A 57,004-nucleotide genomic window follows, 5' to 3' on the forward strand; every position below is an offset into this window, starting at 1 on the left:
ACCACAAACGACGCGCCGCCATCCCCTTCCCAGGCGTCCAGACGAGGGGCGATGTCGATGAAGAAGATGTCGTTGTCCTGCAGGATCACCCCCGGCTCGGATGCCAGCTTCATCGGCTTGATGGTGTTGCGGCCAAAGCGGACGCGCGTGGGATGCCAGCTCAGCGCAAGGCCTGCGTCGAGCAGGACACGCCTCGCCATCTGTACGGCGTCTTCCTCGACCATGCCCGGTTTGACGCGGGCAGCGATCTCGGCGATCGCCTCACGGGTCTTCTTGCGGGCCAGCAACATGCCGTCGACGGAAAAGGCCGGCCCGACGCGCTCGGCCAGAGACAGGGAAACTTCATGCATTCTGTTCACTCCTGCGAGAAGGCCGAAACGGCTTCGACCCTTGAGGAGAGATTGTTCCAGCGCGCATGGCTGAAGGCAGCGTTGACGGACGGCTGGAACGTGCCAATCCGCGTGGCTTTCGTGCCAGTCTCCGTCACCCGAAAATTCTGGGTGTTTCTTGCGCCAAACGACGTGGAATTCCGGCCATGGCACGGGAAGCCTGGCGCCCGGGAGCCCCTTTCCGCTATCGTTCGGGGTTCGACGAAGTCCTCGTCCCGCGCCCTGGAAGCTACGCCCATGACTCGAACTGTTGCCCTGCTGGTCTTTCCCGGCGTGCAGGCCCTGGACGTCAGTGGCCCGATGGACGTGTTTGCCGAGGCGAACCGCTTCGTGCCCAGTGACGCGGGCTACGAGATCGAGGTCATCGGCATCGGCGACGACGCGCTGGTTGCCTGCTCCAATGGCTTGCTGCTCAAGGTGCACCGCGCGTATGCCGACGTCGACCCGTCGGACAGCCGCTACGACCTGATCCTGGCCGCGGGCGGGCCGGACTTGCCAGCGGCCATCTGGGAGGCAGGTGCGTATGATTGGCTGCGACGCGTGTGCGCGGCCTCGCGCCGCTACGGATCGATCTGCAACGGCGCCTTCGCCCTCGCGCGGGCCGGCCTGCTCGAGGACCGCACCGTCACCACGCACTGGAATGATGCGGAAGCGCTCCGGCACCTCTGCCCCACCACCCGTGTGGAGGCAGACAGAATCTTCGTACGTGACGGCGATCTTTATACGTCGGCCGGGGTGACGGCGGGCATCGACCTTTCGCTATACCTGCTGGCACAGGATCATGGCGACGATGTCGCACTCAGCGTCGCCAGACGGCTGCTGGTGGTCATGCAGCGAGCGGGCGGCCAATCGCAGTTCAGTCCCTACCTGACGCCCTACGCGGAGCCGACCTCGCCGATCGCGCAGGTGCGCGAATACGTGCTGGCACACCTCGCGGACGACCTCAGCGTCAGCGTCCTGGCCGGCGTCGCGAAAATGAGCCTGCGCAACTTCGCGCGGATCTTTGCGCGGGAAGCCAGGATGACCCCCGCCGCCTTCGTCGAAAGCGCCCGGGTCGATGCGGCGCGCGTCATGCTCGAAAACGGCAAGGCTCCGCTCAAGCGTGTCGCGTACGAATGCGGCTTCGGCGACCCGCACAATATGCGTCAAATCTTCAAGCGACGGTTCGGGGTGTCGCCCCAGCAGTATCGCGCGACATTTTCCACGCCGGCAGCAGACTCGGTCGTTCCCGGACCTTGACACCGACGCTGGCCCCACGCCACCGCCGTTTGGCCTGAATCGCCCCCCGGCGCAGATGCCATCGCTCGTCCGGCATGGCCATACTTGTCGCGGATGCTCGCAATCCCGCCTGCATCTCCGCATCAGACACAAGACGTCATGCTAAAGCGACTATTCCTTTCCACGCTCATTGCGGCGAGCCCGCTGCCGGCCTGTGCGGCGAACGCAGTTGTCCCCGCCATGCAATCGCCCGCCAGCCAGGAGACTACGCCAGACGATTACTTCCATACCGGTGCAGGCGCGCGGTATCTGCGTCGCGCCGATGCCGATCTCGTCGTTGTGCCCTTGCGCGACAACATCACCGTGCTAATGGGCTCCGGTGGCAACATCACGGTGCTTTCCGGCAAGGAAGGGAAGTTCCTGGTCGATGCAGGCATCAGCAAGTCGCAGGAGAAACTGCGGGCCGCGCTTGAGAAGATCAGCCCGACCCCGCCAAAGTACGTCGTGAACACACATTGGCACTGGGATCACACCGATGGCAATGCAGGCATGCATGCGGCCGGCGCCACCATCGTCGCGCAAGAGAATACCTTCCGGCATCTGACCGAAACCACGCATGTCAACGCCTGGAACTGGACATTCCAGCCGGTGCCGGACGATGCACGGCCGACTTTGCTGGTCAAGGACCGGAAGACCTTCGATTTCGCGGGCAGCCGGGTCGAAGTGGAAAACTTCGGCCACGGTCATACCGACGGAGATCTATGGGTCTACTTCGCGAAGGCAGATGTCCTGGTGCTCGGCGACACCTTCTGGAACGGCTTCTATCCCTATATCGACAATGAGGATGGCGGCAGCATCGACGGCGCGATCCAATGGGCCAACAAGGCAGTGGCGCGTACCACGGCGCATACGATTGTCGTTCCTGGCCACGGAGCGGTCGGCACGCGCGCGCAGCTGATCGAGTTTCGCGACATGCTGGTCGCGGTCCGCAACAACGTGGCAACCCTGAAGAAGCAAGGCAAGTCGCTCGACGAGATCATTGCGGCCAGGCCGACGGCTGCGTTCGATGAGAAATGGGGCAATTTTGTGTTCAACGGCGACCAGTTCACAAAGATGGTCCATGCCGGCTTGTAGGGACGTTTGGCCGTTACCGGAGATCGCGTTCCCGCGCGGTCTTGATGGCGCCGGGCGCCACAACCGCTGTCGCTGTCGTGGCATCGCCCGTATCCAGTACAACCCGTCTCGCGCGAAGTAGCGGCTGGATGTGCCGCCACGGCACCTGTCCTGCCACTTCCTGTGATGCCGGCTGAACGACTTCCACGCACATGGGCTGCGCATCGACAGGCGACCGTCTGATCGTCAACTGGTAGCCGCTGGCCAGCAGCGACGCTAGCCGAATCTGGGTGTGTGTCAGGCTCATGATTGCCGCTGGCCGGGATCGGGCTCAGCCCACCAGCGCCTTGGTGGCCAGGTACAGCACCGAAGGCCCGAGCAGGCAACCCAGCCCCGTGTGGAACGTGGCCACCAGCGCGCCATAGGGCACCAGCCGGCGATCCGTGGCGGCCAGGCCGGCCGATACACCGCTGACCGTGCCGGCGAGTCCGCCGAACACCATCGCCGCGCGCGGGTTGTTCAGGCCCAGGAAGCCGGCCGCGAACGGCGTGCCGATCATCACGATGATGGCCTTGACCAGGCCCGTGGCAATCGACAGCGCCATTACGTCGGAACTGGCGCCCAGCGCCGCGCCCGTCACGGGGCCAACGATGTAGGTCACCGCGCCGGCGCCGATGGTCGTCATGCTGACCGCATCGTTGTAGCCGAACGCCCGCGCTACCAGCGCGCCGACGATGAACGGGACCACGGTGCCCAGCAGCAGGGACACGGCACCCACCATGCCGGCCTTGCGTGCCTCGCGCACCTGCACCTCGAAGGCCGTGGCGACAATGGCAAAGTCGCGCAGCATGGCACCGCCCATCAGGCCGATGCCCGAGAACAGCGCGAAATCGGCCATCCCTTTTTCCTTGCCGGTCACCACGCCGCCGTAATACGCCAGCGCAAGGCCGATCATGATGGCGATGGCCGAGGCATGCAGGCGCCCCTTCGTGAGCCGTTTCGAGATCTGCGAGGACACCCACATCACGATGCCGACGGTAGCGAATGCCGTCACGAGACCGTTATGGAGCAGGACGTTATCGAACATCATGGCCGGAGCAGCGATAGTCATGGCGTTCTCCCGCTTATTTCGAAGCTGCTTCGGCCGCCAACGGCGGCAGGGGCTCGTGGTCGCCGGTGCGGCTGAGCAGTGCAATCAGGCAGGCGCAGGCTGCCGCCGCCAGGATTGCCGACAGCAACGCCACCGGGCCGCCGCGCAGCGCCGCCACCACGTTCTGCTGGGCCGCCATCGCCACCACCACGGGGATATACATCGCGCCCCAGAATCCCACGCCGGCTTCGGTCTCCTTCGGCATCAGGCCCCGGTCATGCAGGTAGAGCCGCAGGAATATCAGCAGCAGCATGGCGATGCCCACGCCGCCGACGTTGGACTTGACGCCGATGGCGGCGCCCAGCAGGTCGCCAAGGTAGAGGCCCACCAGATGGCAGATGGCCAGTAGCGCGGTTCCGTAGATGATCATGGTGTCTCCTAGTTGCTGTTTTTAGGCGCCGCCCTCAAGAGGCCGGACATTTGCAGCCAACTGTACGAATCGCGCTTGTGTGCATCAATCAACCAGTGACGCACGACCGTTACGGTGCGGTTAAGCGTTCTGTCGCGACAACCAAGGAAATAAGTGCACTCCGACTCACAGCACTCGCATACGAAAACATCCGGTGTCGCCATCGCGATCCGCGATGGCACGCTCTCGACTCATTGATTTGCCGGCCGCCTGCCGGCCGTCATCTCATCGTGAGGGACGGGCAAACCGCTGCAAAGCAACGATTCGCCATTGCACCATCGCGTATCGAGATGGCAGGGACTCAGGTTGCTGGCGGGTTTTCTCTACCCAGCCAACGCCGCAACGGCCCGGTTGAACGCGCCGGGGTTGGCGATATTCATGCCGTGGGAGGCTCCGACAATGGTCTGACGCGCCGCGCCTCCGATCCATTCCTGGAGGGTCTCGACCGTGCTGCGGAACATGCGCGGGCTCTTTTGCCCATCGATCAGCAACGTCGGGCACTGGATTTCACGGGCAGCTTCGCGTGTGTAGGCGGGCAACGGGTCACGCATCTGCTTCGGCAGTGTGAGCGCATTATCGAGCGCCATCGTACGGAAGCTCTGCGAACTCTTGCCCCAGAAACCGGGCATGGTGACCGAGTCGACAAACAGATTGAGACCGGCATCGAATTCGCCGTGGTCGATCAGTGTTGCGGCCTTGGCCCTCAACGCCTGGATGGCCGGCGGCAGCTTGGCGGCCGCTGCTTGCGGCGTTGTCTGCAATGGGCCGCCTGGATCGGCGAGCGTGAGTGTCTTCACCAGATGGGGGTATTCGCGCGCCAGATGAAACGTAATGCAGCCGCCACGCGAGTGGCCGACCAGATGGACCGGCCCCAGACCCAGCGCCTGGATGAACTCCGCCATCTCGGCGACGTGCGCCTCCCAACTGAAGTCGCCGCGACCGAATGCGCCGGTTTCGGGCCAGTAGTGACCCAGGCTCGGCGCGAAGCAGCGGAAGTGCTTCGACAGCGATGCGAGCTGCGGGTCCCAATAGCGGTAGTCGCACAGCGACCCGTGCACAAATACCATCGGCTCGCCACTCCCCGCCTCCACGTAGGGAACGGAGATGCCTGAGGCAGTGGAGACAAAAGAGGGTTGGGGCCAGGCACCGGCAAGTGCCAGGGTAGTCAGGGGCGCTCGTGCGTTCATTGGGTGACTCCGTTTTGCAAACTTTGCTGCACCGCACGAAAAAAGAAAATCGCATAATATTGATGGAATCCTTCAGAATTTCTGATACCTCGCGGAAGAACGCATGACCACTGAGATGAAAGCCCTCGACGTCGACGTCCTGACCATGATCATTGCCGTCGCAGACTCGGGCACCATCAGCCGGGCTGCCGACCTCGTGCATCGCTCCCAATCGGCGGTGAGCATGCAGATCAAGACGCTGGAATCGGCCCTCGGCAAAGCGCTCTTCGTACGCAAGCCGCGCAGCGTGATCCCGACGCAGGACGGAGAGGTCCTGCTGGCGTATGCGCGCCGGATCATTGCCCTCCGCGATGAGGCGTGGGCAGCGATCGTGCGGCCCGACGTCACGGGCCGCGTGGTGATCGGCGTACCTGACGATTACGCATCATCGCTGTTCCCGCCGATTCTGAAGAAGTTCTCGGCCACCTACCCCAAGGTCGAAATCCAGGTGATCGGGCTGCCTAGCGTCGCGCTCGCGCCGATGCTGCGCGATGGCACGGTGGATCTCGTCTGCGCGACGCGCGTCAAAGGGCTGACCGGCGAGTTTCTGCGGCATGAGCCGATGGTGTGGGCGACCGACCCGGGCTCCACGGAAATCTGGCGAGAGCGGCCCCTCCCCATCGCCGTGTTCCTGCCTGGAAGCGTCGCACGCGAAAAGGCGATTCGAAGCCTTGAGCGCGCAAAGATTGCGTATCGCACCTCCTACGAGAGTCCCAGCCTGCTGGGCCTGCTGACGATGGCCCGAGCCGGCCTTGCCATCACCCCGCTGGCACAGTGCGCGGTGCCGCCCGACTTTACGCTGCTCGGGGCTGCGCAGGGCCTGCCAGAGATCGGGACGCTCGAGATCGTGTTGGCGCGCAGTGTCACGTCGAACCGGCCGCCCTGCGATTTTCTTGCGGAACGCATCGTGGCCGAGTTGCACGCATGAACTGATAGCAAGCCAGCCCGGAGGCCTCGCGCAAAGCCATTGCCGTGTCCGCACGCAGGCGGTCGCTGATCGCACACTCCCTGCATGGCATGCGGCCGATTGCGGGCTTCCGGCGAAATTCGCCCTGGCACCCTCCGGCATAATCGGCCTGCGGATTGACCGCGAGAACCCCCGGCAAACGCGGGGGAAGATTTGTTCCAATGCAGGAGACGCAGTTGAGTATCAAGAACTCCGTGGCGCGCGGCGCACGACTGGCGACACTCGCCATCACAGGCATGGTTCTGGGCCACACCGCTTTTGCCGCCGACGCGTGGCCGACCAAGCCGATCAAGGTCATTGTTCCCTATACGCCCGGCGGGTCGACCGACACGGTGTCCCGCGTCGTGTTCGAGAAGGTCGCGCAAAGCCTCGGCCAGCCGATCATTATCGAGAACAAGCCAGGCGCAAACAGCACGCTGGGCGTTGGCGTCGCCGCACGCTCGGCGCCGGACGGCTATACCTTTGTCTCGGTGCTTGCGGCCTACAGCGCCAACATGTCGCTGTATTCCAAGCTCAGCTACAAGCCTTCGGACCTCGTGCCGGTGGCGGAGATGGCGGAACTGCCCCTGTTCCTGTTCTCGAGCAAGAAGCTGCCCGTCAAGACCGTTCGTGAACTGGTCGACTACGGCAAGAAGCATCCGGACACGCTGACTTTCGGCTCCAGCGGTGTAGGCAGCTCGGCACATCTGACCGGCGAGCGCCTGGCCATGGAATCGAAGGTCAAGATGACTCACATTCCCTACAACGGCAGCGCACCGATCCTGCCGGCGCTCATCTCCGGCGAGGTGTCGGTCGCCTTCGATCCGCTGCTGGTTCCGATGCCCCACGTGAAGTCCGGCAAGATCAATGTTCTGGCCGTCGCTTCGGCCAAGCGCTGGCCGGGCGAGCCGAATATCCCGACCATGGAAGAGTCGGGCTTCCCGGGCTTCGTCATGAGTTCCTGGACGGGCCTGCTCGCGCCCGCCGGCACACCGGCGCCGGTGGTTGACCGCATGGCGAAGGAAATTGCCGCCGCCACACGCAGCCCGGACGTGGCGAAGAAACTGACCGACCTCGGCTTCGTGCCCGTGGGCGGTACTTCCGAGGACTTCCGCAAGCTGATCGAGCGCGATATCGCGCGCTATGGCCAGATCGTCAAGGCGGGAAAGATCACCCTCGACTGAGAGGCCTCAGTGTGGGCGACGAGCGGGTAAGCGATGGCATGGCTGTCGCCCGCTTTCCCCGCACGTGAGATCGATCGCTGGCGCACGAACCTGCGGGCCCGGCAAGCCACATCACGCCGACCGGGAAGGTGCAGCCTATCGGGGCACCGCGGCACTTGCAGCGCGGCTTTCCTTGGGACTACATCCGAACTGCGTCTGATACCAGCGCGAGAATCCGCTTGGCGCAGAAAAGCCGAGCAGCGTCGCCACCTCGGTAAATGGTCGATCGCTCTCGACGACATGACGCATTGCGAGTTCCACGCGGATGTCGTTGACGATCGATGAGAAGCTCTGCCCCTGCTCCGCCAGCCGGCGCTGGACCGTGCGGCAGACCACGCCGAGATTTTCCGCGACCTGCTCGACGCTGCAGCGCCCGCCGGGCAACAGCAGCAGGATCGTGCGCCGCACGTCGTCAAGCATGGTCGTCTGCCGCGCCGCGGCTGACTCGTCGATCAGACGCTGCGCGTAGCGCGCCATGGCCGGATCGGCCCACGGGTTGCGCGCATCGAGATCGGACTTTGCGCAGACGATGCCATTGAAATCGCAATTGAATGCGACGTTCGGGCCAAAGAACCGCTGGTGCGTACTGAGGTCGCGCGGGGCCGGGTGCTCGAAGCATACGCGCTGCGGCTGCCAGTCCGGCTTGATGAGCTGGCGTATCAACCGCACCATGACCCCCAGTGCCAGTTCAACCCGTTGGCGCGTTGGCTGGTGTGCGCTGCCGGCGATCAGCACCTCGCGAATGATTACCCGTCCACCACACTCCTCGACTGCCAGTGACTTCGCGCCGTTGAGAATCGATTGGTAGCGCATCAACATGCCGAGCGCGTCGCGCAGCGTCGCCTGGTCGCGGATCAGCATGCCTACCGGTCCGAGGTTGGACAACAGGCGCGACTCGGCCATGCTCAATCCAAAACTCTCGTTGCCTGACAGCGTTGCAGAGATCTGGAGCAGCCGCCCGAAACGATCGACCTGAATCATGAGATCCGGCTCGCGCAGTACGCTCGGACTGATGCCGGCGTCAAACATCATCCGCAGCGGATCGAGCCCGCCGGCACGCGCAACTTCACAGTAGTTGGTAAGGGCTGCGGCGCGGACAAGTAACGACATCGGGGGCTGACCAGAAAATGACAGCTCATGGTAATTCGCGGTCATGCATTGTCAAGCGGGACTAACCCGTCACGAAACGCCGGTCACCAGCCACTGACATCAGTGTCTTCTCCGAATCCGCAACGATGAGGTCCATTGTTTCCTGCGGCAGCGGCTGCTGTCACAAAAGGCCAAGTGCCTGGCACCTGATGCAAAGCGTGAAGTATTGCCATGCAGGATGATCTGACATGGGAAAAAAGATCACTCAAAGGAAAAGGAAATGACTCAAGCACTCCGGATCGACTTTGTCTCTGATATTGCCTGCCCGTGGTGTGCCATCGGCTTGTCGTCGCTCAAGCACGCGTTGGAGCAACTCGGGGACGAAGTGGATGCCGAAGTCGTCGTGCGTTCGTTCGAACTGAACCCGGATATGCCGCCGGAAGGCCAGACCCTTCTCGACTACGCGAGCAGGAAGCATGGCAGTACCGCTACGCAAGTCGCAGAGAGGCAGGCGCTGATTCGCGAACGCGGCGCAAGCGCTGGTTTCGACTTCGCGCCCAGGACCCATGTCTACAACACCTTTGACGGTCATCGGCTGCTGCATTGGGCCGGCACACAGGGCGAGGCGCTGGCGCTCAAGGAGGCGCTGCTGAAGGCATATCACGGTAACGGAAAGGACCTCAGCAATCACGGGGTATTGCTGGAAGCGGTCCAATCTGTGGGGCTCGATGCCGCCCAGGCGCGGCGTGTGCTTGAGAGCAGCGATTATGCGGATGAGGTGCGCCGCGAAGTGGCGGAGTTCCGGTCGATGGGTATCAACTCCGTGCCGTCGATCCTCTTCGACAACCGCTACCTTGTCACGGGCGGACAGCCGGCCGAAGCCTTTGTGCAGATCATCCGCGACGTGCTGGCGAAGCGGCAAGGCTGACGGCGGCGAACATCGCGGCATCGGCCCGGTCAGGCGCTCGATGAGCGGGCCCAGCTACCAGCACCGGGCCGCGTCTCTGCTCAGAGTTCCCGAACGAGTTCCTCTGCCAGCGGCCAGGTTCCATAGCCATCTGCCGGTCCCAGATGTCCGACTTCCCCGGCATCGACGAACCGGCTGCCCCAGGCCTGCGCCAACTCGCGGATTCGTTCGAACTTGCCAAGCGGATCATTGCGGCTCGCGACCACGATGCTCGGGAATTTCAGGGGCCGCCGCGGAATGGGGGTCCATCCCTCATCCGCCAGCGTCTGCGGCTCTGCGTATCCGGGCGGCAACGGGCTATCGAAGTCGGCCGGCGCGGCAAGCAATACGCCCTGCACCGCGCACTGCGTCTCCTGTGCCCAGTGAACGGTGATCAGGCAGCCCACGCTATGGCCAACGAGAATGACCGGCCCCGAGATGCTGCTGACGACACGCTCGAGGTTCTCCACCCTGGCACGGCGCAACCTCTTGTCGTGATCAATCTGCGGTACGATGCGCACCGCTCTTCCCTGCTGCTGCAAGCGTTCTGCCAACAGCGACTGCCAGTGCTCCGGCATGTGGTCGCGAAAGCCGGGAACAATCACAACCGTTGGTTGATTTCCGGATGTCATGAGCTTTGTATTCCTCGTTTGGTTTGAAGATGCGTGAGTACAGACGTGGCCGTCAGCGAGCACGGTCACTGTCGCCCTGCGCCGTATCACATCGAACAACAACGGTGCCCAGCTTGCTGCCCGCTTCGACAGCCTGGTGAGCCTTCACGGTGTCTCGCAAGTCGAACACGCTGTCGACGGCGTGAATGGCATCCGGGACGTCATGCATCCAGCGCGACAAGCCTTCCTGCGCGATCCAGCGCATCTCATAGGGCAAGCCCGGCAGATAGAGTCCCTGCAGACAGAGGTTCTTGCGAATCAGCGTGACCAACGGAACCGCCTGCTCGAGGCCGGCACCGCTGGCATACGAGACCCATTGCGCACGACTGGCGGCTACCTGAAAGCACAGCCCCGAATTGACGATGGCATTGACATCGACGATGTGGTCAACGCCTTGCCCGTGAGTGGCATCAAGAATCCGCTGCGCGGCATCCGGTGCAAGGTAGTCGATCACTGCGTCGGCGCCGCCAGCTGCGGCGTGGGCGGCCTTGCGTTCGGAGCTGGTGGTGGCAATGACATGCGCCCCGCCCCACTTGGCGAGTTGCACAGCGTAGTGTCCAACAGCTCCCGCACCGCCGGTAATGAGCACGTACTTGCCCTGGATGGCGCCGCGCTGGAACAGGCTGATATAAGCCGTCATCGCCGGAATGCCCAGACAGGCACCCTGTGCGAAGTCCAGATGCTCGGGCAGTGGCGAGGTCAACTCGTGCGGCACGCAGATGTACTCGGCCGCCGTACCGAACGGACGCCCGCGCTGTCCGAAATGCAGCCAGACCCGCGTGCCCAGCATCTTCTGATCGACGCCGTGCCCCAACTTATCGATCACGCCCGCGCCATCGCTATTCGGAATGATGCGCGGGAACTCCATGCCACCATGCATGCGTCCGGCGCGCCTGTTTGCATCGGCCGGGTTAACGGCCGACGCATGGAGCCGCACGCGGACTTCGCCGGGGGCCGGTTGCGGCGTGGGCAGATCGCCAAACGCCAATACATCCTCCGCCCGCCCTTGTTGTTCGTACCAGATCGCCTTCATGGTGTCTTTGTCCCGTTGCGCGTGGCGCGCAACAAGTCGTTCTGCCAGCCTGGCGTCGAATCAGTAAGGGATATCACCGACAATGCCCGCGCGCTCCATCTTGCGCGGCGCCGGATAGTAGTCGTTGACGGCATAGTGCTGCGTGCTGCGGTTGTCCCAGACCGCAACGTCGCCCTCCTGCCAGGCCCAGCGCACCTGGTATTCGGGAATGGTGGCGCGGCTGGTCAGGTAGTTGAGCAGCAGGGAGGCTCCTGGCGACTTGTCGATGCCGTGGCGCACGTTGTCCGGCGTGCTGTAGTTGGTGAAGTGCGTCGTGAACGAGGCGCCGACGAACAGGATCTTCTCCCCGGTCTCGGGATGGGTGCGCACCACCGGATGTTCCACCGGAGGATGATCCTGGGCCAGCCTGGCGCGGTTCTCCGGCGTCATGACTGCGCCGAAGCTGTGTTCGATGCTGGCCCTGGCGCGTAGCCCGTCGATCTTCTTCTTGATGTCATCGGGCAGTTCCTCATACGCCTTCACCATGTTGACCCAGATGGTGTCGCCGCCGATCTCGGGACATTCCAGGCAGCGCAGCACTGCGCCCATGGCCGGATTGGGACGCCACAGGCCGTCGCAGTGATAGCTGTTCTCAAAGCTGTGCGGGTTGTCGCTGCGGTAGACCTTCACGAGGCCCGGGTGATCGGGAACGCTGCCGACAACCGGATGATCTTCGAGCTTGCCGAAACTGCTGGCGAAGGCCAAGTGATCGGCACGGGTGATCTCCTGCTTGCGAAAGAAGAGCACCCGGTGCTTGAGCAGCGCCGCCCTGATCTCGGCGAAGCGTGCCGGATCGCGTGCCGCCTCGCCGAGGTTCACGCCGGAAATCTCGGCACCGATGGCGGGGGTGATTTGCCTGATCTTCATTGCTGTGTCTCCTGCAGTCCGGTTGATTCCGTCTGTCCGACTTTCTGGTGGCCAAGTATCTGGCGTTCCAGGCTTCCACGCTTATTCGGCGAGGACATTCACTTACCAATTAGCGACATTGCGGGCGCCGTTGCGGCAAGCGACGGCAATGTTTCGTAGCATGGCAACGTCGCACGAAGCCGTGCATTCCCAGCCAAAGCGCGAAGGGCATCTACCATGGCAGCACCACAGAACAAAGTGATCGTCACGTGCGCCGTGACGGGCGGTATTCACACCCCGACGATGTCGCCTCATCTCCCCATTACCGCTAGGGAGATCGAAGACGAGTCCGTCGCGGCTGCAGAGGCCGGCGCCGCAATCGTCCATCTCCATGCGCGCAAGCCGGAGAATGGCCAGCCATCACAGAATCCCGCGCTTTTCCGCGAGTTTCTTCCCCGGATCGCAGCGCGTTCGGACGTCGTGATCAATCTCACGACGGGCGGCGCCCCCAACATGCTTGTGGAGGAACGCCTGCAACCGGCGCTGCAACTCAAGCCGGAAGTTGCCTCGTTGAACATGGGCTCGATGAACTTCGGCCTCTATCCGATGCTCGCCCGGCACAAGACCTTCAAGTACGACTGGGAGCGCCCTTACCTCGAGGGCTCCGAAGACCGCGTCTTCCGCAATACGTTCAAGGAGATCCGCTACATCCTCGAATCCTGTGCTGGCAACGGCACGCGCTTCGAGATCGAGTGCTACGACACCAGCCATCTCTATACCGCAGCGCATTTCATTGACCGCGGCATCCTCAAGCCGCCCTTCTTCATCCAGTCCGTATTCGGCCTGCTCGGCGGCATCGGCACGCACCCCGACGATGTCATGCATATGCGCCGCACCGCGGAGCGCCTGTTTGGCAAGGACTACTACTGGTCCGTGCTTGGCGCCGGCCGCAGCCAGATGCCGATTGCCTCGATGGCGGCTGCCATGGGCGGAAACGTTCGCGTCGGCCTGGAGGATTCGCTTTGGGAAGACCGGGGCCGGCTGTCCAGCAGTAACGCCGATCAGGTCAGGCGTGTTGTCGGCATTCTGAAATCACTGAACCTCGAGGTGGCCACGCCTGACGAGGCCCGCGACATGCTTCAGCTGAAAGGCCGGGACGCTGTCGCGTTCTGATTGATCGAATCGCTTCTCTTCACTCACTCCAGGAAATTCCCATGTCTCATCCTGTTGTCCTGATCACCGGTGCCACCGCAGGCATCGGCCGCGCGACAGCGCTTGCCTTCGCAGCCAAAGGTGCGCGGCTGGTCTGCTCCGGGCGGAATGCCGCTGCCGGAGACGCCCTCATTTCGGAACTCCGGAAAATGGGTGCGGAAGCGGACTTCCTCGTGGCCGACGTCAGCCGCGAAGACGATGTCATCCGTCTTGTCAGGCATGCCGTCGAACGCTTTGGATCCCTTGATATCGCCGTGAACAGTGCCGGAACGGAAGGAACACCGGGCTCGATCGTCGAGCAAACAGTCGCGTCGTACACGACGACGTTCGATGCGAATGTCCTTGGTACCTTCCTCTGCATGAAGCACGAGCTGCAGGCAATGATCCCGCAAAAGCGTGGGGCGATTGTCAATCTCTCCTCCACGATGGGCAGCCGCGGCAACCCGCGAAATCCGATGTATGTGGCCAGCAAGCACGCGGTCGAGGGCCTTACCAAGTCGGCGGCGCTCGATGCCATCCAATCGAATGTCCGCGTCAACGCCGTGGCGCCGGGCCCGATCGAAACGGCCATGCTCGGCCGCATTGCCGGTGGCGAGGATCGGATAGCGGCCGTCGCCGCAACGATTCCCGCAGGACGCGTCGGCACGCCGGAAGAAGTGGCTGATGCGATCGTCTTCCTGGCATCCGACCAATCGACGTACATCACGGGCCAGATCCTCCACGTAAACGGCGGGAAGACTGCCGCGTAAGCTGCCTGTCACAAGGCGTCGTCACGCTCCAAAGCGTCGGGGAGAGGCGCAATTACAGTCCTGCGCCTCTTCGTGCCTCGCGTGGTTCGTCCAAGGCAGACCACGGCCGCCCATCCCATGAATACCCGCATCACCAAAAAAAGACAAAGGTTCCACAGGGGCTACCTGTCGAACCTTTGAAACCGGAAAAGCCGAGGAAAGTGCCAGGCTGGCATCGGCCTGGCATCGGCATTTCCGGTGGAACTCATGCAGATTGCGCTTCAGGTGCGCCTTCAGAACACGTGGCGGATACCCACAGCGGCGCCAAACATCGAGCTTTGGCCATTGGAGAGCGTGTAGTTGTTGACCGTAAGGCTGGTCGCGTAATTGCTCGCTGCCGATTCCATCGCCAGGCCGGCGTTCTTTGCATAGGCCATGGTCAGATAGATATCTGTCCGCTTCGAGAGCGAGTAGTCGGCAATCAGCGCCACCTGCCAGGGATTGGCAACGTGCGCATTACCGCCAAGGCTCTTCACGTTCTGATAGTCATACTCGAGCGTGAAGTCGAGTGCAGGAGAGAACCGGTACTGACCGCCAATCCAATAGAAATCGTCACGCAGGGTCACGACATCGTTCTGGTTCTTGTTCTGGCCCCAACGATAGCCGCCCATGATCTTCGCCGTGCCATTGATGGCGTAGCTGCCCATGACGGCCGCCTTCCTGAAGGTACCGCTGCCGGTGCCGATCGTCGGATTCCATTGATCATAGGCAACGCCTGCCCCAAACGGCCCGGCGAGATAGCTCAAGCCAACACCATACGCCGTGTCGCGGCGGTACTGCCCCGGGACCTCGCCATTGCCACCGGCGGCTGGAACGCTTGCGATCACTTGCGGAAGCGTCGTCCCTACGCCGAACGACATGTTGGCCTGTGCCGTGAGGCCGCCGAACACGCCGACGTACTTCAGCGCATTGTCTTCACGGAAGTTGCCACCGGCGATCACGCCAATAGGTTCATACTGGGTGGCATATCGAGCCGGAATGAAGTTGGCCAGCGTAGAGAACATCGAATGGTATTGCCGGCCGAAGGTGATCTGCCCATATTCCGAGCTAAGACCCAAAAAGGCCTGGCGGCCAAACAAGCGGCCGCCTTGCTGCGACGTGCCAGTATCGAGATTGAAGCCGCTTTCCAGAACGAAGATGGACTTCATCCCGGCGCCCAGATCCTCCGTGCCGCGAAGACCCCAACGCGAGCCGGAGTAGCCACCGGAGTTCTCACGGACGACGCTATGGCCGGCACCGGACTGGAAGCCGTTGGCGGCCGACGGCACGGCCGCGCCGACGCGGTTGACGTACTCTACGTTGATATCTGCCACGCCATACAAGGTCACGCCGGATTGCGCGCTCGCTGCCCCACACGCACTGACGGCGGCCAGGGCAAGAATCTTTCTTTTCACCAGAACTCCTCCACGTTCATTGTTGTCGTCTTCAACCTGGTGGCGCGTGAATGCCAGGAGGTCAAAGCGTTTCGAAGGGAAGCATCGAGATTCGATTCCCCCCTATGCGCAAAACTGCCGCGCATGTGCAGGGACGAGCGCAACCCCTCACCCTTTGGGTGAGCGATTGCGCTTCGTCCGGTTTTAAAGCTTGAATTTGCTGCGGGTCTGCAGCGGAATCAGAGCGTTAATCGATCTGAATGCCCGCATCGGTCGCGATCTTCGACCAGAGCTGCAGGTCGTGGCTGACCAGGTCGCGGAACTGCTCGGGGGTCATCGAAGGAGGTGGCCCGAAGTTCATGGTTTTCATCGTGGCGGCGACATCGGGAGACTTCTGTACCTTGTTGATCTCATCGGCCAGCCGCTTCAGGATCGCCGGGCTGGTTCCCGCTGGTGCGAAGACGCCGAACCAGCCCACCGCATCGAACTTGTAGCCCTGTTCACCCATGGTTTTGACATCTGGCAGTTGCGGCGCACGCGCATTGCCGGCAATGGCGATGGCCCGGACCTTGCCGGAACGCAGGAACGGAATGGGCGCGCCCGGATCGGTCCAGCCGATCTTCACGACACCCGAGGCCAGGTCGGTCAACAATTGATTCGACGTCCGGTACGGGACGTGATCGGTCTTCATGCCGGTCTGCTTCTTGAGCCATTCCATCGTCAGTTGCCCGGACGAGCCCGTGGACCACGTGGCGTAGCCGTACTTGTCCGGGTTCGCCTTCAGGAACTGGATCAGCTCCGGCAGGTTGTGAACCGGCAGATCGTTGCTCACCAGCAGCACCACCCCACCCTCCGCCGTTTCGGCGATCGGCACTAGGCTCTTTTTCGGATCGTAGGGGATGGTCTTCAACACGGCCGGGGCGATGACCATGTTCGATGCCGTGGTGTAGAGCAGCGTGTATCCGTCGGACGGCGCCTTGACGACAACGTTGGTCCCGACCACGCCGCTGCCGCCCGGCCGGTTGTCAACGACGACCGGTTGCTTCAAGGCGACCGACAGCCGTTGCGCCATCAGGCGTGCCAGGGAATCGGTTCCGGAGCCTGCCGATGACGCCACGACCATCTGAATCGGGCGCGCGGGCCAGGCATCTTCCGCCCGCACCGCCGCGGACGCGCACAATGCCACAAGCGCTACCGTGCCCAGCGTGGCCGCAAGCGGTTTTTGCATTCGAAATGTCATTGTCACCCTCCATATCGTTCTTCTGTTGGCGATTGCTCTATCTGCGCTATTTCCAGATGCTTCGCTCTGGCCGCACTGCAACGCCAACTACAAAGCCCACGCAGCCCGACGCGGGATGAGCCACGCTGACGCGAAGCCCGGCGCAAGAAGAGGCAGCGTGAACCGTTGTCTCAGCTCAGGCCGGCAGGTTCTCGTGCTTGCGCAGGAAGCCCTGGTGGCCACCGTTGCGATTCGGCGCGAAGCCGTTGGCCTGGAGCGTTTCTTCCACGGTGTCATAGAACACGCCGAGCTTCAGGATCTCGCGCGTCTGCTGCGCCGTCGCGATGGGGCGACCGAATTCGCGGGCAATGCGCACCAGTTGCTTGATCTGCTCGACCGAGCTCATCTTGCCGGTGCGGGACTGGTTCCAGAGCACATCTTCGATGCCGCATCGCACATGCAGGCCCAGGGCCATGCCGATCATGTTGATGGGCAGCACATTGAGCACCGAGCTTTCCACCGTGACCACCGCGCCATCGGGTACCGCGCGCAGCATGTTGGCCAGGTTGTAGATATTCGCCTGGTCCATGCCACCGCTGATCGCCACCCAGTTCATCACCAGCGGGCCCTTGTAGACGCCGCGGCGGATCATGCGCTCGATCGTTTCGAAGCTGTTGATGTTGTAGACCTGGAATTCGCTCTGGATGCCGGCGGCCGTGAGGCGTCGGATGTGCTCCTCGGCCCAGCTCGGATTCGAGGGCACGATCATGTCCTTGTACGTGTCGTACAGATGCGGGAATCCGCGCGACACGCCCTTGAAGTCATCCAGGCCGGCATGCTCCGTGACGTTCATCTGCGTCGTGTTGACGGTCACCGTGACCTGGTCCGGCTTCGGATCGAGTTCGGCCAGCATATGCCGCGTGTCATCGCTGAGCCATTTGGCGGCCTGGCCCTCTTCGGGCGCGAAGCTGATGGAGCCACCCACCTGGATCACCATGTCGGGCACGGCCTTGCGCACCCCGGCGATCAGCTCGTTGAACATGGGCAGGCGCTTGCTGCCCTTGCCATCGGCTTCGCGCACATGCAGATGCAGCACCCGGGCACCCGCTTCGTAGCAATCCACCGCCTTCTGGATCTGTTCTTCCATGGTGACCGGGATATCTTCCGGAAAGTCCGAGGGAATCCAGCCCGGCGCATACGGAGCGGCCGTAATGATCAGCGGTTGCTGGTTCTCGGGATACAGGTGGCCGTCAAGGAAGTTCATGGTGAAGGTCTCCAGGATGAATCGTGAATTTTGAGAAGGTCGAATTGCATGAGCGCGTTTCCCGGGCGGGAAACCGTCAAATCACAAAGATGGACGAGCCGGTGGTCTTGCGGGCCTCGAGGTCACGGTGTGCCTGCACGGCATCTTCGAGCGCATAGCGCTGATTGATCTCGATGCGGATACGGCCTGCCGCAACATGGCCAAACAGTTCATCGACCAGCTCCGCCTTTTCGGCGGGATCGGCGATGTAGTCGGCAAGGCCGGGACGGGTCAGGTATGCCGAGCCTTTGCGGGCCAGGATGGCCGGATCGAAGCCGGTGACGGGGCCAGAAGCAAACCCCACGCACACCAGCAGGCCGCGGCGCTTGAGCGAGTCCAGCGAGGCCATGAAGGTGTCCTTGCCCACGCTGTCGAACACCACGGATACGCCCACGCCATCCGTCAGTTCGCGCACGCGCTTGGCCACGTCCTCATGGCTGTAGTTGATGGTGTGATCGCAGCCATGGGCACGTGCCACTTCGGCCTTGGCATCGGTGGACACCGTTCCGATCACGGTCAGTCCCAGTAGCTTGGCCCATTGCGAAACGATCAGGCCGACGCCACCCGCCGCGGCGTGCAGCAGAATGGTGTCGCCGGCCTTGAACGACCAGATCCGGCGCATCAGGTACGAGGCCGACAAGCCCCGCATGGTCATTGCCGCGGCGGCTTCACAACTGATTTCCGGCGGCAGCTTGATCAGCGGCGCGGCAGAGATCAGGCGCTCGGTGCTGTAGGCGCCCAGCGTGTTGGTGAAGCCCGTATAAGTCACCCGGTCGCCAACCGTCAGATGGGTGACGCCGGGCCCGACAGCCTCGATCACGCCAGCGGCTTCATTGCCGATGCCACTGGGCAGTGGGACCTGATACGTGCCGCTGCGGAAATAGGTATCAGCAAAGTTCAGTCCTACGGCCACGTGACGCAAGCGGACCTCTCCCGGCCCCGGCTCGCCAACGGTGACGTCTTCAATACGAAGGACTTCGGGCCCGCCCGTTTCGTGAATCCTAACGACTTTCGCCATGTCGTCTCCTGTCTTCTGTGGAGTATGAAAGTGCCCCTGCGGCTTGCCGATCGGGCTTTTCGGAGGGACAACCTGTGTGGCGAATCATCGGGTCTGACCGGGCTTTCCGCTTTCCCGTATGTGTCTGGCGCTTTCCCTTAGCTGACAAGGCGGGACGTTGGCGGCTTGCAGCCAGCTGGCGCGAACTTGTGCCTCAAGTCGCAGATGGGTGTCGCGGAGCGGATTTCGCGCCGCGCGGGGAAGTGCTGGAGGGGGATTCCGGTAGCTAGCGGAAGCCGCTACCTGTCTGGTAGCCGGCGGCTGGCGCCTGAGGGCGCCCGGACCGGATGGCGGAGTCTTTCCGCCCTGATACACCCACCCGGCCGATCAGCGCGGCCAGAGGTGGGCGTCGCGGGGTAACTGCGCAGGAACGTTACTGGTCAGGAAAGCGCCGCTCAGGCGGCGACTGCCTCATCGGGCCAGCTTCCGATATAGGACTTCAGCATGCGGTTTTCGAATGCCTGCTCCTCATGCACGGCCTTGGCCACATCATGGAAGGAAATGATCCCGAGAAAGGTGCCACTGCTGACCACCGGGACATAGCGCAGATAGTGCTGGACCATCAGTGCGCGCAACTCCGCGATGCCCATCTCCGGATCGACGACAATGGGCGCGGGGTTCATCACCCGGCGCGCACGGATATCCAGCGCCTGCGACTCGTGCCCCGTGCTGCGCGCCCGCTGGTGTTGCGCCATCGCCTGGAAGATCTCGCGGAAGGTCAGCAGTCCGACCAGCGCCCCCCTTTCGATGACGACCAATGATCCCAGATCGTTGTCTGCCATCATCAGCAGACAGTCCGAAAGGACTGCGTCGGGAGAAACGGAAAAAATGGGGCCAGCCTTGATTTGCAGAATGTCGCACACGCGCATGATCGTCTCCATGTCAGGACAGGTGAATGGATTCGGAGGCTGCTTTCCATGTTCTGCTTTCCGCAGCGCTCGCCCACTCATCCTGTCATTCCATTTATAGAATGATATGACGTTTATTTCAAGTGCTGGCTGGCACAAGCGCGCGAGTTTTTACCATTTGCTTCCGACAAGGGCGGCAGACTTGTACAGGCGTATGGAGGCCACTGGCATCGCCATCGGCATGGGTGAGCGCATTCGAATCAAGCACCGGAAGATTGCGCCAGCCGCGAAGGCTTTCGCCATGGCGCCCGCAGGGGCGGCTCGGACGTGCAGCGGAAATGGCCGGTGGCGCTCCACCGGCCATTTCCGCTGCTGCGGTCAGCGATTGACCACGCGCGCCGGCATGGACAGCGCAATCGCGCAAGCGACGAGCTGGAAGGCGCCGAACAGTACCAGTCCGGCGTTGGGGCTATGCGTCAGATCCTTGAGCCAGCCAAGCAGGAATGTCGCCGCGAATCCGCCAAGGTTGGCCACGGAACAGGCCAGCGCAATGCCAGCGGCGGCCGCGCGTCCCTGGAGGAATGTGGCAGGCAGGCACCAGAAGACCGGGAAACCTGCAGAGATGCCCGCGCTGGCGACTGTCATCAGCGCTACCGTCAAAACCGTATCGTGCGAGAACCACGTGCTGGCGACCATCCCCACAGCGCCAATCAGCACCGGAACCACGATATGCCAGCGACGCTCGCGCTGCCGGTCGGAATGCGCGCCGTTGATCAGCATGGCCGCCACCGCGGCCGCGTTCGGGATGGCAGTGAGCAGGCCGATGTCGAGCGGGCTTTGCACACCCGAATCGCGAATGATTGTCGGCAGCCAGAAGCTGATGGAGTAGGTCCCCATCAGCAGGCACATGTCGATCAGACCAAGCATCCAGACGCGGTGGTCTGCGAACACTGCGCGCAGCGAATGCCGGCTTTCTGCGAGCGTGTCGGCCTCGAGGTTGCGGATCAATTGCTGCTTTTCCGCGGACGTCAGCCAGGAGGCCTTCTGAATGCTGCCAGGCAGGCAGCACAGCACGACGACACCGAGCACGACCGACGGCACCGCCTCGAGCGCGAACATCCATTGCCAGCCGTCCCAGCCCTTGTATCCGGCAAAGGCCGTCATGATCCAGCCGGACAGCGGCCCGCCCGTCATGCTGGCAAGCGGTATCCCGAGCATGAACAATGCAGTCACCTTGCCGCGCCGGTAAGTGGGAAACCAGTAGGTCAGGTAGAGCAAGACGCCGGGGACGAAGCCCGCCTCGGCAGCGCCGAGCAGGAAGCGCACCACATAGAACTGCGTTGGCGTCGTGACGAAAGCCGTTGCCGCCGACAGCAATCCCCACGTGATCATGATGCGCGCGATCCACAGGCGCGCGCCGACGCGTTGCAGCAACAAGTTGCTCGGCACTTCCAGCAGGATATAGCCGAAGAAGAACAGGCCCGCGCCAAGCCCGTAGACGGTTTCGGAGAAGCCCAGCGCATCCAGCATCTGCAGCTTGGCCAGGCCGACGTTGATGCGGTCCAGGTAGGCCGCGACATAGCAGAAGCAGAACAGCGGGACAATCCGCCACATGACCTTGCGGTAGACATCGGGGTGCGAGGCAAGATCAGCAATGTCGGGAGCCACTTGCTGTGGAAAGGAAGATGACATCGGGGGGTCTCCTGATACCCGTCATCAGCGGTACATGGCCGCTGTGTACAGGCTTTTATAGTTCGCGTTGCACGCAAGTTCCACGCAGCCAGGGGATGGCTGGCGAGCTCGATATTCGGGCGCGGCGTTTTGGGGGTAAACCGATTTACTGCCGATTCATAGCATGCCGGCCGGCACGCCGCACGTAGGAATCTACCCGAGCTTGCGGCACACATGCGAGTCGCATATAGGGGCCCTCACACACTGGCGCCTGAACTGCCCGGACGGCGATGGAGTGATCAGGCCACTCGCATGCGCCGCCCCGGATAAACAGCTGTCCGACTTTTCAGCGCCTGCCGAACAATGCCCGGAAGACCGCAGCAATCCGGTCACGCAGTACCGAAAACACCAGTGCCCCGGCATTCAGCTCCGACACCGCTGCCACCGGCGCGGGCGTGCCGTCGGCAGGCGTGCCGGTGCGCGCGTGGCTCAGGCGTGCGCGCAGGTTCTCGGCAAATGCATCCGTCATGCGCTTGGCGATGTCCTTGACGATGCTCGACCGGCTGAATTGCGCGAGCGTACCGGTCAGCGCAAAGCCCACCTGCACATCGACCCGGGTCGCGCTGCCGCCCTTCTCTTCGATCAGGTCGTAGCGAATCTCCCCCCGCGTAGCCGAACTCGAGCGCGTATCGCGTGCACTGCCGAAGATCGTGCCCGTATAGTTGGCGGGATCGCGCTCCACATCTGCCGCGCCCTCGAATTCCGCGACGATCGGCCCGACCTTGATGCGCAGTTTCGGCTCGACGTGGGTCTCGGTGGCGGGCGCCAGCAGCGACGCACCCGGCAGACAGGTGGTGACTTCACCGAGTTGCCCGAAGAACGCCCACACCTCATCGCGCGGGAAGTCCACGGTGAACGTCTGGTTCAGCGTGGTCATCGGCTTACCCGCATCCGCGGACGCCGGCCGTGCTGCCTGCGGTGCGGGCCTTGCCGGGGCAGAACTTGCAGCGCTGCCGGCCTTCACCGTGCCCGCAGCGGGGGTTCTGGTTGCGGCTGGGGACACGCCATTGCATGCGGCACCACATCGCGCATGCCCCGACCCGACCGGCCCCAATTCGATGCGTGGATTCTGGTCCCCAGCGATCCCTGCAGCTTTTCGCTCGGCAATCACGCTCTGAATCGCCTTGACGATCCCGACATAGCCCGTGCAGCGACACAGGTTTCCACTCATCGCGTAGCGGATGTCCTGCTCGCTGGCATCGGGCATGCGCAACACCACGTCGCGCGCCGATGCCAGCATGCCCGGCGTGCAATAGCCACATTGCAGCGCGTGCTCCCGCGAGAAGGCCGCGCGCAATGCACGCATGCAGGGGTCGTCGTCCATCCCTTCGATAGTCGTGACCTGGGCACCGTCGCAGGCGACCGCAAGCGTGATGCAGGAACGCGCAGGCATGCCATCGACCAGCAAGGTGCAGGCCCCGCAGACGCCATGCTCGCAGCCGAGATGGGTGCCGGTCAGGTCGAGCGAGTCACGCAGGAAGTCCGCGAGTTGCGTGCGTGGTTCGACGGCCGCACCGGAAATCTCGCGGCCATTAACAGTGAGATTGATCGTTTTCATTGGTGTTCGGCGCAGGCAACGGCACGCTTGAGGGCAGTCACGTGAAGCTGGATTTCCAGCGGATCGTCGATCCCCGCATCGACGAGCATGTGCTTCGCCACGGAAGGGTCGAACTGGCTCGACAGGCCCGCGCGCGGATCGCCGCGGAACAGCTTGCGCGCGTCCGGCAGGACAATGGGTTTCGCCTCGGTCGCGCCGATCACGGCCCGGCACACAGATCGCTCGGGGTCGTGAAGCACCGCGCCGATCGCATGGGCGAACTCGCCGGTCTTGCGACAGAGCTTGTAGTAGCCCCAACGTGCCTGGCGCGACAGCTTGGGAATCCAGACCGCCTCCAATAGTTCGCCCGGCTCCAGTGCGGTCTCGAACACGCCGGTCATGAACGCGTCGACCGGGACGCGTCGCTGCCCCGACGGCCCACGCAGGATGACTTGTGCGCCGATCGCGGACAGGCTGGACACCCAGTCGGCGGAAGGATCGGCATGCACCAGGCTGCCGCCGATGGTGCCGCGGTTCCGCACCGCCCGGTATGCAATCGCACGTGCCACGCGCGACAGCGCCCCGCCCGTCAGCGGCGGCACGCGGCCGTCTTCGAAATCGGCATGGGTCACGCAGGCGCCGACCACGATGGCGTCGTCACTTTCCTCCACGCGTTTCAACTCGGGGATGCCGGTGATGTCCACCAGCAGGTCGGGCTGCACCAGCCGCAAGTTCAGCATTGGCCCGAGCGACTGGCCGCCAGCCAGCACCTTGACGACAACGTCGTCGCGCCGCACCAGCTCGATCGCGCCAGCCATGTCGGCCGGCCGCTCGTAATCAAATTTTGCCGGCTTCATACCAGTTCCCCCGCTGCCAGTTGCGCCGTCGATGCGGATTCCTGCCGGCTTGCCGCACCGGCGACGATGGCTTCCAGCACGCGGCGCGGTGTGATCGGCGACACCAGCAATTCGGCGCCGAGCGAGTGCAAAGCATCGTTCACCGCATTGCAAATCGCCGCCGGCGGCGGAATTGCCCCGCTCTCGCCAACGCCCTTGACACCAAACTCGGTATAGGGCGAGACCGTTTCCATATGGATGATGCGCGGCTCCGGCACTTCGGTCGGACCAGGAAGCAAGTAGTCGGCAAACGTTGACGCCAGAGGCTGGCCCGAGCCATCGAAGGCCATCTCCTCATACAGCGCGGTGCCGATTCCCTGCGCCGTTCCGCCGTAGATCTGACCGTCGACCACCATCGGATTGACGAGCTTGCCGCCGTCCTCGACGATCACGTAGTCGAGAATCTCGACATCGCCGGTTTCCGGATCCACGGCCACCGTCACGGCATGCGCGCCGTAGCCGAAGGTGCCGGAATCTCGCAGCGGCTTGTAGCCCTCGGTCACTTCCAGGCCACCGGGATTGACCGTCGCGGGCAGATCCTGCGGACGCAGGTACCACGTCCTGGCGACCTCGGCCAGCGTGAGACTGCCCGAAGGCGCCACCAGCCGGCCGTCTTCAACCTTGAGCGTGGCCGGATCCACCTTGAGCATCCATGCGCCGATCTGCACCAGCCGGCTCGCCAGTGTCTCGCAGGCGCGCTTGACGGCACCGCCCGACATCACCATGCAGCGCGAACCCCAGGTCCCCGTGGAATACGGCGTGAAAGCGGTATCGCCATGCACGACTTTCACACGCGCGATATCGATGCCCAGCACTTCGTTGGCGACTTGTGCCAGCGTGGTTTCCAGGCTCTGGCCATGCGAATGCGCACCAATGCGCAGTTCCAGCGCACCGTCTGGTGTCAGCCTCGCGGTGGCCTGCTCGTAGCCAGGGACCATCGGAATGCCCCAGCCCGCATAGACCGAGGTACCATGCGCAGCCTGCTCGCAATAGATCGACACCCCCACACCGATCAAGCGGCCATCCGGCTCACGTCGGCGCTGGCGCTCGCGGATGGCCGGGATGTCGATGGCTTCGATCGCCAGACGCAGCGCTTGCGGATAGTCACCGCTGTCGAAATGCTTCTTCGTGATGTTGTCGAACGGCATCTGCTCGGGCCGTACGAGGCTCTTGAGCCTGACCTCGTAGGGTTCGACGCCGGCTTCGCGCGCGATCGCATCGAGCACCAGCTCGAGCGCAAAGCAAACGCCGGTGCGCGCCACGCCGCGATAGGGAAGGATCGGGCTCTTGTTGGTCGCGACAGAAAAAGTCTGGCAGCGATAGGACGGAAAATCGTAAGGACCCGGCAGGATGCTGGCGACCTGTGCCGCCTCCAAGCAGGCCGAAAACGGATAGGCCGAATAGGCACCGGAATCCACGGTCGCCTCGCAGTCGATGCCAAGCAGGCGGCCATCGCTGCTCGCATAGCCCGTGATGCGATAGTAGTGCTCGCGGCAGTTCGCGCCCGCGGTCAGGTGCTCGCGGCGATCCTCAATCCATCGAACTGGGGTGCCAAGCCGCATGGCCAGCCAGCAAAGTGCCACCTCTTCCGGCAGCAGGATGCCCTTGTAGCCGAAGCCTCCGCCTACGTCAGGCGAAATCACCCGAATCTTGCCCTGGTCCAGCCCGAGGCATTCAGAAAGTCCGGTGCGCACGATGTGCGGCATCTGGGTGGCGGTGTAGACCGTCAACTGTTCCAGGCGATGGTCCCAATACGCCACCACGCCCCGCCCTTCCATGGGCGCCATCGACTGGCGCGCGGTGCGGATTTCACGCGTGACGCGGATCGGCGCCGAGCGCGCCGCGTCAATATTGACCTCGACATTGGTCTCGAGAAAGACATTGTCGGGCCATGCCTCATGCAGGCGTGGCGCATCCGCGCGCCTTCCGGCCAGCATGTCGACCACTGCCGGCAGCTCGTCCAGATCCAGCCGCACCATGGCGGCGATATCCTCGGCGTCGGCACGGGTTCGCGCCACGCACATCGCCACGAGTTCGCCCACCTGGCGCACCTTGTCCTGCGCGAGCACCGGCTGGTCCGACACCTTGAAGCCGGGCAGCCCGGACACCGCGCGGATCGGCTTGACCCCCGCGAGATCCGCCGCGCTGAATACCGAGGCCCGGCAGGTGTCCGGTATGTCCATGCCCAGCAGGCGCGCATGTGCCAGAGGGCTGCGCACGAAGGCAACGTCCTGCATGCCCGGCAACCGCACATCTGCGACAAACTGCCCGCGACCGCGCATAAGGCGGTCGTCTTCCTTGCGCAGCACGCGCGCACCGACTCCCTGTTCCGCCATCAACCGTCTCCTCCTCATCTGTCACCCTATCTCGGGCGGGTCTGGTGACCCAGCCGCCTGCATCGGGTTATTGCCGCGCCAGCAGCGTGGACCAAGTGGAGAACCACCGTCGCGGCGCCTGTCTCGTGAGCTTGAATCGTCGTGAATTCAGTCTAACATACTATTTATAGAATGATAGCCGTATTTCCCCGCGATCCATCAAGGGCCTCAGGTGAGCGCCCCCTCGTGCCCGGCACGTCCCACGGCCTGCCCTTTGATGCCTTCAAGCATGTCGATGGAAAGCTTGACGCAATCGCTGCGGTAGGTGATGTCGGCGACATACACAGCGACGCCGTTCTGGTCGATGACCACGCATCGACACTCGGCGGTCGGAGCGCTCAACGACAACTGCAGCAGGTCCGCGGTCTCGCGGTCCGCCGTGCCGATCACCATGGTCTGGTGTGCCCTGGTGATTTCCAGGCCCTCCACCATGTCCAGCACCGGCAAGACGGTATGTTTCATGAACCGTTCCCGCTCCTTGGCGAACACGTCCTGCGCCAGATGCAGGTTGACGACGGCATAGGGCACGCCATCCTTGGTCTGGACGCTGCGCAGCAGCGTATAGGCCGAAGCAGGAATCCCCTCGCCTTCCGCCAGTCGCGGAAATGCCGGAAGGTCCCGCACCCGGATATATTCCGGCACGTTGTCGCGGATGGCCGCCAGCAGGTTGTCCCAGGTCGTAGCAAGCTGAAGCCAGCGCTTGTCATTGACATGCGCGCTGACGAACGTACCGCGGCCCTGATGGCGTGTAACCAGGCCCTCGTTCTCGAGCAGATCGATGGCCTGGCGCACCGTCACGCGCGCAACGTGAAACTCCTGCTCCAGTTCTTCCAGCGTCGCGATCTGCTGCCGCGGCTGCCAGTCACCTGACTCGATACGCCGGCGCAACGCGGACGCCACCTGGATGTAAGCCGGGATCTTGCCCCGTCGATCCTTCACTCGACCTTTCGCCATATCCGGGAACCCATCTTCGGGGCAATAGGATTCAGCGCTATCGATATTGGTGCAAGAGGGGGTTTCCCCTCCGTTCCCTGGATTGCTCATCGTCACCCTCCGTCGTCAGACCGACCGCATGCTTGCAAGCTTTCGGCGGTCGCTCGATTCTTATGATCTTGTCTTACTATCTTTAGAATAATACACTGACAGCATAAATTCACTGTCCTAAATCGCAAGCCATGCCACAAATGCTCACCATCACCCGCCCGGACGACTGGCACCTGCACCTGCGCGACGGCGCGGCGCTGGCGGCCGTGCTGCCCGACACCGCGCGCCAGTTCGGTCGCGCCATCGTCATGCCGAACCTGAAGCCGCCCGTGACCACGGTGGAACAGGCACGGGCCTACCGCGCCCGCATCCTCGCCGCGCTGCCGGCCGGGATGCGCTTCGAACCGCTGATGACCCTGTACATGACCGACCACACGAGCGCCGAGGAGATCGTCGCGGCGAAGGCCAGCGGCCTTGTCCACGGCGTCAAGCTTTATCCGGCGGGCGCCACCACCAACAGCGATGCCGGCGTGACCGATATGCGCCGCTGCTACCCGGCGTTCGAAGCGATGCAGCGCGAAGGCCTGCCGCTGCTGGTGCATGGCGAGGTGACCGATCCCGCCATCGATGTCTTCGACCGCGAGGCCGTGTTCATCGAACGCGTGATGACGCCATTGCGTCGCGACTTCCCGGAACTGAAGGTGGTCTTCGAGCACATCACCACCAGAGATGCCGCGCAATATGTGATGGAAGCGAGCGGACCGACAGGCGCCACCATTACCGCGCACCACCTGCTGTACAACCGCAATGCGATCTTCGCCGGCGGCATCCGACCGCACTACTACTGCCTGCCGGTGCTCAAGCGCGAAACCCACCGCGAGGCACTGGTTGCGGCCGCCACTTCCGGGAGCCCGCGCTTTTTCCTGGGCAGTGACAGTTCTCCCCACGCGCGCGGCCTGAAGGAACACGCCTGCGGTTGCGCCGGCTGCTACACCGCGCTCCACGCGATGGAGTTGTATGCCGAAGCCTTCGAAGCTGCCGGCGCGCTTGCCAGGCTGGAGGCCTTCGCCAGCTTCAACGGCCCGGCCTTCTACGGCCTGCCACGCAACACCGGCACGCTGACTTTGAAACGCGAAGACTGGCAGGTGCCAACAGAGCTGCCCTTCGGCGACACCACGCTGCTGCCACTGCGCAGCGGCGAGACACTGCGCTGGAAGGCACACTGACCGACCTGCGTGCCCCGCATCGACGGCGGGGCCTCTCTCCGATCGATGGTTTCAATCATCTCGTCTCGGGCAACGAGCGCCGGAGCGCGGCAAAGAAGAGCTCGGACTGCAGGCGTTCCTGCTGCACCTGCCTCGCCACCCGAGCCGCCACGTCAGCATCAACCGGGCTGAGTCCCAGCCCGGTTGAGCGCGCCAACACCTCCGCTGCACAAGCACGTTCGAGGTAGTACAGGTCGTCGTACGCGTGATCGATTCGTTCTCCACCAACCACGACCCCGTGATTGCCCAGGAACAGCACATTCTTCTCAGCCATCGCGTGGCCGATGCGCTCACCCTCACGGGCATCGAGTGCGAGTCCGTTGTACTTGCGATCGAGCGCCACGCGGCCGTGAAAACGCATCGCGTTCTGCGAAAGCGTCGTATCCAGCCCGCATTGCCCGGTCAGCGTCAACGCCGTTGCGTAAGGCATATGGGAGTGCAGCACACACCGCTTCTTTGCGATCCGATGAATGGCCGCGTGAATGAACATGGCGGTCGGCTCGACATCGTGGCGACCGGCGATGCGCTCGCCGCGTGCATCGACTATCACGATGTCCGCCGCTGCAACCTCGCTCCACATCAGGCCGCGAGGGTTCAGCAAGAACCATCCCTGCTCCCCCGGTATCGCAACGCTGAAGTGATTGCATATCCCTTCACCCAGGCCGTGATGGGCCGCAGCGCGTAGGGCCAGCGCAAGATCATGTCGGAGAGCCGAAACCTCGGCTGAATCAAACAGCTGCTGGGCGCTCGTGGAGGTCATGAGTGCGGTCCTGACTTTTGCCACCAACGGTGCGGCGTGGGTGGTCAACAGATTCGGTGGCGAACGGCTGGGCAGGCGGCAAGTTGCCGCTCTGCCCGCCGCGGGATCCAGGTCACAAACAGGGCATGGTCAGCGGCACAAAGCAGCCACTTTTTAGCGCATGTCCTGCACGTAAAACGCAGAAGGTTGGCGCGCACGCCGTGGCAGAGCACTTCCTGAGCCGGCTGGCACGTCTCCAGCCGGAGTGCATCGTGGGGTTGCCGCCGACGCATGTCGAAGGCCAGGTCCAAACATGCCCCGCACGCTTCCATCGTGCCCTCCGGCATCAGCGGTTAGAGTGGTTACGCTGCCTTGACCATGTCCTCGACCACCTTCTTGGCATCGCCGAACACCATCATGGTCTTGTCCATGTAGAACAGTTCGTTATCCAGGCCTGCATAGCCGGCGGCCATCGAACGCTTGTTCACGATGATGGTCTTGGCCTTGTACGCCTCCAGGATCGGCATGCCCGCGATCGGCGATTTCGGGTCGGTCTTGGCCGACGGGTTCACCACGTCGTTCGCGCCAAGCACCAACACCACGTCGGCCTGGCCGAATTCGCTGTTGATGTCCTCCATCTCGAAGACCTGGTCGTACGGCACCTCGGCTTCGGCCAGCAGCACGTTCATGTGGCCCGGCATGCGGCCCGCCACCGGGTGGATCGCGTACTTCACGGTCACACCCTTCTCGGTGAGCTTCTCGGTCAGTTCCTTGAGCGCGTGCTGGGCGCGCGCCACGGCAAGGCCGTAGCCCGGCACGATGATCACGGTCTCGGCGTTGCCCATCAGGAACGAAGCGTCATCGGCAGAGCCCGACTTCACGTTGCGCTGGACTTGCGAACCGCCTGCAGCACCAGCTGCCGCATCGCTGCCGAAGCCACCGAGGATCACGTTGAAGAACGAGCGGTTCATCGCCTTGCACATGATGTACGAGAGGATCGCGCCGCTTGACCCCACCAGCGAGCCGGCGATGATCAGCATCGGGTTGTTCAGCGAGAAGCCGATACCGGCCGCCGCCCAGCCCGAGTACGAGTTCAGCATCGACACCACCACTGGCATGTCGGCGCCGCCGATCGGGATGATGATGAGCACGCCGAGCACGAAGGCGATGGCCAGCATGACCAGGAACGGCGTCCAGTCCTGCGTCATGAAGAACGCGATACCGAAGCCGACCATGGCGACGGCCAGCGCCAGGTTCAGCATGTGCTGGCCCGCGAACACCACCGGCGCACCCTGGAACAGGCGGAACTTGTAGCGCCCGGCCAGCTTGCCGAAGGCAATCACCGAACCGGAGAACGTGATCGCACCGACGAAGCAGCCGATGAACAGCTCAATGCGGTTGCCCAGCGGGATCTCATGCGACCCTGCGGGCGCGATGCCGAAGGCCGAAGGCTCGGCCACCGCCGCCACCGCAATGCACACCGCTGCGAGACCGATCAGCGAGTGCATCGCTGCGACCAGCTCAGGCATCTTGGTCATCTCGACCTTCTTCGCCACGTAGGCGCCGATGCCGCCACCGACGACCAGGCCGGCCAGGATCAGCGCGAGGCCCGATCCCGCTGCCGTGCCGCTGCCGGCGGCCAGGAACTCGTTCTTGAGCTTGAGGATCAGCGCCACCGTAGTGAGTGCCGCCACCGCCATGCCGATCATGCCGAAGGCATTGCCCTTGCGGGCCGAACCCGGGTGCGACAGGCCCTTGAGTGCCTGGATAAAGCAGACCGACGCGCCCAGGTAGAACAGCGTCACGGCATTCATGGACAGTCCGTTCATCGCTGCATCTCCACCAGTTCACCGCCCGCGTGCGCGGGCGTCTTTGCGGGCTGCGCCTTGGGCGCCTTCTTGCGGAACATCTCGAGCATGCGCTGCGTGACGAGGAAGCCGCCGAATACATTGACGGCGGCCAGCGCCACGGCAAGCGTACCCATCGCGCGGCCCACGCCGCCTTCGGTCAGCCCGGCGGCCAGCATGGCGCCGACGATGATGATGGCCGAGATCGCGTTCGTTACCGCCATCAGCGGGGTGTGCAGCGCGGGTGTGACTGTCCACACCACGTGGTAACCCACGTAGATCGCCAGCACGAAGATGATCAGGTTGATCACCGTGTGATTCACTATTTCCATTCCATATCTCCTTGCAACCTCAGTCCGATGACCGGCGGCTGGATTGACTACCGGTTTGCTCCCCTCTCCCGCCTGCGGGAGAGGGGTTGGGGGAGAGGGCCGGTGTTCGCAGCAGCGATCCCCTTCACTTCGTGGCAACGCCTGCCCTCTCCCCCGACCCCTCTCCCACGTGTGGGAGAGGGGAGCAAACAGGCGTCCCTTGTCACCCTCGCGCGTCAGGCCACCGCCTCTTCCACACGCCGCGTCATCAGGCACGCAGCGACGATGTCGTCTTCGAGGTTGAGCGTGAACTGGCCGTCCTTGTCGATGACCAGCTTGAGGAAGTCCAGCACATTGCGCGCGTACAGCGCCGACGCGTCGGCGGCGACCATGCTGGCCAGGTTGGTATGGCCCACGAAGATCACGCCGTGGCGCTCGACCACTTCGTCGGCCACCGTCAGGGGGCAGTTGCCGCCCTGCGCGGCGGCCAGGTCGACCACCACCGAACCCGGCTTCATCTGCTGCACGGTTTCTTCCTGCAGCAGCACTGGTGCCTTGCGGCCCGGAATCAGCGCGGTGGTGATGATGATGTCGGCCTGGATCGCGCGCTGGTGCACCAGTTCGGCCTGGCGCTTCATCCAGTCCGGCGGCATCGGGCGCGCATAGCCGCCGACACCTTGCGCGATCTCGCGCTCTTCGTCGGTCACGAACGGCACGTCCAGGAACTTGCCGCCGAGCGATTCGATCTGCTCCTTCACGGCCGGGCGCACGTCCGAGGCCTCGATCACTGCGCCCAGGCGCTTGGCCGTGGCGATGGCCTGCAGGCCGGCCACGCCGGCGCCGAGGATCAGCACGCGCGCCGCCTTGACGGTACCCGCGGCGGTCATCAGCATCGGCATGAAGCGCTGGTAGTGATGCGCGGCGACGAGCACCGCCTTGTAGCCGGCGATGTTCGCCTGCGAGGACAGCACGTCCATGCTCTGCGCACGCGTGGTGCGTGGCGCGGCTTCGAGTGCGAACGCCGTAATGCCTGCGGCAGTCATGCGCGCGTTGTTCTCGGCATCGAACGGGTTGAGCATGCCCACCAGCACTGCGCCGGGCTTCATCTGCGCCAGTTCACCGGTCTCGGGTGCGCGCACCTTGAGCACGAGCGGCGCGCCCAGCGCGTCGGCGGCGGTACCAATCGTCGCACCGGCTGCCTCATAGGCGCTGTCGGGCTGGCTGGCACGCAACCCCGCGCCTGCCTGCACCACAACCTTGTGGCCTTGTGCGACGTATTTCTTGATGGTCTCTGGCGTGGCCGACACGCGACTCTCGCCTGGACATATTTCAGCAGGTACTCCAATGAGCATGTTTGCTTCCTCAATTCGAGCAATAGGTCGTTGGTGCCGGCCCCGAGCCGCGGGCCTAGACAAATTCCATGATGACGGCGTCCGCGGCCACGGCATCCCCCTGGCCGACATGGATGCTTGATACCTCCGCCGACCGTTCGGCGCGCAGTACGATTTCCATCTTCATGGCTTCGATCACGCAAAGCGCCTCACCCGCACTCACGGCCTGTCCGGGCTTGACCGCCACCGATAACACGGTCCCTGGCATGGGGCTGAGCAAGCCGGATGCGCCTGCCGCCGCCTGCGCCTTCGGCATCAAAGCCCACAGTTCGGCCTCTCTCGCGGAGGTAACCTGCACGAGCGCCTCCTGCCCGGCATGGGACAGGAAGTAGCCCGCCACATCAGTGCGAAGCTGTGCGGCGACTGGTTCACCGCCGATCACCCCTTGCCATACCCGCTGCCCCGGGCACCAATCCGAGCTGATGGTCGTGACCGCTCCGGCAGCCTCCTGCTCGCCGAACCGGATCTGCCATTGCGTACCATCGTCTTTGATGATCGCCGTAAGCCGGGAATCACCGATCAATGCCGTGCGCCGGATCTCCCTGTCGGCGTGGGCAACCTGATTGCGCGTTAGCAAGCGCGCATCGACGGCAAAGGCAATGGCAGCGAAACGCAGCGCCATATCGCCGGTGGGGGCACGCAATGAGAATCCGTCCGGAAACTCCTCCGAGATGAAGCCCGTCGACAAGCGCCCTTCCTGCCAGCGGGGATGCCGCATCAATGTGCTGAGGAATGGCAGGTTATGTCGGATACCTTCAATCGCAAAGGCGTCCAATGCATGCGCCTGCGATGCAATGGCCTGCGCCCGGCTTGGGGCGTGCGTGACGAGCTTGGCGATCATCGGATCGTAGTAGACCGATACTTCTCCGCCTTCGTGCACGCCCGTGTCGTTCCGAACGGTCACGCCATCACGCACCGCTTCAGCCGGAGGCCGGTAGGTAGTCAGGCGCCCCGTTGATGGCATGAAGTTGCGCAATGGATCTTCCGCGTACACACGGCTTTCCACGGCCCAGCCGTTCAACCGGATATCTTCCTGACGAAGAGACAGCTTCTCCCCGGCAGCAACGCGAATCATCTGCTCTACCAGATCGATGCCGGTCACCAGTTCTGTCACAGGATGTTCGACCTGCAAGCGGGTATTCATCTCGAGGAAAAAGAATGACCGATCCTGCCCAACGACGAACTCAACCGTTCCTGCCGAGTCGTAGCCGACGGCACGCGAAAGCGCCACCGCCTGTTCGCCCATTGCGCGGCGTGTCGCCTCGTCCAGCAGCGGAGAAGGCGCTTCTTCGATGACCTTCTGGTTGCGCCGCTGGATCGAGCATTCGCGCTCCCCGAGGTAGACCAGGTTGCCGTGCTTGTCCCCCAGCACCTGGATCTCGATATGCCGCGGGTTGACGATGAATTTCTCGACGAAGATGCGGTCATCCCCGAACGACGACGCGGCTTCGGATTTGGCGCGCTCGAAGCCCTCTGCCACTTCTGCCTGGGACCATGCGATGCGCATGCCCTTCCCGCCGCCGCCCGCCGATGCCTTGATCATGACTGGATAGCCGATCTCGTCGGCAATCTGTACCGCATGTTCCGGGCCATCAATCTCGCCAAGATATCCCGGCACGGTGGATACACCCGCGGCGCTGGCGCACCGCTTGGACTCGATCTTGTCGCCCATCGCTTCCATGGCATGGGCATTCGGTCCGATGAACGTAATGCTCGCCGCCTGCAGTGCCTGGGCAAATGCCGCGCGCTCGGAAAGGAATCCATAGCCAGGATGGACGGCCTGTGCCCCGGTTTGTCGGCAAGCCTCTACGATTCTGTCGATGACCAGATAAGAGTCGGCAGCGGCAGCGGAGCCGACCGCGACGGCTTCGTCAGCCAGGCGGACATGCAGCGCATGCCGATCCGCTTCGGAATAGACCGCCACGGTCTGAATACCCATGCGGCGGGCGGTCCGGATGATTCGGCAAGCAATCTCGCCGCGATTGGCAATCAGGATCTTGGAGAACACGGTGCGCTTCGCCTGTTATCGGGTTAAGAAGGAAGGCGACCGACACGGGGGCTATCCCCCACTGTCTTGCCGCCAAGGGAAAGGGCCCGGGCGATGTACGCGCGTGTCTGTGCGGGCGCTATGATGGCGTCGATCCCACCACCCGTCAGCCCATCGCGGGAGGCGGTGACGCGCGCTCCGATTGCAGTCGTATCGCGCGGCGCCATCAGGCCGATGCTTGCCTGCGGCCAGCCAAAAGTGATATCCGCGCAGACCAGGCGAGAGCCCAGCGCCAGGCCGGCGGCGCCATAGGATTTTCGAAGAATCACGGTAATCAGCGGGACCTTCGCACGCGCATAGGCGCACAGGAGACTGGCAGCGTGGCCCACTACCCCTGCATGTTCTTCGCTCATGCCCGGGACGAAGCCGGCAGCATCGACGAAGGTCAGTACCGGGAATCCCAAGGCATCGCATTGACCAACAAAGCGCGCAATCTTCGCCGCGGCTGCGGCATTGAGCACGCCAGCCAGCACGGAGGGCTGATTTGCCACCACGCCAACCGTCTGCCCGTCGATACGCCCGAATCCAACCACGGCGTTGCCTGCAAACTCCGGCTGGAGTTCGAAGAAGTCGCCTTCGTCGACCACCTTGCCCACGACCTCCTTCACATCGAACGGCAGCGTGGTATCCGCAGGAATCAGGAAATCCAGTGACGGCTCGACTCGCTGCGGATCATCGAAGCTGCGCCAGCCCTGGGTTCTTCCCGTCGTTGGTGCAGGCAGGAAGCTCAACAGGCGCCTGGCCTGCCGGAGCGCAATGATGTCGTTGTCGAAGACGGCATGCGCCAGCCCGGTCGTCGTCTCGTGAACTTCCGCACCACCCAGTTCGGCCGATGAGAGCGATTCGCCCGTCACCATTCGCGTCGTGTCGGGGTCCCCCATCAGGATGGTGCTATCCGCCCCGGCCATGAAGATGAAGTCCGCGGTGGCGGCAAGCAGCGCATCGGCCCCGATACAGGCACCGAGGACAACGGCGACCTGCGGGATGACACCCTTGGCCTTTGCGGCCTGGCGATACTGCCGGCCAAACGCGGCATAGGCCACATCGGCTTCGTCAAGACGTGTACCGTGCGAATCGTGCAGCGCGACGATCGGCGCCCCGCTATCCAGCGCAAGCTGCTGGACGGCGACAATCTTGCGGCCATGCTCGCCAGCCATGGTGCCGCGGAGTACTGTCATGTCTTTCGCATACGCGAAGACGAGACGGCCATCTACGGTGCCGTAGCCGGTCACAACGCCATCGCCGCCAGCCCGCGATGCCGACTCCGCCTGACATGACTGGTCAGCGCCAAGTTCGACAAACGATCCCGCATCAAACAGGATGTCCACGCGCTCGCGCGCAGTCAGCCTTCCGCGCGCATGCTGTTCGTCAACCGCCTCTTCTTCCATGCCTGCCGCGGCTTCGCCGGCTTGTGGCATGAAGCGCTCTCGAATCCGATTCATTGACCGTTCCTGGTTTGTGGCCACGCTGGCAGCGGCACGCGACCTGCGCGGCCACAATGGCTCCCATGGCGGAGCCGGGATTTGTCGGATCAATCCGCCCGATCAGTCCTTGAACTCGCGCAGACGCGGGAGGATCTCCCTGGCGATGATCTCGATCTGGCTCATCTCGTACTTGTAAGGCACGAAGATGAGCTTCTGTACGCCGGCCCGCAGATGTTCCTTGAGCTGCTCCACGCATTCCTCGACATTGCCCATGATGGCGCTGTCCATGGTCGACTTGCTTCCCTGGGCGATGTCGAAATCGACATTGAGCCAGCTCATCATCTTCTCTTCGACAGCGGCACGCGACTCGCCGATCATGATCGGCAACTGGTTGCCGTTCATCAGCGTGTCTGGATCCTTGCCAGCTTCCTCGGCATACGCGCGCACCTTGGTCCACGACTCCACGAAGGCCTCGGGCTTGTAGAAGTAGGTCAGCCAACCGTCACCATCGACTGCGGCGCGCTTGAGCACGCGATCGGCATAACCGCCGATCAGCAGCGGGAACGGCGCCTGGTGCGGCTTCGGGAACATGACGCCGGCCGGGATCTTGTGATTGGTCCACTCTCCGCTGACGACATCCTCCGTCCAGAGGCGCTTCATGATCTCGAGGTTGTCGTCCATGATCTTGCCGCGCTGCTCGTACGGCACGCCCACTGCGTCGAACTCGCGCTTGTACCAGCCAGCCGCCATCGCCGGCAGCATGCGGCCGCGGGAGATCTGGTCCATGCTCGACAGCTGCTTCGCCAGCACGACCGGATTGCGCAACGGCAACACCAGGATGCCGGTGGACAGCTTGATGCGCGAAGTGCGTGCGGCAATCGCCGTGAGCAGCGTCAGCGAATCGATGATCGGAAAGTTCGGCTCCACCCCCAGCAGGATGTGATCCCACACCCAGAGTGAATCGAAACCCAGTTCTTCCATGCGCACACCGTAGTCCACCAGTGCCGCGGCATCCGGGATTTCCGGATAGGCGGTGAAATTGCGCGCAGCGATGCCGAAGGTTCTATGCAGGCCAGCCATCTGACTAACTCCCTAAATGTTCGTGTACGGATTGGTAGAGTCCACCGCGGTTCAGGCGGTATAGAGTTTTTCCGGATCGAGTTCGCGCACCACGCCAAGCTCGCGTGCGGTCGGCGGTTCGGTCACGCCGATGGTCTGGTCGTGCGACACATGGAAGCCGGTGTTGTCCTGTACCTGCTCGATGGTCACGCCCGGGTGCAGGGCGATAACCTTCATCGCCTTCGTGTCCGGCGCGAAGCCGAACAGCCCGAGGTCGGTCACGACGCGGTACATGCCGCCGGCCAGCAGGCCCTTGTCATGGCGGCTCGTTTCGCCCTGCAGGAAGCCGGGACTCGTGATGAAGTCGACCTTGTCGACAAAGCGCCGGCGCTCGTGTTTCATCGCCACGATCATCTGCGTCAGGCTCGAGATGTCGTTGCCGCCGCCAGTGCCCGGCAGGCGTGTCTTCGGCCTGGCCGGATCGCCGATATAGGACGAATTGAGGTTGCCGAAGCGGTCGATTTGTGCACCGCCCATGAAGCCGACGTCGACATAGCCTCGCTGCAGCAGCAGCAACACGTCGGTGGCACTGAGCACCATGTTTGCCCGCTTGGTGCAACGTTGTTCGTTGGTCGACGGCGGCAGCGCGCCCGGCTCGATCATGGGCCCGATTACGCCGCCCTCGAACAGGATCGTCAGGCCCGGGCAGCGCAGGCGCTGCGCCAGCGTCGCGGACAGCAGCGGGACGCCCACGCCGGCAAAGACGATTTGTCCATCGCGCAGCAGCCGCGAGCTCATGACGGTCAGCAGCTCGCCGGCGGTGAAGTTGGTGGTATCAGTCATTGGAGAGGCTCCTTCCGCGGCGGCCGGCATCGATGAGTTCGTCCAGGCCGAGCAAGCTCAGGTATTCGTTCCAGTTCTCGGGCGCCATCACATAGCGATCGATGTACTGCTTCATGCCGCCGACCGGGTCGTCGTTGACGAGCGACGTGTAGCCGTCCATATGCTTGAACAGCGGCTCGTAGATGCCGGTGCATTCGTGCGGCGCGCACCCGAATGGCACTTCCACCACGGCATCCACCGTGAAGAAGGGAATCTTGGTCTGGTCCGGAGCGCGGCGGATCTGGTCGTTGGAGACAATCCGCTCGGTGGTCAGGATGACGCTGTCCGCAGCCATGGCGAGATCCAGATCCATGAACTGCAGGCCGTCGAGCTGGGCGTTGCCGTAGGCATCGCAGCGCTGCACATGGATGATAGCCACTTTGGGATTCAGCGCCGGCACCAGCAGGACCGGCTCGCCCGTGAACGGGCAATCGATCTTCCGCGCTTCCGGGCGATGCGCCGCGACATCCGAGCCGAGCATGGAGCGCATCGGCAGGAACGGCACGCCCATGGCGCCGGCGCGATAACGCATGCCCATGCCCATGTGGCTCCACTCTTCATAGCGTGCCAGCCCATTCTCGACGTGGTGCCGCATGACCTTCGACACCCCCCACACAATGCCCTGGCTGAACCAGCTGGTCATGATGTGGTTGCAGATGCCCGAGGCGAACAGCAGGTCGCCCTCGCTCGACACAATGCTGCGCGACACCGACAGGTTCTTCTTGCGTGCACGCACCAGCTCCCAGATCATCGCCATTGGCGTGCGCGACAGCGTACTGCCGCCGATGCCAACGGTATCTCCGTCGTTGACCAGCTTCGCCGCGTCCGACAGCGACATGACCTTCTCGCGCAAGCTACGGTCGCGTTCCGCAAGCCGTGTGCGCAACTCCAGATAGGGGGTCCCTTCCATATAGCCTCCTGATTATTCGCCCAGTTCCAGGGTGGGCGCTTCTACTTCGACACCACTCCGGTGCGCTCGTTGAACCTGTCGATCAGCTGGTCCCACGCGTTGGCAGACGCTTGCAGCGCGGTCCAGAAGGACGGATCGCGCCTGCTTTCGAATGCATCAAGCGGGACGCCCTGCTGTTCTACCCATGTGTAGTAGCCAAGATTGAAGATGCGCGAGCGGTCCGCATGCGTGAGTTCAAGCAGATGATCCGGCGCTATGCCTTGCAGGCTGCGCCCGAAGGTTTCGGCGGCACGCAGGACATCGAATCCATTCGGGTGAATGCGCCGAACGTAGCGCTCACGCTCGCTGCCGTACATGGCAGCACTGTCCGTCGCCACGGTGAGGACCACGTCGTTGGCTCCCAGCCGATAGTGTTTGGCCAGCTTGATGGCGCCGATGACATTGGCCCAACCCGAGATGCCAACGCCAGTCAGTGCCTCTAGCAAATCCGGATCCACCTTGTGGCGCTCGTGCAGATAGGACGCGCCCGTTGCCGAGTTGAAGAGCAGGTTCAGCGAATCGCTGCCTTCATCCGACACCCCGATTACGACGTCCGTGTTCATCACGTTGTGAATCAGGGGGATATGCTTGTCGCCAATGCCCTGGATGTTGTGCTCGCCATAGCCGTTCGACAGCATCGTGGGGCACTCCAGCGCTTCCACCGCGGCGATGCGCGCACCGTGCCGACTCTTGAGCAGGTCTCCGGCCGCCAGGGTGCCGGCGGAGCCCGTTGCCGAAACGAATGCCGCCAGGCGCAGCCCCGGCGATGCCGCTTCCAGGCTCGTGTAGATGCGGCTCATGGCCTCGCCGGTGCAGCGGTAGTGAGCAAGGTAATTGCCGAACTCCGAGAACTGGTTCAGCACCACGGTGTTGTGCTCGCGCGCCTGCACCGCGCATTCGTCGTAGATCTCTTTGACGTTGCTTTCGGTGCCCGGTGTCCTGACAATGTCCGACGCATCGGTCACCCATCGCTCGAGCCAGTCAAAGCGCTCCCGGCTCATGCCTTCGGGCAGTACGGCAACTCCCCGGCAACCAATGATCCGGGAGATGGCTACGCCGCCGCGGCAATAGTTGCCGGTGGACGGCCACACAGCCCGATGATTGCGCGGATCAAACCGGCCAGTCACCAGCCGCTGGACCAGGCAGCCATACGCTGCCAGCACCTTGTGCGCCCGGATCATCGGAAAGCGGTCGCCGAGGGCCACCACGATCCTTGCCTTGACGCCCGTGATCGCCTCCGGCAATTCGATGTGGCGCGGAACCGGAGCCACATCGCGCCGAGCGTCGTCGTTATACCAATGCACGCGCCACAGGTTAGCCGGGTGCACCTCGTCGGAGCCGACCTTTGCCAGTGACGCTTTCGCGCTTTCGGGGATGGACGACGGATTGGCGAGCTGGCTCAGCGTAGGCAGGCACACCCCTGCCTCGCGCAGATGGGCAACTGCCCTTTCCAGCGTGCCCGAATCGGTGATCTCAGCGGCAAAGGCCAGATTGCCCATGGCTCTCCTCATGTTCTGCGTGACGAATGGCCGACTGCTGCATGTTTCCCGGCCAGACAGGCTGTCATCCTTACATCCTGTCTTACTATTGTTGGTACCTTAACAACACGTTACAGGGAAAGCAAGAAATTTCGGTTCGCCTCAGTGATTTCCATGAGGCGGTCAAAAAGGTATTGAAAATAGGTTGTCCTATTATTAGTCTGATAGTGAAACTCAGAGGCACTCAACACGAAGGAGGAAGACATGAAGCAGAAGTGGAAGAAGCTCGCCCTTGCTGCAGCCGCGTTGCAGGTCGCTGGCTGGTCCTATGGGCAATCCGGCGGCGTCGTACGGATCGGGGTGAATCAGCCTCTTACCGGCGTGGTAGCGGCGTCCGGCAATTTCGTGACCAACGGTGCGAAGATCGCCGCGGACGAAATCAATGCCAAGGGGGGCATCAACGGTGCAAAGATCGAGTTGCTGATCGAAGACAACAAGAGCAACCCGACCGAGGCCGCGGCAGCAGCGGAGAAACTGATCGTCCGCGACAAGGTTCCGGTGCTGCTGGGCGCGTGGAGTTCCACGTACACGCTTGCGGTCATGCCAAAGCTGATGGAGTACAAGGTGCCGATGCTCGTGGAAACATCGAGTGCGGACAAAATCACGACGGCTGGCAACCCCTACGTCTTCCGCATCAGTCCGACCAACGCCATGGAGGCTCAGAGTTTTGCGCAGCATGTTGCCCCGCTGAAGATCCGCAAAGCCGATTTCCTGGTCGTCAACAATGACTGGGGCCGGGGTTCCGCCGATGCCTTCCATGCCATGCTCAAGCAGAAAGGCGTGGCGATCGGACTGACGCAAACCATTGACGCCGCCGCGCAAGACATGAGCTCGCAGCTGTCGTCCATCAAGGCAACAGACAGCGATACGCTCTTTATCACGACGGCTGTCGAGCAACTGACCCTGATCCTCAAGCAAGCGCAGGCGCTCGGGATCAAGCGGCAGATCATTACGCTGGGCGGCTCCCAGAACCCGGATCAGCTCATCAGCCAGGCGGGCACGGCGGCAAACGGCACGATGCATGACGTCATGTTCATGCCGTGGTTCCCCGACAATGCGCCCGATCCCGCCACGGCAAAGAGCTTTATTGCCGAATGGAAGAAGCGCGGCCTGGACCCGAACGGCCTGACCGAAGGTGTGCGCGGCTACGATGGCGTGCGCACCATTGCCGCTGCGGTCGCTACAGCGGGAGCCGCGGATCCTGAAAAGATCCGGGAGGCGCTGTGGAAGATCCAGCTGACCGGACTGACCGGCAATATCAAATTCCAGAAGGTCGGCCCCACGGGGAAAGAGAGCGGCCAGAGCCTTCCGGCAACCTACGTCGTCAAGATCGAGGGCGGCAAGCTCGCCCAGATCACCCACTGATCACCACGCATCAACACGAAACCGGCAGTCAGGGTTGACTGCCTATCGCCGCGTACCCATCGGGCTGCGCGGCGTGACAGATTTCGTCCCCACACCAGTGAGATAGCTCGTGGACTTCATACTTCAGCACCTGGCAAATGCGCTGATCCTCGGAGGGACCTACGCCCTTCTTGGCATCGGCCTGACCCTGATCCTAGGGATCATGAAAGTGGTCAACTTCACGCATGGAGAGTTGTATGCCTTTGGCGGCTTCATGGCGTACTTCTTCATCTCCGCACTGCAATGGAACTTCTTTGTCGGGCTTGCGGCGGCCATCATCCTCGGCCTGATTCTCGGCGGCTGCATCGAGCGGGTACTCCTTCGCCGCATGCGTGATGCGGATATCGATTCCACCATGATCGTGATGATCGGTTGCTGGATCGCCATGCAGAATCTCGAGCTGCTGATCTGGGGCGGGGTAAGCAAGGCCGTGCCATCGCCGTTCTCCCCTGAGCCGATGGAGATCGGTCCGGTCTCGGTTTCGTGGCTGCGTGTCTTTGTGCTGTGCGCCGCTGCGCTCCTGATCCTTGCCACGTATTTGCTGATCCACAAGACCCGGCTCGGCAAGGCGATGCGGGCAACGTTCCAGGATCGGGACACCGCGTCGCTGATGGGCATCAGCACGAACAGCATCTACACGGCCACGTTCGCGCTGGGCTCCGGTCTGGCGGCAGCGGCGGGCGCCCTGCTCGGGCCGGTGTTCGTCGTGACGCCGACAATGGGCAACCCTGCCTCGCTGAAAGCGTTCGCCATCGTCATCCTTGGCGGCCTCGGCAGCATCCAGGGTGCAGCCATTGGCGGGTTCATTCTCGCCATCGCCGAAGAACTCGGCGCCGGCTACATCTCTTCCGGCTACCGAGATGCCATGGGCTTCGTGATCATTATCCTGGTGCTGATGTTCAAACCCACCGGGCTGTTCGTGCGTGGGGAGAGAATCGGATGAAAAACCTATCAGCTTATTTCGTTATCGGCGCCCTGCTGAGCGTGCCGCTGTGGCTTCATGACCAGTACTTTCTGCATGTACTGATCACCACCGGCATCTTCACGATTGGCGCCATGAGCCTGAACTTGCTGCTGGGCTTCACGGGCCAACTGAGTCTCGGGCATGTCGCGTTCTTCGGCATCGGCGCCTACGCCAGCGCCCTCACCACGCTGGGCTTTGACGTGCCGTTGTTCGGTGATGTCCGGATCGTGCATGAACCGTGGCATCCCGTCGCCGGCATCCTGATCGGCACCGCGCTGGCAGGGCTATGCGGGTATCTGATCGGCAAGCTGTCGTTCAAGATCCGTGGCGCCTACTTTGTCATCGTGACGGTCAGCTTTGCCGAGGTGGTGCGACTGGTCGCGCTGAACTGGGTGGACCTGACCCAGGGTCCGCTTGCGCTCAACAATATTCCGCCGATGCGCATCGATATCCCCGGCGTCAGCGAGATCGTCATGTGGCAGAAGGCGCCCAACTACTACCTGGTCCTTGCGCTGGCACTGGTGGCCTACTACCTGATCCGCCGCATTGTCCGGTCGCGCATGGGACGCGCCATGATCGCACTGCGCGAGAATGAGTCGCTTGCCACGTCGGTCGGCATCGATGTCACCCGATACTTGACGTTCGCCGCCGTAATGTCGGCCGCGCTCGCCGGGGCCGCCGGCGCGCTCTACGCGCACTACATCCGCATCATCGATCCGGACATCTTCCTGTTCATTTACACGGTGACGATGGTGATCATGGTCGTGACGGGTGGCAAGGGGACGCTGGCTGGGCCCATCGTCGGCGGCATCATCTTCGGCCTGCTGCCAGTCGGCCTGCGCACGGTAGCCGGTCCGGAGGTTCAGTGGATCGTCTATGGCATCTTCATCGTGCTGATCGTGTTCTTCCTGCCTCGCGGCATCGTGCCCGCGGTACACGACTGGTGGCAGCGCAGAACGGGCAAGCAAGCCCGGTATGTTGCGCCGGCGCCCTTCCTGGCCACACGCGCGTCGGCGGCTCACGTCGGCACGGATGCATTCGCCAAGGCACGCGACTCCAAGAACTCCGGCAATGCCGTTTCCAGGAAGTGACGATATGACGCAGCCACAATCAGACAACGCGGCGCTACTTTCGGTCGAACATGTCGCGGTCCACTTTGGCGGACTGGTCGCCATCTCCGACATGAGCTTCTGCGTGCGCAGAGGGGAAGTCGTCAGCCTGATCGGGCCGAACGGCGCGGGCAAGACGACGGCATTCAATGTGATCACCGGCTTCCTGCGCCCCACCAAGGGCCAGGTGCATTTTGGCGGCGCCGCGCTACACCAGCTGAAGCCGCACGAGGTCGCAGGGGTCGGCCTGGTCCGCACCTTCCAGAAGACCAGCCTTTTCCTGACCAACACGGTCTTCGAGAACGTGCTGACCGGCCTGCACCGCCATGGCAGCGCCACGGCGTGGGCAACAATGCTCGGCCTGCCATCCGTGCGCAAGGAAGAAAAACGACTGCGCGACGCCGTATGGGAGATCCTGGACTTTGTGGGCATCGCACATCGGGCCAATGAGCTGGGTGGCGCACTGGCCTACGGCGAACAGCGGCTGCTTGGCGTCGCGGTCGCGCTTGCAGCCGACCCCACACTCCTGCTGCTGGACGAACCGGCGTCCGGCATGAACCCGTCCGAAACCGCGGATTTCATGCAGTTGCTCGACAAGATCAAGGCGCGTGGCATCACCGTACTCCTGGTCGAGCACGATATGCCCCTGGTCATGGGCGTATCGGACCGGATCGTCGTGCTCAACTACGGCCGCATCATCGCAGATGGCACGCCTGAAGAGATCCGGAACAATCCGGAAGTCATTCAGGCTTACCTGGGACAGGGAGTCAAGCATGCTTGAGATCGAGAACATCGTCTGCCGCTATGGCAAGGTGGATGCCATCAAGGGCGTATCCCTGAGCGTCAGGAAGTCGGAGCTGGTGACCCTGGTCGGCGCCAACGGCGCCGGCAAGACTTCCACGCTGAAGGCCATCTCGGGATTGCTGCCACCGGTCAGTGGACGGATTCGCTTTGAAGGCGTCGACATTACGCGGGCATCGGCCCAGAAGATTCTTTCGATGGGCATCGCGCACTGCCCGGAAGGACGCCGGGTGTTCCCCCAGATGACCATCCAGGAGAACCTGGAGATGGGCTGCTACCGGCGTCGCGACCGCGCTGGCATCACAGCCGACATGGGACGCATGTTCGAGAATTTCCCCAAGCTGGCGGAGCGCCGGCACCAGATGGCAGGCACGCTTTCGGGCGGCGAGCAGCAGATGCTGGCCATTGCGCGGGCGCTGATGTCGCGGCCCAAGCTGGTGTTGTTCGACGAGCCATCTCTTGGCCTGGCGCCCAACATCGTGGAGCGAACCTTCGAGATCATCCGGCGCGTGCGGGACGAAGGTACGACCGTGCTGATGGTGGAACAGAACGCCTATGCGGCGCTCGACATGTCCGACCGCGGCTATCTGTTCGAGTCAGGTTCCATGGTGCTCACCGGAACCGGCAGGAACATGATCGATGACCCTCACGTGCGCAAGGCCTATCTCGGCGGCTAGCCCACGCACAGGGAACCGGACACCTGCGCCGCCCTGTTGCGGCGCAGGTGCGTTATCCCTGGAGCTGGCCCAGCCGCAAGACTGCAAGACTAGGCAGCCGCGCGGCGCGCGCGGCCAGCAGGCTTCTCCACCGGGCGTTCGGATCCGAGCAGGTCAATGGACAACTTGATGCAATCGCTGCGGTAGGTGATATCGGCGACGTAAATGGCGGTATCGCTGGCATCCGTCACCACCCAGCGGCATTCCGCGGTCGGAGCGCTCAGCGAGATGCGAAGCAGGTCCGCGGTTTCCCGGTCGGCGGTACCGATGACCATGGTCTGGTGAGCGTGCTTGATGGCCAGGCCTGGCATCTTGGCAACCAGAGGCAACGCCGTCCGTTTCATGAACTCGTCGGGCTTGCGATCAAAAATGTCGCGCGCCAGATGCAGGTTGACGACTGCGTAAGGCACGCCGTCCTTCAACTGCACGCTACGCAAAAATACGTACTCGGGCGCGAGCGTACCCTCGCCTTCCGCCATGCGCGGCGTCGCAGGGGGATTCGGGACCTTGATGAACTTGGGTACGTTATCCTGGATGGATTCCACCATGGAATCCCAGGTCGTCTCCAGCTTCAGCCAACGCTTGTCGTTGACATGCGCATTGACGAAGGTCCCCCTGCCCTGCTGTCGCGTGACAAGGCCTTCGTTCTCGAGCATGTCCACCGCCTGGCGCACTGTCACGCGCGCCACCTGGAATTCCTGCTCCAGCTCTTCCAGCGTGGAGATCTGCTGCAGCGGTTGCCAGTCGCCGGATTCGATTCGGCGCCGCAGCGCTGCAGCCACCTGGATATACGCCGGAATCTTGCCGCGACGACCCGCCACGCCACCCTTAGCCATTACAGATCTCCTATCTTCGCAATAATAGGATTATATATAAACAATAGCATTCGGGCCCTGGTCGCGACCAGGGCCCGGCATCCGGGCCGGGCTTCCTAGCGTTCCCCGCGCATGTCTATCACGCCACTGGTCAGGTTCGCCGCGGCCAGCGCAGCCAGATTGACGGCCGCGACGTCGCTCACCTCCCTGATGCGCTCGACGCAAGCCTGCACATGCGTTTCCTGTACGCGGCGCGCCGCTTCCGCGTCCTCGCGCGACAGGGATGCGAAGCGCACGATACTCCCGGGCTTGCGCCTGGCCAATACCGGGATATCGGCGGAGATAACGGTCGCGATCTTCGGATAGCCGCCGGTGGTCTGGGCGTCCGCCATCAGTACGATCGGGAGGCCGGAGCCCGGCACCTGGATCGCCCCGGCAACGATGCCGTCGGAGACGATGTTGTAGCCGCCGGCGTGCGCGATGGCAGGACCGTCCAGCCGGAAGCCCATGCGGTCCGACTGCGCCGACACGAGATATTCCGTGTCCAGGAACGACCGGATGGCGTCGTCGGCAAAGAAGTCATCCTGCGGCCCCAATACGACGCGGATGGCCTGCGACAAACCGATGTCAAACGGTTTTTCCAGCGATCGCTCCTTGCGCGATGACGCCTCTTTCGCCTGCAGCTCGATCAGGTCCGCCTGCGCCAGCGCCCGGCCCGCGATACCGCCAAGACCGGCCCTGACGTAAGTGGAATGGCTACCGAGCACCGGTTGCACCACCATTCCGCCCTCGATGGCAAGATAGCCGCAGGCCGAGTCGCCAAGGCTGACGATTCGCACGGTCTCGCCGCGTATGGCCCGCGCGCTGCGCCCGGCGGGAATACGCCGCCGCCTGGCACCGCAGATCTCCATCTCCCCATTGCATCCTGCCAGGGCGAGCCGGACGGAATCGGCCTGCACTTCCAGCATCGGACCTTGTATCAGCAACTCCAGCACCGGCGTATCCGGTGCGTTGCCGACCAGCGCGTTGGCAATGCGAAAGCCAATCCGGTCGAGTGGGCCCGACACCGGCACGCCGGCGTCCAGATAGCCGCGCCGGCCCATATCCTGCACCGTCGTGTGCAGTCCGGGACGAATCACTTTCAGAACGGGTCGCTCGGTATTCATGCTTCTGCCTCCTCATACGGAACCTGATAGTCGCCGGCCTCGCTGGCGGCCCGGATGGCATCGAACTCGGCCGCACTGACCGGTTCGAAACGAACCTTGTCGCCGGGTTGAAGCAACGCAGGCCTGTCGCTGGCGGCATCGAACAGGCGCACCGGCGTGGCCCCGATCAGATGCCATCCGCCGGGGCTCTCCAGCGGATAGATGGCCGTCATCGTCGTGGCGATGGCGATCGAGCCCGCGGGCACCCGGATGCGCGGGTTGGCCCGGCGCGGCAACACCAGCGCTGGCGGCAGGTCTCCCATATAGGGATAGCCCGGCACAAAGCCGACCATGTAGACGTGGAACTGCGTCCGGCTATGCAGCCTCACCACCTCGTCCCTGTCCATGCCGGTCTGTTGCGCGACATCGGCAAGATCGGGCGCATGAGCCTCCTCATAGCAGGCCGGTATCCGCCACAGCTTCACGGACTGCTTCTCTGTCGTTACGCCATCCAGCAATGCCCGCAGCTGTGCAGACAGCTTCTCGCCGCTCGTCGACACCGGATCGTAGTGCACCATCAGCGAGCGAAATGTCGGCATGACCTCGACCACGCCCTCCAGCCCTCCCGCCCGGACACGCGCGCCGAGCTGCAGTACCCGCTCGCTCATCGCCCGATCGATCACATCGCCAAACTCAACCACCAGCGCGGTGTCACCCGCGCACAGAAAACGCGCCTCCATACCTGACTCCTTAGTTGACGCTCGAATCACGCTACCTATCTTCTTGTCTTTCTATCTTTAGAATCTTATACTAAGTTCGAAGGCGACGACACATCCACCGCTCGCCGGCTTTTGTTGACATCACAGGAATCGAAGGAGGGGAAGGAACAATGGCAATCTCGGTCAACCTGAACGCGGACATGGGCGAGGGCTTCGGCGCGTACGACATCGGCGACGACGACGCCATCCTGAAGATCATCGGCTCGGCGAACATCGCCTGCGGTTTCCATGCGGGCGATCCGCTCACGATGCGCCGCGTGGTCCAGCGGGCCAAGGAGGAAGGCGTCAGCATTGGCGCGCATCCGGGCTTCAACGACCTGTGGGGCTTCGGCCGCCGCCGCATCGACATGCGCGCCGATGACCTCGAAAACCTTATCGCCTACCAGATCGGCGCACTGCAGGCGATGGCCGCCTTTGCAGGGGAGAAGGTCACACACGTCAAGCCTCACGGCGCACTCAACAACATGGCCGCCGAGAACGCCGACTACGCCATGGCCATCGGGCGGGCCATCAAGGCGGTCGACCCCAAGCTGATCTACGTGGCCCTGTCGGGATCTGAAATGGAAATCGCAGCCGAGAAGCTTGGCCTTCCCCTGGCGCGCGAAGGCTTCTGCGACCGGCTCTACGAAGACGACGGCAATCTGACCTCCCGGAAAGTGCCCGGCTCCGTCATCAAGGATCCTGCGCAAGCGGCCAGGCAGGTCGTCCATATGGTGGTCGAAGGCGAGATCATTTCGCGCAATGGCAAGCGGATCCCGCGAAAGGTCGACACCTTGTGCGTCCACGGTGACGAACCCACCGCCATTGCCCTCGCCCGGACGGTCCGCGAGGCGCTGGAAGCCGCTGGCGTCAACGTCATCCCCCTCACCGAGATGGCATTGCGCTGATTCGCCTTCCCCTCATCTTCCCCAAAGCCAACCAAATCCTTCAGCAGGAGTCAGGTATGCAAACACGACCAACCCTCGCCATCATCGGCGGCACCGGTGCGCTGGGCTCGGGCCTTGCCACGCGCTGGGCCGCAGCCGGCTACACGGTCATCATCGGATCGCGCACGGCCGACAAGGCCAAGTCCGCAGCCCTGGAAATCGCGACGGGCAACGGAGCGCCTCCCGTGCGCGGCGAAGACAACGCGACCGCCGCGCGCCTGGCCGATGTGATCGTCATTGCCGTGCCGTTCTCGCACCACGACGCAACGCTTCGCGAGATCCGCGAGGCGATCATTGATGCCCCTCCCGGCAAGATCATCGTCGATGCCGTGGTACCCCTGGTGCCGCCGAAAGTTGCCCAGGTCCAGATGCCCGCGCAAGGCTCGGCCGGCCAGATCGCACAGGAGTTGCTGGGCGATCTCGCACGGGTCGTATCGGCCTTTCACAACGTCGGCGCCGCAAAGCTGCACAACGGCGGCGACATCGGGTGCGACGTGCTCGTTTGCGGAAACGACGCCGAGGCTCGCGTCGAAGTGATCGCCCTCACCGCAGCGATCGGCATGCGCGGCATCGACGCCGGCCCCATTGCCAACTCCGCCGCGGCCGAAGCGCTGACCTCGGTCCTGATCGGCATCAACCGGCGCTACAAGGTGGACTGCGCCGGCATCCGGATCACCGGCATCGCTGCCGGCGCATAAGGAGCAGATCGATGAGCACCACCATCCAGCTTAGCGCCCTTCCCGACGTGCCCATGATCGAGCCGGGCGACGATCTCGCGGGCGTGCTCATCGAGGCGATCGGCCGCGCGGGAATCCGTCCACGCGATCAGGATGTGCTGGTGCTCGCGCAGAAGATCGTCTCGAAATCCGAGGGCCGCTATGTCTCGCTGGACGAGATCGTCCCAACGCCACGTGCTCTCGATCTCGCGGAGAAAGTCGGGAAGGATCCGCGCATGGTCGAGCTGATCCTGCGGGAAAGCACCGAGGTGATACGCCATCGTCCGGGCGTACTCGTGGTCGAGCATCGACTCGGCTTCGTGATGGCGAATGCTGGCATTGACCAATCGAATATCCCACATCCGCAGAACGGTGAATCGGCCCTGTTGCTGCCGGAGGACCCGGATGCGAGTTGCGCCCGCATCAAGGCGCGCCTGGATGCCGAGTTCGGCGTGAACCTTGGCATCGTCATCAACGACAGCTTCGGCAGGCCATGGCGAAACGGCGTGGTCGGCGTCGCGCTCGGCGCTGCCGGGCTGCCCTCGGTGATCGACATGATCGGGGAGGCGGACCTGTTCGGCCGAAAGATGCGGGTCACCGAGATTGCTTTCGCCGACGAAATCGCCGCGGCGGCCTCGATGGTCATGGGGCAAACCGATGCCGGCCGCCCCGCTATCCATATCCGCGGACTGGCATGGAACGCGCCGTCCACCGATGCGCGCGCCCTTCTGCGTCCGCGCCAGATTGACATGTTCCGCTGAGACCGAAAGGGGTTCTATGCAAACCGAAGATTCATCCAGCATTGACGGGCGGAAGCCGCCCCGCGTGGTAGCACTATCGGGTGGCGTCGGTGGTGCGAAGCTTGCGCTCGGGCTCGACACAGTCATCCGCGCCGACGATGGCCGCCTGACCGTGGCAGTGAATACCGGCGACGACTTCGAGCACCTGGGCCTGCATATCTCCCCAGACCTGGACTCCGTGGTGTATGCGCTGGCGGGCATCAGCGATCCGCTGCGCGGCTGGGGCCGCGCCAATGAGAGCTGGAACTTCATGCGCGCGCTGGAGGGGCTCGGCGGAGAGGGCTGGTTCTCGCTCGGCGACCGCGACCTTGCCCTGCACGTCGAACGCAGCCTTCGACTGCGCCAGGGGAACAGCTTGAGCCACGTTACCGCGCACATCGCGGCACGCTTCAATGTCGACGCGACCATCATGCCGGTGACCGACGACCCGGTTCGTACGATGGTTCACACCGACACCGGCATACTGCCTTTCCAGCGCTATTTCGTCGGGGAACAGTGCAAGCCCGCTGTGCAAGGTATCTCCTTCGCGGGTGCCGACCAGGCGCGCGCAAATCCGGCATTGCTCAGCGCACTTGCCGACCCGGCGCTGGACGCCGTTGTACTGTGCCCGTCCAATCCGTATCTGAGCATCGATCCGATCCTTGCCATCCCCGGCGTACGGGACGCTCTGCGACGCACCACGGCGCCTGTGATCGCGGTATCTCCGATCGTCCATGGCGAGTCACTCAAGGGTCCAACCGCGAAGATCATGCGCGAACTGGGCATCGAAGTCTCGCCGGCGGCGATCGTCTCCCACTATGGCGATCTGATCGATGCCATCGTGGTCGACTCCCAGGATGCTGCCGAAGCGTTCGAGATTGACCTGCCGGTGCTGGCGACGAACATCACGATGCACTGCATGGCCGACAAGGAAGCCCTCGCGCGCGAGGTTCTTCATTTTGCCCGCACCTTTGGCGCCAGCCACCGCAGCACCTTACAGGAGTGCCTGCCGTGAACCCTCTGCGACCATGGGCCGTGGTTCCCGTCAAACCATTCGAGCATGCCAAGCAACGCCTCGCATCGTTCCTGTCCGCGCCGGAGCGCGCGGCACTTGCACGCGCCATGTTCACCGACGTTCTTGACGCGCTCGCCGCCAGTCCGTGGCTGGCTGGCATCCTGGTGGTGACCAATGACAGCATCGCCGGTGCGCAAGCCAGCCGTGCCGGAGTCACAGTGCTCCCGGACAGCGATGGAGGCCTGTCGGCTGCCCTTGAACGTGCAGCATGCTATCTGACTGCAAACGGTGTGCATGACATGCTGATCGTACCGGCGGATGTGCCGCTGATCACGCCCGCGGATATCGAAACCATCGTGTGCGCACATCGCCGCGGACCATCCGTGACCCTGGTGGCAGCCAGTGATGACGGCGGCACCAATACCCTGGTCTGCTCGCCGCCCACCGTCATCCCCCTTTCGTTCGGCACGGACAGTTTCAGGCGGCACCGGCAAGCAGCCTGGAGCGCCGGGGTCGAACCGAAGGTGCTTACCCTGCCCCGCATCGGACTCGATATCGACCGGCCCGCCGATCTGTGCGCGCTGTTGGCACAGCCGGGCCTGACATTCACCCACGCCTGCCTGCATGCGTTTGGCGTACCCGAGAGGCTGCCCCAATGGGCAGAGCGCCCGCCCACCGCCGACATCGCGGATTCCCTGACCACCCTACCGAGGGGCTGATATGAAGCCGTCGCACAATTTCCTTTCCGTCTCCGCCCGGCTTACCGAGGCCGAAGCCTACAGCCTGGTCGAGGCCGAACTGCCCGCGCTGATGCAGGCCGCAGCGGCCCGCCGCGATGGCGCCCACGGCCACGCGGTGACCTACTCCCGCAAGGTGTTCATTCCGCTGACCCAGTTGTGCCGCGACGTCTGCCACTACTGCACCTTTGCGCAAGCGCCAAGCAAGCTGCAGAAGCCCTATCTGCTGTTGGACGAGGTACTGGCAATCGCCCGCGCCGGCGCGGCTGCAGGCTGCAAGGAAGCGCTGTTCACGCTTGGCGACAAGCCGGAGCTGCGCTACGCGGCAGCGCGGGATGCGCTCACCGCGATGGGCCATGACACCACGCTTTCCTATCTTGCCGAGGCTGCCGACCTGGTGTATCGCGAAACCGGCCTGCTTCCGCATGTCAACCCGGGCCTTCTGAACGAGGACGATATCGCCGCATTGCGCCGCGTCTCGGTCTCGCAGGGGATCATGCTGGAAAGCAGCTCGGAGCGCCTGTGCCAGCGTGGGGGCGCCCATTTCGGTTCACCCGACAAAGTACCCGCTGCTCGGCTGCGGACCATCGAGCTTGCCGGCGAAGCAGCTGTACCCTTTACTTCCGGCATCCTGATCGGCATCGGCGAAACCCGTCGCGAGCGCATCGATGCCTTGCTAGAGCTGCGTCGGCTTCACGACAAGCATGGACATCTGCAGGAAATCATCGTGCAGAACTTCCGTCCCAAAGCCGGTACCAAAATGGCCGACCATGTCGCGCCCTCGCTGGAAGATCACCTTTGGACCATCGCCGCGGCCCGCCTGATCTTTGATCCGTCGATGACCATCCAGGCCCCTCCCAATCTCAGCCCCGGCTGCCTGGAACAGCTGATCGGTGCAGGCATCAACGATTGGGGCGGTGTATCGCCGGTCACGCCGGACCACGTCAACCCGGAACTGCCCTGGCCACATCTGGAAAAGCTGGCCCACGCGACGCGCGCTGCGGGCAAGGAGCTGACCGAACGTCTGGCTATCTACCCCTCCTACGCACGCGACTATCAGCGCTGGACTGACCCGACCTTCCACACACCGTTGCTGCATTTGCTGGACAGCGACGGCTATCCGAGGACCGACGCCTGGTCGCCGGGCTCGCAGGAGACGCCGCCGGCGACCGAACTGGCGCAGGTCACTGCGCCGGCAGTCTTGGGCGTGGGCGCCGACTTGTCGCGCATTCTCGAGAAAGCCGCAAGCGGCACCACGCTGGCCGAGGCGGAAATCGTTCGGCTCTTCCGGGCCCGAGGGACGGAATTCTCCGCGGTTTGCGCCGCCGCTGACGCGTTGCGTCGAAAGATGAATGGCGACGTTGTCAGCTATGTCGTCAACCGGAACATCAACTACACCAACATCTGCACATACCGATGCCAGTTCTGCGCATTTGCGAAGGGCAAGGGCAGCGAGGATCTGCGCGGAAAGCCGTATGACCTGCCGATCGATGAGATCCAGCGACGCGTGCGGGAAGCGTGGGATCGGGGTGCCACCGAGGTTTGCATGCAGGGCGGCATCCATCCGGCCTATACCGGTGACACTTACCTGGAGATTTGCCGCGCAGTGAAGGCCGTGGCACCTGCCATGCATATCCACGCCTTCTCGCCACTCGAAGTCTGGCAAGGCGCGCACACCAAGGGCTTGTCGCTGCGCGATTTCCTTGCCGAACTCAAGGAAGCCGGCCTCAGCACGCTGCCAGGCACCGCCGCCGAAATTCTTGACGACGATATCCGGAAGATCATCTGCCACGACAAGGTCACGACCGCGCAGTGGATGGAAGTCATGCGCACCGCCCACGGGTTGGGACTGCGCAGCACGTCGACCATCATGTTCGGCCACGTGGAGAAATTTGAGCACTGGGCGCGCCATCTGCTGCGGCTGCGCGCCTTGCAACAGGAAACGGGCGGCTTCACCGAGTTTGTCCCCTTGCCGTTCGTACATATGGAGTCCCCGATCTATCGCAAGGGGCGCTCCCGGCGCGGCCCGAGCTTCCGTGAAGCTGTCCTGATGCACGCCGTGTCGCGCCTCGCGCTGCACCCGTTGATCCCGAATATCCAGGCGTCATGGGTAAAGATGGGGCCAGAAGGTGTCAAGGCATGCCTGGATGCCGGCGCCAACGATCTGGGCGGCACCTTGATGAACGAAACGATTTCGCGAGCCGCCGGTGCGTCGCACGGCCAGGAAATGACCATGCAATCCATGGAGGGCATGCTCCGTGAAATGGGGCGCACGCCGCGGCTGCGCAACACGCTCTACGGTACCCCGCCCGCAGAACGCTTCGAGCGCGCCCGGTGCGTGACCACCCCGGCGGAACCGGTCCGCATTTCCCTCGTGTCGCGCAAGCCAGTGCTCGCGGCGGTGGCCTGAAGCAGACGGAAAGCCGCCATGGACGCCTTGAGACAGCTTCTCCGGAACAACCAGCATTGGGCCACAGAAATCCAGACGCGCGACCCGGCATTCTTTGCGCGGCTATCGCGCCAGCAGGCACCCGACTACTTCTGGATCGGATGCTCGGACAGCCGGGTTCCAGCCAACACGATCGTTGACCTGCCCCCCGGCGAGGTCTTCGTGCATCGAAACGTTGCCAACATGGTCAAGCATGCGGACCTCAACTGCCTGTCGGCGATGCAGTTTGCCGTCGACATCCTGCAGGTGAAGTACATCATCGTTTGTGGCCACTATGGTTGCGGCGGCGTGCGTGCCGCACTGTCGCGCGAACGCCTTGGCATCTGCGATAACTGGCTGCGACCGTTGCAGGACCTGGCAGACAAGTACCGCGCGGACCTGGAGGTTCACCAGGACGAAGCCGCCCGTCATGCGCGCTTGTGCGAACTCAACGTCATCCAGCAAGTCGCAAACGCGTGCCAGAGCACGGTAGTCCAGGACGCATGGGCCCGCGGCCAGGAGCTGTCGGTGCACGGCTGGATCTACGGTATCCATGACGGACTGCTGAGAGACCTGGAGGTTTCGGTCATCAACGGACAACACAAGCCCGGTCTCCTGCACCCCAGGGATGCCGCCCGCCACTTCGCCACGGGAGCATGCTGATGGGGCTCGATCTCACGGAAATCCTGGCGGAAGCCCTCCGGCCCGCCTCACCCGCCCCGCTGCTGCCGGCGCGCCGATCGATCCGCCGGTATCACGACAGGCCGGTTTCGGAGACGCTCATCGACCGTTTGCTCGAATCCGCTGTCGCCGCACCGTCGGCCCACAACCGGCAGCCGTGGCGCTTCGTCGTGCTGCGCGAAGCAGCCGCCAAGGCAAGCCTGGCAACCGCCATGGGGCGCAAGCTGCGTGCCGACCGCGTGGCTGACGGTGATGCCATCGACGACATCGATGCGGACGTCGCGCGTTCCTACGCGCGCCTGACCGGTGCGCCGGCCCTGGTCCTGGTGTGCCTGACGATGAGCGATATGGACACCTACCGGGACGAGCACCGCAACCAGGCCGAGTACCTGATGGCCGTGCAGAGTACGGCGATGGCCGGGCAAAACCTTCTGCTCGCGGCCAGCGCTGCCGGTCTCGGAGCATGTTGGCTCTGTGCCCCGATGTTCTGCCCCGACACGGTCGTAGAAGCGCTGCACCTGCCTGCGGATTGGCGGCCTCAGGGCGTCATTACGCTCGGTTATCCGGCCAACACTGGCAAGCCCTATATCCGGCGCTCCATGTCGGACGTTGCACGCAAGCGATAGCGCCTGGCCCGCTGCGCAAAGCCCGCGAATTCCCTGGCAATACAGGTCCACTGCAATCGAACCCTCTGAGGTCATACATGCTGGCAAGCAATCCCTCCGCGCTCCGTGCGCCCTACAGCGACGAACTGCGCAACATCATGAACATCGACAGAGCTGCGGAGTGCCGGCAGTGGCTGTCAGCCTGGCGCGAGCTTTGTGCCGGGCCGACTCCCCTGCGCAGGCTTGATGGCCTGGCCAGGCATCTCGGCGTTGGCAGGGTCGACCTCAAGGATGAATCGACGCGGGCGACC

The 57,004-nt window shown here is 63.4% G+C and carries 54 protein-coding genes (2 of these 54 cut by a window edge); 22 read left to right on the forward strand and 32 right to left on the reverse strand.

Annotated features, from left to right (window positions below; all coding sequences use genetic code 11):
- Window positions 1-350, reverse strand: partial view of a M24 family metallopeptidase gene (locus KHO41_RS11115; RefSeq protein ID WP_211953333.1) — the 5' portion only. The gene continues 337 nt to the left of window position 1, outside the view; the window shows 350 of its 687 coding nt (coding positions 1-350); the start codon lies at window positions 348-350; its stop codon lies off the left edge, out of view.
- On the opposite strand from KHO41_RS11115, the gene KHO41_RS11120 reads away from it, so the two are divergent.
- A complete protein-coding gene (locus tag KHO41_RS11120) occupies window positions 345-1,628 on the forward strand; it encodes a GlxA family transcriptional regulator (RefSeq protein ID WP_342344456.1) in 1,284 nt (427 codons plus the stop codon). The genes KHO41_RS11115 and KHO41_RS11120 overlap by 6 nt on opposite strands.
- A 219-nt stretch (window positions 1,629-1,847) precedes the next feature.
- On the forward strand, window positions 1,848-2,741 hold the full coding sequence (locus KHO41_RS11125) for an MBL fold metallo-hydrolase (protein ID WP_244873795.1): 894 nt from the start codon (window positions 1,848-1,850) through the stop codon (window positions 2,739-2,741).
- Between the two features lie 13 nt (window positions 2,742-2,754).
- On the opposite strand, the gene KHO41_RS11130 is transcribed toward KHO41_RS11125, so the two are convergent.
- From KHO41_RS11130 to KHO41_RS11145, 4 genes are all read right to left on the reverse strand, one after another.
- On the reverse strand, window positions 2,755-3,027 hold the full coding sequence (locus KHO41_RS11130; protein ID WP_211953334.1) for a hypothetical protein: 273 nt from the start codon (window positions 3,025-3,027) through the stop codon (window positions 2,755-2,757).
- A gap of 24 nt (window positions 3,028-3,051) precedes the next feature.
- Entirely contained in the window at window positions 3,052-3,831 is a 780-nt protein-coding gene (gene madM / locus KHO41_RS11135) for a malonate transporter subunit MadM (RefSeq protein WP_211953335.1), read from the reverse strand.
- Window positions 3,832-3,844: 13 nt separating this feature from the next.
- The gene (gene madL, locus KHO41_RS11140; protein WP_011297775.1) at window positions 3,845-4,240 is read right to left on the reverse strand and encodes a malonate transporter subunit MadL; all 396 of its coding nucleotides are present in this window, start codon (window positions 4,238-4,240) and stop codon (window positions 3,845-3,847) included.
- A gap of 362 nt (window positions 4,241-4,602) precedes the next feature.
- Window positions 4,603-5,466 carry an alpha/beta fold hydrolase gene (locus KHO41_RS11145; RefSeq protein ID WP_211953336.1) on the reverse strand — a complete coding sequence of 288 codons (864 nt, stop codon included), beginning with the start codon at window positions 5,464-5,466 and terminating at the stop codon, window positions 4,603-4,605.
- A gap of 115 nt (window positions 5,467-5,581) precedes the next feature.
- Here KHO41_RS11145 and KHO41_RS11150 point away from each other — a divergent pair, with 115 nt between their 5' ends.
- Together KHO41_RS11150 and KHO41_RS11155 are read left to right on the forward strand one after the other, a co-directional pair.
- Window positions 5,582-6,433, forward strand: coding sequence for a LysR substrate-binding domain-containing protein (locus tag KHO41_RS11150; RefSeq protein WP_211953394.1), 852 nt, complete (start codon window positions 5,582-5,584; stop codon window positions 6,431-6,433).
- 200 nt (window positions 6,434-6,633) lie between these two features.
- Window positions 6,634-7,635 (forward strand): Bug family tripartite tricarboxylate transporter substrate binding protein, encoded by a 1,002-nt coding sequence (locus KHO41_RS11155; RefSeq protein ID WP_211953337.1) that lies wholly within the window; start codon window positions 6,634-6,636, stop codon window positions 7,633-7,635.
- A 135-nt stretch (window positions 7,636-7,770) separates the two neighbouring features.
- Here KHO41_RS11155 and KHO41_RS11160 read toward each other — a convergent pair whose 3' ends face one another.
- A complete protein-coding gene (locus KHO41_RS11160; RefSeq protein WP_211953338.1) occupies window positions 7,771-8,784 on the reverse strand; it encodes an AraC family transcriptional regulator in 1,014 nt (337 codons plus the stop codon).
- Between the two features lie 259 nt (window positions 8,785-9,043).
- Here KHO41_RS11160 and KHO41_RS11165 point away from each other — a divergent pair, with 259 nt between their 5' ends.
- Window positions 9,044-9,691, forward strand: coding sequence for a DsbA family oxidoreductase (locus KHO41_RS11165; protein WP_211953339.1), 648 nt, complete (start codon window positions 9,044-9,046; stop codon window positions 9,689-9,691).
- 80 nt (window positions 9,692-9,771) lie between these two features.
- Here the strand turns inward: KHO41_RS11165 and KHO41_RS11170 are convergent, their stop codons facing one another.
- From KHO41_RS11170 to KHO41_RS11180, 3 genes are read right to left on the reverse strand one after another with little or no spacing between them, the layout of a single operon-like run.
- Window positions 9,772-10,341: an RBBP9/YdeN family alpha/beta hydrolase gene (locus KHO41_RS11170; protein WP_211953395.1), complete on the reverse strand. Its 570-nt coding sequence runs from the start codon at window positions 10,339-10,341 to the stop codon at window positions 9,772-9,774.
- A 52-nt stretch (window positions 10,342-10,393) separates the two neighbouring features.
- A complete protein-coding gene (locus KHO41_RS11175; protein WP_211953340.1) occupies window positions 10,394-11,413 on the reverse strand; it encodes an NADPH:quinone reductase in 1,020 nt (339 codons plus the stop codon).
- A 60-nt stretch (window positions 11,414-11,473) separates the two neighbouring features.
- Window positions 11,474-12,319 (reverse strand): TauD/TfdA dioxygenase family protein, encoded by an 846-nt coding sequence (locus tag KHO41_RS11180; RefSeq protein ID WP_211953341.1) that lies wholly within the window; start codon window positions 12,317-12,319, stop codon window positions 11,474-11,476.
- Between the two features lie 216 nt (window positions 12,320-12,535).
- Here KHO41_RS11180 and KHO41_RS11185 point away from each other — a divergent pair, with 216 nt between their 5' ends.
- Both KHO41_RS11185 and KHO41_RS11190 read left to right on the forward strand, forming a co-directional pair.
- Window positions 12,536-13,471: a BKACE family enzyme gene (locus tag KHO41_RS11185; protein ID WP_211953342.1), complete on the forward strand. Its 936-nt coding sequence runs from the start codon at window positions 12,536-12,538 to the stop codon at window positions 13,469-13,471.
- Between the two features lie 41 nt (window positions 13,472-13,512).
- Window positions 13,513-14,259 (forward strand): SDR family NAD(P)-dependent oxidoreductase, encoded by a 747-nt coding sequence (locus KHO41_RS11190; RefSeq protein ID WP_211953343.1) that lies wholly within the window; start codon window positions 13,513-13,515, stop codon window positions 14,257-14,259.
- A gap of 272 nt (window positions 14,260-14,531) precedes the next feature.
- Here the strand turns inward: KHO41_RS11190 and KHO41_RS11195 are convergent, their stop codons facing one another.
- The 10 genes from KHO41_RS11195 to KHO41_RS11240 form a co-directional block, all read right to left on the reverse strand.
- Window positions 14,532-15,692: a porin gene (locus KHO41_RS11195; protein WP_211953344.1), complete on the reverse strand. Its 1,161-nt coding sequence runs from the start codon at window positions 15,690-15,692 to the stop codon at window positions 14,532-14,534.
- 226 nt (window positions 15,693-15,918) lie between these two features.
- Entirely contained in the window at window positions 15,919-16,911 is a 993-nt protein-coding gene (locus KHO41_RS11200) for a Bug family tripartite tricarboxylate transporter substrate binding protein (protein WP_211953345.1), read from the reverse strand.
- Between the two features lie 175 nt (window positions 16,912-17,086).
- A complete protein-coding gene (locus tag KHO41_RS11205) occupies window positions 17,087-18,154 on the reverse strand; it encodes a BKACE family enzyme (protein ID WP_211953346.1) in 1,068 nt (355 codons plus the stop codon).
- A 76-nt stretch (window positions 18,155-18,230) separates the two neighbouring features.
- Entirely contained in the window at window positions 18,231-19,211 is a 981-nt protein-coding gene (locus KHO41_RS11210; protein WP_211953347.1) for a quinone oxidoreductase family protein, read from the reverse strand.
- Window positions 19,212-19,645: 434 nt separating this feature from the next.
- Window positions 19,646-20,131: a CBS domain-containing protein gene (locus KHO41_RS11215; RefSeq protein WP_342344457.1), complete on the reverse strand. Its 486-nt coding sequence runs from the start codon at window positions 20,129-20,131 to the stop codon at window positions 19,646-19,648.
- A gap of 345 nt (window positions 20,132-20,476) precedes the next feature.
- Complete coding sequence (locus KHO41_RS11220) at window positions 20,477-21,790, reverse strand: MFS transporter (protein ID WP_211953348.1); 1,314 nt, start codon at window positions 21,788-21,790, stop codon at window positions 20,477-20,479.
- 325 nt (window positions 21,791-22,115) lie between these two features.
- Complete coding sequence (locus KHO41_RS11225) at window positions 22,116-23,387, reverse strand: xanthine dehydrogenase family Fe-S subunit (protein ID WP_211953349.1); 1,272 nt, start codon at window positions 23,385-23,387, stop codon at window positions 22,116-22,118.
- Entirely contained in the window at window positions 23,384-24,223 is an 840-nt protein-coding gene (locus KHO41_RS11230; RefSeq protein ID WP_211953350.1) for an FAD binding domain-containing protein, read from the reverse strand. The genes KHO41_RS11225 and KHO41_RS11230 overlap by 4 nt, the downstream gene beginning before the upstream one ends.
- Entirely contained in the window at window positions 24,220-26,598 is a 2,379-nt protein-coding gene (locus KHO41_RS11235) for a xanthine dehydrogenase family protein molybdopterin-binding subunit (protein WP_211953351.1), read from the reverse strand. Before KHO41_RS11235 ends, KHO41_RS11230 begins: the two co-directional genes overlap by 4 nt.
- Window positions 26,599-26,805: 207 nt before the next feature.
- Complete coding sequence (locus KHO41_RS11240; RefSeq protein WP_244873800.1) at window positions 26,806-27,681, reverse strand: GntR family transcriptional regulator; 876 nt, start codon at window positions 27,679-27,681, stop codon at window positions 26,806-26,808.
- 131 nt (window positions 27,682-27,812) lie between these two features.
- Between KHO41_RS11240 and pyrC the strand changes: the two genes are divergently transcribed.
- Window positions 27,813-28,847: a dihydroorotase gene (gene pyrC, locus KHO41_RS11245; protein ID WP_211953352.1), complete on the forward strand. Its 1,035-nt coding sequence runs from the start codon at window positions 27,813-27,815 to the stop codon at window positions 28,845-28,847.
- Between the two features lie 55 nt (window positions 28,848-28,902).
- On the opposite strand, the gene KHO41_RS11250 is transcribed toward pyrC, so the two are convergent.
- The 10 genes from KHO41_RS11250 to KHO41_RS11295 form a co-directional block, all read right to left on the reverse strand.
- The gene (locus KHO41_RS11250; RefSeq protein WP_211953353.1) at window positions 28,903-29,646 is read right to left on the reverse strand and encodes an aldolase; all 744 of its coding nucleotides are present in this window, start codon (window positions 29,644-29,646) and stop codon (window positions 28,903-28,905) included.
- A gap of 341 nt (window positions 29,647-29,987) precedes the next feature.
- Window positions 29,988-31,454 (reverse strand): NAD(P)(+) transhydrogenase (Re/Si-specific) subunit beta, encoded by a 1,467-nt coding sequence (locus KHO41_RS11255; protein ID WP_211953354.1) that lies wholly within the window; start codon window positions 31,452-31,454, stop codon window positions 29,988-29,990.
- Window positions 31,451-31,804 (reverse strand): NAD(P) transhydrogenase subunit alpha, encoded by a 354-nt coding sequence (locus KHO41_RS11260; RefSeq protein WP_211953355.1) that lies wholly within the window; start codon window positions 31,802-31,804, stop codon window positions 31,451-31,453. Before KHO41_RS11260 ends, KHO41_RS11255 begins: the two co-directional genes overlap by 4 nt.
- Window positions 31,805-32,019: 215 nt before the next feature.
- Window positions 32,020-33,135 (reverse strand): Re/Si-specific NAD(P)(+) transhydrogenase subunit alpha, encoded by a 1,116-nt coding sequence (locus KHO41_RS11265; protein WP_211953356.1) that lies wholly within the window; start codon window positions 33,133-33,135, stop codon window positions 32,020-32,022.
- Window positions 33,136-33,190: 55 nt separating this feature from the next.
- Window positions 33,191-35,182 (reverse strand): acetyl-CoA carboxylase biotin carboxylase subunit, encoded by a 1,992-nt coding sequence (locus tag KHO41_RS11270; protein WP_211953357.1) that lies wholly within the window; start codon window positions 35,180-35,182, stop codon window positions 33,191-33,193.
- A gap of 23 nt (window positions 35,183-35,205) precedes the next feature.
- Window positions 35,206-36,663 (reverse strand): acyl-CoA carboxylase subunit beta, encoded by a 1,458-nt coding sequence (locus KHO41_RS11275; RefSeq protein WP_211953358.1) that lies wholly within the window; start codon window positions 36,661-36,663, stop codon window positions 35,206-35,208.
- A 102-nt stretch (window positions 36,664-36,765) separates the two neighbouring features.
- Window positions 36,766-37,725, reverse strand: coding sequence for an LLM class flavin-dependent oxidoreductase (locus tag KHO41_RS11280; RefSeq protein WP_211953359.1), 960 nt, complete (start codon window positions 37,723-37,725; stop codon window positions 36,766-36,768).
- A 51-nt stretch (window positions 37,726-37,776) separates the two neighbouring features.
- Complete coding sequence (locus KHO41_RS11285; protein WP_211953360.1) at window positions 37,777-38,547, reverse strand: CoA-transferase subunit beta; 771 nt, start codon at window positions 38,545-38,547, stop codon at window positions 37,777-37,779.
- Complete coding sequence (locus KHO41_RS11290; protein ID WP_211953361.1) at window positions 38,540-39,496, reverse strand: CoA transferase subunit A; 957 nt, start codon at window positions 39,494-39,496, stop codon at window positions 38,540-38,542. Before KHO41_RS11290 ends, KHO41_RS11285 begins: the two co-directional genes overlap by 8 nt.
- A 41-nt stretch (window positions 39,497-39,537) precedes the next feature.
- The gene (locus KHO41_RS11295) at window positions 39,538-41,034 is read right to left on the reverse strand and encodes a pyridoxal-phosphate dependent enzyme (protein ID WP_211953362.1); all 1,497 of its coding nucleotides are present in this window, start codon (window positions 41,032-41,034) and stop codon (window positions 39,538-39,540) included.
- Window positions 41,035-41,277: 243 nt separating this feature from the next.
- Here KHO41_RS11295 and KHO41_RS11300 point away from each other — a divergent pair, with 243 nt between their 5' ends.
- From KHO41_RS11300 to KHO41_RS11320, 5 genes are all read left to right on the forward strand, one after another.
- On the forward strand, window positions 41,278-42,438 hold the full coding sequence (locus KHO41_RS11300) for an ABC transporter substrate-binding protein (protein ID WP_211953363.1): 1,161 nt from the start codon (window positions 41,278-41,280) through the stop codon (window positions 42,436-42,438).
- 109 nt (window positions 42,439-42,547) lie between these two features.
- Window positions 42,548-43,420 (forward strand): branched-chain amino acid ABC transporter permease, encoded by an 873-nt coding sequence (locus KHO41_RS11305; RefSeq protein ID WP_211953364.1) that lies wholly within the window; start codon window positions 42,548-42,550, stop codon window positions 43,418-43,420.
- Window positions 43,417-44,532, forward strand: coding sequence for a branched-chain amino acid ABC transporter permease (locus KHO41_RS11310; protein WP_211953365.1), 1,116 nt, complete (start codon window positions 43,417-43,419; stop codon window positions 44,530-44,532). Before KHO41_RS11305 ends, KHO41_RS11310 begins: the two co-directional genes overlap by 4 nt.
- Before the next feature lie 4 nt (window positions 44,533-44,536).
- On the forward strand, window positions 44,537-45,331 hold the full coding sequence (locus KHO41_RS11315) for an ABC transporter ATP-binding protein (protein WP_211953366.1): 795 nt from the start codon (window positions 44,537-44,539) through the stop codon (window positions 45,329-45,331).
- A complete protein-coding gene (locus tag KHO41_RS11320; RefSeq protein ID WP_211953367.1) occupies window positions 45,324-46,028 on the forward strand; it encodes an ABC transporter ATP-binding protein in 705 nt (234 codons plus the stop codon). Before KHO41_RS11315 ends, KHO41_RS11320 begins: the two co-directional genes overlap by 8 nt.
- A gap of 89 nt (window positions 46,029-46,117) precedes the next feature.
- Here the strand turns inward: KHO41_RS11320 and KHO41_RS11325 are convergent, their stop codons facing one another.
- From KHO41_RS11325 to pxpB, 3 genes are all read right to left on the reverse strand, one after another.
- Window positions 46,118-46,903, reverse strand: a complete 786-nt coding sequence (locus KHO41_RS11325; RefSeq protein ID WP_211953368.1) for a GntR family transcriptional regulator — start codon at window positions 46,901-46,903, stop codon at window positions 46,118-46,120.
- Between the two features lie 95 nt (window positions 46,904-46,998).
- Window positions 46,999-48,048 carry a 5-oxoprolinase subunit C family protein gene (locus KHO41_RS11330; protein ID WP_211953369.1) on the reverse strand — a complete coding sequence of 350 codons (1,050 nt, stop codon included), beginning with the start codon at window positions 48,046-48,048 and terminating at the stop codon, window positions 46,999-47,001.
- Window positions 48,045-48,767, reverse strand: a complete 723-nt coding sequence (gene pxpB, locus KHO41_RS11335; RefSeq protein WP_211953370.1) for a 5-oxoprolinase subunit PxpB — start codon at window positions 48,765-48,767, stop codon at window positions 48,045-48,047. The genes KHO41_RS11330 and pxpB overlap by 4 nt, the downstream gene beginning before the upstream one ends.
- Before the next feature lie 149 nt (window positions 48,768-48,916).
- Here pxpB and KHO41_RS11340 point away from each other — a divergent pair, with 149 nt between their 5' ends.
- The 9 genes from KHO41_RS11340 to KHO41_RS11380 all read left to right on the forward strand — a co-directional run.
- Window positions 48,917-49,693: a LamB/YcsF family protein gene (locus tag KHO41_RS11340; protein WP_211953371.1), complete on the forward strand. Its 777-nt coding sequence runs from the start codon at window positions 48,917-48,919 to the stop codon at window positions 49,691-49,693.
- A 56-nt stretch (window positions 49,694-49,749) separates the two neighbouring features.
- The gene (gene npdG / locus KHO41_RS11345) at window positions 49,750-50,430 is read left to right on the forward strand and encodes an NADPH-dependent F420 reductase (RefSeq protein ID WP_211953372.1); all 681 of its coding nucleotides are present in this window, start codon (window positions 49,750-49,752) and stop codon (window positions 50,428-50,430) included.
- Between the two features lie 11 nt (window positions 50,431-50,441).
- On the forward strand, window positions 50,442-51,209 hold the full coding sequence (gene cofE, locus KHO41_RS11350) for a coenzyme F420-0:L-glutamate ligase (RefSeq protein ID WP_211953373.1): 768 nt from the start codon (window positions 50,442-50,444) through the stop codon (window positions 51,207-51,209).
- A 16-nt stretch (window positions 51,210-51,225) separates the two neighbouring features.
- Window positions 51,226-52,242 carry a 2-phospho-L-lactate transferase gene (gene cofD, locus KHO41_RS11355; protein WP_211953374.1) on the forward strand — a complete coding sequence of 339 codons (1,017 nt, stop codon included), beginning with the start codon at window positions 51,226-51,228 and terminating at the stop codon, window positions 52,240-52,242.
- The gene (gene cofC / locus KHO41_RS11360; protein ID WP_211953375.1) at window positions 52,239-52,961 is read left to right on the forward strand and encodes a 2-phospho-L-lactate guanylyltransferase; all 723 of its coding nucleotides are present in this window, start codon (window positions 52,239-52,241) and stop codon (window positions 52,959-52,961) included. The genes cofD and cofC overlap by 4 nt, the downstream gene beginning before the upstream one ends.
- Window position 52,962: 1 nt before the next feature.
- The gene (gene cofH, locus KHO41_RS11365) at window positions 52,963-55,389 is read left to right on the forward strand and encodes a 5-amino-6-(D-ribitylamino)uracil--L-tyrosine 4-hydroxyphenyl transferase CofH (protein ID WP_211953376.1); all 2,427 of its coding nucleotides are present in this window, start codon (window positions 52,963-52,965) and stop codon (window positions 55,387-55,389) included.
- Window positions 55,390-55,407: 18 nt separating this feature from the next.
- Entirely contained in the window at window positions 55,408-56,070 is a 663-nt protein-coding gene (can, locus tag KHO41_RS11370; RefSeq protein WP_211953377.1) for a carbonate dehydratase, read from the forward strand.
- Window positions 56,070-56,714 carry a nitroreductase family protein gene (locus KHO41_RS11375; RefSeq protein WP_244873798.1) on the forward strand — a complete coding sequence of 215 codons (645 nt, stop codon included), beginning with the start codon at window positions 56,070-56,072 and terminating at the stop codon, window positions 56,712-56,714. Before can ends, KHO41_RS11375 begins: the two co-directional genes overlap by 1 nt.
- 77 nt (window positions 56,715-56,791) lie before the next feature.
- Window positions 56,792-57,004, forward strand: the start of a protein-coding gene (locus tag KHO41_RS11380) for a diaminopropionate ammonia-lyase (RefSeq protein ID WP_211953379.1). The gene runs 1,011 nt beyond the window's last position; the window shows 213 of its 1,224 coding nt (coding positions 1-213); the start codon lies at window positions 56,792-56,794; its stop codon lies off the right edge, out of view.

Source organism: Cupriavidus numazuensis (assembly GCF_905397435.1).
GTDB classification, from domain to species: Bacteria; Pseudomonadota; Gammaproteobacteria; order Burkholderiales; family Burkholderiaceae; genus Cupriavidus; species Cupriavidus numazuensis.

Bases quoted from the DNA above. Each gene is read 5' to 3' on its own strand.
- pyrC (WP_211953352.1), top strand. From the start codon at position 27,813: ATGCCACAAATGCTCACCATCACCCGCCCGGACGACTGGCACCTGCAC.
- KHO41_RS11295 (WP_211953362.1), bottom strand. From the start codon at position 41,034: ATGGGCAATCTGGCCTTTGCCGCTGAGATCACCGATTCGGGCACGCTG.
- KHO41_RS11340 (WP_211953371.1), top strand. From the start codon at position 48,917: ATGGCAATCTCGGTCAACCTGAACGCGGACATGGGCGAGGGCTTCGGC.
- cofE (WP_211953373.1), top strand. From the start codon at position 50,442: ATGAGCACCACCATCCAGCTTAGCGCCCTTCCCGACGTGCCCATGATC.
- KHO41_RS11150 (WP_211953394.1), top strand. From the start codon at position 5,582: ATGAAAGCCCTCGACGTCGACGTCCTGACCATGATCATTGCCGTCGCA.
- KHO41_RS11215 (WP_342344457.1), bottom strand. From the start codon at position 20,131: ATGGAGACGATCATGCGCGTGTGCGACATTCTGCAAATCAAGGCTGGC.
- KHO41_RS11165 (WP_211953339.1), top strand. From the start codon at position 9,044: ATGACTCAAGCACTCCGGATCGACTTTGTCTCTGATATTGCCTGCCCG.
- KHO41_RS11300 (WP_211953363.1), top strand. From the start codon at position 41,278: ATGAAGCAGAAGTGGAAGAAGCTCGCCCTTGCTGCAGCCGCGTTGCAG.
- KHO41_RS11180 (WP_211953341.1), bottom strand. From the start codon at position 12,319: ATGAAGATCAGGCAAATCACCCCCGCCATCGGTGCCGAGATTTCCGGC.
- cofH (WP_211953376.1), top strand. From the start codon at position 52,963: ATGAAGCCGTCGCACAATTTCCTTTCCGTCTCCGCCCGGCTTACCGAG.
- KHO41_RS11325 (WP_211953368.1), bottom strand. From the start codon at position 46,903: ATGGCTAAGGGTGGCGTGGCGGGTCGTCGCGGCAAGATTCCGGCGTAT.
- KHO41_RS11255 (WP_211953354.1), bottom strand. From the start codon at position 31,454: ATGAACGGACTGTCCATGAATGCCGTGACGCTGTTCTACCTGGGCGCG.
- KHO41_RS11190 (WP_211953343.1), top strand. From the start codon at position 13,513: ATGTCTCATCCTGTTGTCCTGATCACCGGTGCCACCGCAGGCATCGGC.
- KHO41_RS11185 (WP_211953342.1), top strand. From the start codon at position 12,536: ATGGCAGCACCACAGAACAAAGTGATCGTCACGTGCGCCGTGACGGGC.
- KHO41_RS11210 (WP_211953347.1), bottom strand. From the start codon at position 19,211: ATGGCGAAAGTCGTTAGGATTCACGAAACGGGCGGGCCCGAAGTCCTT.
- KHO41_RS11285 (WP_211953360.1), bottom strand. From the start codon at position 38,547: ATGACTGATACCACCAACTTCACCGCCGGCGAGCTGCTGACCGTCATG.
- KHO41_RS11235 (WP_211953351.1), bottom strand. From the start codon at position 26,598: ATGGCGGAACAGGGAGTCGGTGCGCGCGTGCTGCGCAAGGAAGACGAC.
- KHO41_RS11225 (WP_211953349.1), bottom strand. From the start codon at position 23,387: ATGAAAACGATCAATCTCACTGTTAATGGCCGCGAGATTTCCGGTGCG.
- KHO41_RS11175 (WP_211953340.1), bottom strand. From the start codon at position 11,413: ATGAAGGCGATCTGGTACGAACAACAAGGGCGGGCGGAGGATGTATTG.
- cofD (WP_211953374.1), top strand. From the start codon at position 51,226: ATGCAAACCGAAGATTCATCCAGCATTGACGGGCGGAAGCCGCCCCGC.
- KHO41_RS11125 (WP_244873795.1), top strand. From the start codon at position 1,848: ATGCAATCGCCCGCCAGCCAGGAGACTACGCCAGACGATTACTTCCAT.
- KHO41_RS11120 (WP_342344456.1), top strand. From the start codon at position 345: ATGCATTCTGTTCACTCCTGCGAGAAGGCCGAAACGGCTTCGACCCTT.
- KHO41_RS11280 (WP_211953359.1), bottom strand. From the start codon at position 37,725: ATGGCTGGCCTGCATAGAACCTTCGGCATCGCTGCGCGCAATTTCACC.
- can (WP_211953377.1), top strand. From the start codon at position 55,408: ATGGACGCCTTGAGACAGCTTCTCCGGAACAACCAGCATTGGGCCACA.
- KHO41_RS11155 (WP_211953337.1), top strand. From the start codon at position 6,634: ATGCAGGAGACGCAGTTGAGTATCAAGAACTCCGTGGCGCGCGGCGCA.
- madM (WP_211953335.1), bottom strand. From the start codon at position 3,831: ATGACTATCGCTGCTCCGGCCATGATGTTCGATAACGTCCTGCTCCAT.
- KHO41_RS11200 (WP_211953345.1), bottom strand. From the start codon at position 16,911: ATGACATTTCGAATGCAAAAACCGCTTGCGGCCACGCTGGGCACGGTA.
- KHO41_RS11240 (WP_244873800.1), bottom strand. From the start codon at position 27,681: ATGAGCAATCCAGGGAACGGAGGGGAAACCCCCTCTTGCACCAATATC.
- KHO41_RS11145 (WP_211953336.1), bottom strand. From the start codon at position 5,466: ATGAACGCACGAGCGCCCCTGACTACCCTGGCACTTGCCGGTGCCTGG.
- KHO41_RS11160 (WP_211953338.1), bottom strand. From the start codon at position 8,784: ATGTCGTTACTTGTCCGCGCCGCAGCCCTTACCAACTACTGTGAAGTT.
- KHO41_RS11265 (WP_211953356.1), bottom strand. From the start codon at position 33,135: ATGCTCATTGGAGTACCTGCTGAAATATGTCCAGGCGAGAGTCGCGTG.
- KHO41_RS11250 (WP_211953353.1), bottom strand. From the start codon at position 29,646: ATGACCTCCACGAGCGCCCAGCAGCTGTTTGATTCAGCCGAGGTTTCG.
- KHO41_RS11320 (WP_211953367.1), top strand. From the start codon at position 45,324: ATGCTTGAGATCGAGAACATCGTCTGCCGCTATGGCAAGGTGGATGCC.
- KHO41_RS11130 (WP_211953334.1), bottom strand. From the start codon at position 3,027: ATGAGCCTGACACACACCCAGATTCGGCTAGCGTCGCTGCTGGCCAGC.
- KHO41_RS11310 (WP_211953365.1), top strand. From the start codon at position 43,417: ATGAAAAACCTATCAGCTTATTTCGTTATCGGCGCCCTGCTGAGCGTG.
- KHO41_RS11170 (WP_211953395.1), bottom strand. From the start codon at position 10,341: ATGACATCCGGAAATCAACCAACGGTTGTGATTGTTCCCGGCTTTCGC.
- KHO41_RS11315 (WP_211953366.1), top strand. From the start codon at position 44,537: ATGACGCAGCCACAATCAGACAACGCGGCGCTACTTTCGGTCGAACAT.
- KHO41_RS11290 (WP_211953361.1), bottom strand. From the start codon at position 39,496: ATGGAAGGGACCCCCTATCTGGAGTTGCGCACACGGCTTGCGGAACGC.
- pxpB (WP_211953370.1), bottom strand. From the start codon at position 48,767: ATGGAGGCGCGTTTTCTGTGCGCGGGTGACACCGCGCTGGTGGTTGAG.
- KHO41_RS11375 (WP_244873798.1), top strand. From the start codon at position 56,070: ATGGGGCTCGATCTCACGGAAATCCTGGCGGAAGCCCTCCGGCCCGCC.
- npdG (WP_211953372.1), top strand. From the start codon at position 49,750: ATGCAAACACGACCAACCCTCGCCATCATCGGCGGCACCGGTGCGCTG.
- madL (WP_011297775.1), bottom strand. From the start codon at position 4,240: ATGATCATCTACGGAACCGCGCTACTGGCCATCTGCCATCTGGTGGGC.
- KHO41_RS11230 (WP_211953350.1), bottom strand. From the start codon at position 24,223: ATGAAGCCGGCAAAATTTGATTACGAGCGGCCGGCCGACATGGCTGGC.
- KHO41_RS11220 (WP_211953348.1), bottom strand. From the start codon at position 21,790: ATGTCATCTTCCTTTCCACAGCAAGTGGCTCCCGACATTGCTGATCTT.
- KHO41_RS11275 (WP_211953358.1), bottom strand. From the start codon at position 36,663: ATGAATCGGATTCGAGAGCGCTTCATGCCACAAGCCGGCGAAGCCGCG.
- KHO41_RS11330 (WP_211953369.1), bottom strand. From the start codon at position 48,048: ATGAATACCGAGCGACCCGTTCTGAAAGTGATTCGTCCCGGACTGCAC.
- KHO41_RS11260 (WP_211953355.1), bottom strand. From the start codon at position 31,804: ATGGAAATAGTGAATCACACGGTGATCAACCTGATCATCTTCGTGCTG.
- KHO41_RS11205 (WP_211953346.1), bottom strand. From the start codon at position 18,154: ATGAACTTCCTTGACGGCCACCTGTATCCCGAGAACCAGCAACCGCTG.